This is a genomic window from Acinetobacter sp. Li1LvA2 (assembly GCF_056156705.1).
In genome coordinates this window covers 173,015-230,685 of record NZ_JBSICF010000002.1, presented here as the reverse complement: position 1 = coordinate 230,685, position 57,671 = coordinate 173,015, and the positions used below count along the sequence as shown (strand labels likewise).

General features: G+C 38.3%; 57 protein-coding genes (2 of these 57 running past the window's edge). 24 read left to right on the top strand and 33 right to left on the bottom strand.

Going from position 1 to position 57,671, the window contains the following annotated elements; translation table 11 throughout:
- The 6 genes from cyoE to alr all read left to right on the top strand — a co-directional run.
- On the top strand, positions 1-515 hold the 3' portion of the coding sequence (gene cyoE / locus ACS604_RS05690; RefSeq protein ID WP_004791458.1) for a heme o synthase. The gene continues 364 nt to the left of window position 1, outside the view; 515 of the gene's 879 nt are visible here — the last part of the coding sequence; the start codon falls outside the window, past its left edge; the stop codon is at positions 513-515.
- A gap of 184 nt (positions 516-699) precedes the next feature.
- The gene (gene rpsF / locus ACS604_RS05685; RefSeq protein WP_004791455.1) at positions 700-1,083 is read left to right on the top strand and encodes a 30S ribosomal protein S6; all 384 of its coding nucleotides are present in this window, start codon (positions 700-702) and stop codon (positions 1,081-1,083) included.
- Positions 1,084-1,094: 11 nt separating this feature from the next.
- Positions 1,095-1,322, top strand: coding sequence for a 30S ribosomal protein S18 (gene rpsR / locus ACS604_RS05680; RefSeq protein WP_004791454.1), 228 nt, complete (start codon positions 1,095-1,097; stop codon positions 1,320-1,322).
- Between the two features lie 8 nt (positions 1,323-1,330).
- Positions 1,331-1,777 (top strand): 50S ribosomal protein L9, encoded by a 447-nt coding sequence (gene rplI / locus ACS604_RS05675; protein WP_004700828.1) that lies wholly within the window; start codon positions 1,331-1,333, stop codon positions 1,775-1,777.
- Between the two features lie 198 nt (positions 1,778-1,975).
- Positions 1,976-3,421: a replicative DNA helicase gene (gene dnaB / locus ACS604_RS05670; RefSeq protein ID WP_004791451.1), complete on the top strand. Its 1,446-nt coding sequence runs from the start codon at positions 1,976-1,978 to the stop codon at positions 3,419-3,421.
- Positions 3,422-3,453: 32 nt separating this feature from the next.
- A complete protein-coding gene (gene alr, locus ACS604_RS05665) occupies positions 3,454-4,524 on the top strand; it encodes an alanine racemase (protein ID WP_174729417.1) in 1,071 nt (356 codons plus the stop codon).
- A gap of 60 nt (positions 4,525-4,584) precedes the next feature.
- On the opposite strand, the gene ACS604_RS05660 is transcribed toward alr, so the two are convergent.
- The 4 genes from ACS604_RS05660 to ACS604_RS05645 are packed head-to-tail and all read right to left on the bottom strand — an operon-like array spanning position 4,585 to position 8,287.
- Entirely contained in the window at positions 4,585-5,319 is a 735-nt protein-coding gene (locus ACS604_RS05660) for a proteasome-type protease (RefSeq protein ID WP_004791447.1), read from the bottom strand.
- Between the two features lie 16 nt (positions 5,320-5,335).
- Positions 5,336-6,115, bottom strand: coding sequence for a transglutaminase family protein (locus tag ACS604_RS05655; protein ID WP_004791445.1), 780 nt, complete (start codon positions 6,113-6,115; stop codon positions 5,336-5,338).
- A gap of 2 nt (positions 6,116-6,117) precedes the next feature.
- The gene (locus tag ACS604_RS05650) at positions 6,118-6,714 is read right to left on the bottom strand and encodes an alpha-E domain-containing protein (RefSeq protein WP_174759384.1); all 597 of its coding nucleotides are present in this window, start codon (positions 6,712-6,714) and stop codon (positions 6,118-6,120) included.
- Between the two features lie 22 nt (positions 6,715-6,736).
- The gene (locus tag ACS604_RS05645; protein WP_111854270.1) at positions 6,737-8,287 is read right to left on the bottom strand and encodes a circularly permuted type 2 ATP-grasp protein; all 1,551 of its coding nucleotides are present in this window, start codon (positions 8,285-8,287) and stop codon (positions 6,737-6,739) included.
- A gap of 227 nt (positions 8,288-8,514) precedes the next feature.
- Here ACS604_RS05645 and ACS604_RS05640 point away from each other — a divergent pair, with 227 nt between their 5' ends.
- A complete protein-coding gene (locus ACS604_RS05640; RefSeq protein ID WP_213066385.1) occupies positions 8,515-9,522 on the top strand; it encodes a helix-turn-helix transcriptional regulator in 1,008 nt (335 codons plus the stop codon).
- A gap of 377 nt (positions 9,523-9,899) precedes the next feature.
- On the opposite strand, the gene mnmG is transcribed toward ACS604_RS05640, so the two are convergent.
- Entirely contained in the window at positions 9,900-11,780 is a 1,881-nt protein-coding gene (gene mnmG / locus ACS604_RS05635) for a tRNA uridine-5-carboxymethylaminomethyl(34) synthesis enzyme MnmG (RefSeq protein ID WP_474770677.1), read from the bottom strand.
- Between the two features lie 231 nt (positions 11,781-12,011).
- Between mnmG and ACS604_RS05630 the strand changes: the two genes are divergently transcribed.
- The 11 genes from ACS604_RS05630 (at position 12,012) to ACS604_RS05580 (ending at position 22,533) form a co-directional block, all read left to right on the top strand.
- Positions 12,012-12,305, top strand: coding sequence for a hypothetical protein (locus tag ACS604_RS05630; protein WP_151963145.1), 294 nt, complete (start codon positions 12,012-12,014; stop codon positions 12,303-12,305).
- 153 nt (positions 12,306-12,458) lie between these two features.
- The gene (prmA, locus tag ACS604_RS05625) at positions 12,459-13,364 is read left to right on the top strand and encodes a 50S ribosomal protein L11 methyltransferase (protein WP_474770674.1); all 906 of its coding nucleotides are present in this window, start codon (positions 12,459-12,461) and stop codon (positions 13,362-13,364) included.
- A gap of 12 nt (positions 13,365-13,376) precedes the next feature.
- Positions 13,377-14,222: a zinc-ribbon and DUF3426 domain-containing protein gene (locus ACS604_RS05620; RefSeq protein ID WP_474770672.1), complete on the top strand. Its 846-nt coding sequence runs from the start codon at positions 13,377-13,379 to the stop codon at positions 14,220-14,222.
- A 376-nt stretch (positions 14,223-14,598) separates the two neighbouring features.
- On the top strand, positions 14,599-14,868 hold the full coding sequence (fis, locus tag ACS604_RS05615; protein ID WP_001086304.1) for a DNA-binding transcriptional regulator Fis: 270 nt from the start codon (positions 14,599-14,601) through the stop codon (positions 14,866-14,868).
- Positions 14,869-14,953: 85 nt separating this feature from the next.
- Positions 14,954-16,528, top strand: coding sequence for a bifunctional phosphoribosylaminoimidazolecarboxamide formyltransferase/IMP cyclohydrolase (purH, locus tag ACS604_RS05610; protein WP_013197325.1), 1,575 nt, complete (start codon positions 14,954-14,956; stop codon positions 16,526-16,528).
- 124 nt (positions 16,529-16,652) lie between these two features.
- A complete protein-coding gene (gene purD, locus ACS604_RS05605; protein WP_013197324.1) occupies positions 16,653-17,936 on the top strand; it encodes a phosphoribosylamine--glycine ligase in 1,284 nt (427 codons plus the stop codon).
- A gap of 487 nt (positions 17,937-18,423) precedes the next feature.
- A complete protein-coding gene (locus ACS604_RS05600; protein WP_174731799.1) occupies positions 18,424-19,296 on the top strand; it encodes a MetQ/NlpA family ABC transporter substrate-binding protein in 873 nt (290 codons plus the stop codon).
- Between the two features lie 75 nt (positions 19,297-19,371).
- Positions 19,372-20,397: a methionine ABC transporter ATP-binding protein gene (locus ACS604_RS05595; protein ID WP_474770637.1), complete on the top strand. Its 1,026-nt coding sequence runs from the start codon at positions 19,372-19,374 to the stop codon at positions 20,395-20,397.
- The gene (locus ACS604_RS05590) at positions 20,394-21,089 is read left to right on the top strand and encodes a methionine ABC transporter permease (protein ID WP_004791423.1); all 696 of its coding nucleotides are present in this window, start codon (positions 20,394-20,396) and stop codon (positions 21,087-21,089) included. The genes ACS604_RS05595 and ACS604_RS05590 overlap by 4 nt, the downstream gene beginning before the upstream one ends.
- A 161-nt stretch (positions 21,090-21,250) precedes the next feature.
- Positions 21,251-21,982 carry a hydroxyacylglutathione hydrolase gene (gene gloB / locus ACS604_RS05585; RefSeq protein WP_474770635.1) on the top strand — a complete coding sequence of 244 codons (732 nt, stop codon included), beginning with the start codon at positions 21,251-21,253 and terminating at the stop codon, positions 21,980-21,982.
- 347 nt (positions 21,983-22,329) lie between these two features.
- Positions 22,330-22,533 (top strand): hypothetical protein, encoded by a 204-nt coding sequence (locus ACS604_RS05580; RefSeq protein WP_003652518.1) that lies wholly within the window; start codon positions 22,330-22,332, stop codon positions 22,531-22,533.
- Positions 22,534-22,698: 165 nt separating this feature from the next.
- Here the strand turns inward: ACS604_RS05580 and ACS604_RS05575 are convergent, their stop codons facing one another.
- Together ACS604_RS05575 and ACS604_RS05570 are read right to left on the bottom strand one after the other, a co-directional pair.
- Positions 22,699-23,997, bottom strand: coding sequence for a C4-dicarboxylate transporter DctA (locus tag ACS604_RS05575; RefSeq protein ID WP_312821639.1), 1,299 nt, complete (start codon positions 23,995-23,997; stop codon positions 22,699-22,701).
- A 446-nt stretch (positions 23,998-24,443) separates the two neighbouring features.
- Entirely contained in the window at positions 24,444-25,016 is a 573-nt protein-coding gene (locus ACS604_RS05570) for a TetR/AcrR family transcriptional regulator (protein ID WP_151963152.1), read from the bottom strand.
- A 133-nt stretch (positions 25,017-25,149) separates the two neighbouring features.
- Between ACS604_RS05570 and ACS604_RS05565 the strand changes: the two genes are divergently transcribed.
- Positions 25,150-26,352 carry an MFS transporter gene (locus tag ACS604_RS05565; protein WP_440202342.1) on the top strand — a complete coding sequence of 401 codons (1,203 nt, stop codon included), beginning with the start codon at positions 25,150-25,152 and terminating at the stop codon, positions 26,350-26,352.
- A 225-nt stretch (positions 26,353-26,577) separates the two neighbouring features.
- The gene (locus tag ACS604_RS05560) at positions 26,578-27,231 is read left to right on the top strand and encodes a glutathione S-transferase family protein (RefSeq protein ID WP_474770632.1); all 654 of its coding nucleotides are present in this window, start codon (positions 26,578-26,580) and stop codon (positions 27,229-27,231) included.
- A 45-nt stretch (positions 27,232-27,276) separates the two neighbouring features.
- Here the strand turns inward: ACS604_RS05560 and ACS604_RS05555 are convergent, their stop codons facing one another.
- From ACS604_RS05555 to ACS604_RS05520, 8 genes are all read right to left on the bottom strand, one after another.
- Positions 27,277-28,428 (bottom strand): sterol desaturase family protein, encoded by a 1,152-nt coding sequence (locus ACS604_RS05555; protein ID WP_474770630.1) that lies wholly within the window; start codon positions 28,426-28,428, stop codon positions 27,277-27,279.
- A 130-nt stretch (positions 28,429-28,558) separates the two neighbouring features.
- On the bottom strand, positions 28,559-29,449 hold the full coding sequence (locus ACS604_RS05550; protein WP_004791409.1) for a LysR family transcriptional regulator: 891 nt from the start codon (positions 29,447-29,449) through the stop codon (positions 28,559-28,561).
- A gap of 89 nt (positions 29,450-29,538) precedes the next feature.
- Complete coding sequence (locus ACS604_RS05545) at positions 29,539-30,894, bottom strand: aromatic acid/H+ symport family MFS transporter (RefSeq protein WP_474770628.1); 1,356 nt, start codon at positions 30,892-30,894, stop codon at positions 29,539-29,541.
- A gap of 42 nt (positions 30,895-30,936) precedes the next feature.
- On the bottom strand, positions 30,937-32,214 hold the full coding sequence (salA, locus tag ACS604_RS05540) for a salicylate 1-monooxygenase (protein ID WP_474770626.1): 1,278 nt from the start codon (positions 32,212-32,214) through the stop codon (positions 30,937-30,939).
- 175 nt (positions 32,215-32,389) lie between these two features.
- A complete protein-coding gene (locus ACS604_RS05535; protein ID WP_474770624.1) occupies positions 32,390-33,763 on the bottom strand; it encodes a PQQ-dependent sugar dehydrogenase in 1,374 nt (457 codons plus the stop codon).
- 70 nt (positions 33,764-33,833) lie between these two features.
- Positions 33,834-34,244 (bottom strand): PH domain-containing protein, encoded by a 411-nt coding sequence (locus ACS604_RS05530; RefSeq protein WP_004791402.1) that lies wholly within the window; start codon positions 34,242-34,244, stop codon positions 33,834-33,836.
- A 67-nt stretch (positions 34,245-34,311) separates the two neighbouring features.
- Positions 34,312-36,141 carry a DUF1302 domain-containing protein gene (locus ACS604_RS05525; protein ID WP_474770986.1) on the bottom strand — a complete coding sequence of 610 codons (1,830 nt, stop codon included), beginning with the start codon at positions 36,139-36,141 and terminating at the stop codon, positions 34,312-34,314.
- Between the two features lie 102 nt (positions 36,142-36,243).
- Positions 36,244-36,849, bottom strand: coding sequence for an RBBP9/YdeN family alpha/beta hydrolase (locus tag ACS604_RS05520; protein WP_474770622.1), 606 nt, complete (start codon positions 36,847-36,849; stop codon positions 36,244-36,246).
- Between the two features lie 290 nt (positions 36,850-37,139).
- Between ACS604_RS05520 and ACS604_RS05515 the strand changes: the two genes are divergently transcribed.
- Positions 37,140-38,150, top strand: a complete 1,011-nt coding sequence (locus ACS604_RS05515) for an AraC family transcriptional regulator (RefSeq protein WP_004791396.1) — start codon at positions 37,140-37,142, stop codon at positions 38,148-38,150.
- A 92-nt stretch (positions 38,151-38,242) separates the two neighbouring features.
- On the opposite strand, the gene ACS604_RS05510 is transcribed toward ACS604_RS05515, so the two are convergent.
- The 8 genes from ACS604_RS05510 to ACS604_RS05475 form a co-directional block, all read right to left on the bottom strand.
- Positions 38,243-39,253 (bottom strand): YeiH family protein, encoded by a 1,011-nt coding sequence (locus ACS604_RS05510; protein ID WP_474770620.1) that lies wholly within the window; start codon positions 39,251-39,253, stop codon positions 38,243-38,245.
- Positions 39,246-39,554: a Rieske (2Fe-2S) protein gene (locus tag ACS604_RS05505; protein WP_312821672.1), complete on the bottom strand. Its 309-nt coding sequence runs from the start codon at positions 39,552-39,554 to the stop codon at positions 39,246-39,248. Before ACS604_RS05505 ends, ACS604_RS05510 begins: the two co-directional genes overlap by 8 nt.
- 14 nt (positions 39,555-39,568) lie before the next feature.
- Positions 39,569-40,225: a DsbA family protein gene (locus tag ACS604_RS05500; protein ID WP_312821649.1), complete on the bottom strand. Its 657-nt coding sequence runs from the start codon at positions 40,223-40,225 to the stop codon at positions 39,569-39,571.
- Positions 40,222-41,571, bottom strand: a complete 1,350-nt coding sequence (locus tag ACS604_RS05495) for an MFS transporter (protein ID WP_474770618.1) — start codon at positions 41,569-41,571, stop codon at positions 40,222-40,224. Before ACS604_RS05495 ends, ACS604_RS05500 begins: the two co-directional genes overlap by 4 nt.
- A gap of 117 nt (positions 41,572-41,688) precedes the next feature.
- Positions 41,689-42,741, bottom strand: coding sequence for a beta-keto acid cleavage family enzyme (locus ACS604_RS05490; RefSeq protein WP_474770616.1), 1,053 nt, complete (start codon positions 42,739-42,741; stop codon positions 41,689-41,691).
- A gap of 60 nt (positions 42,742-42,801) precedes the next feature.
- Positions 42,802-43,650, bottom strand: coding sequence for a TauD/TfdA dioxygenase family protein (locus ACS604_RS05485; protein WP_312821652.1), 849 nt, complete (start codon positions 43,648-43,650; stop codon positions 42,802-42,804).
- 11 nt (positions 43,651-43,661) lie between these two features.
- On the bottom strand, positions 43,662-44,648 hold the full coding sequence (locus tag ACS604_RS05480) for a quinone oxidoreductase family protein (protein ID WP_474770614.1): 987 nt from the start codon (positions 44,646-44,648) through the stop codon (positions 43,662-43,664).
- 122 nt (positions 44,649-44,770) lie between these two features.
- On the bottom strand, positions 44,771-45,523 hold the full coding sequence (locus tag ACS604_RS05475; RefSeq protein WP_474770613.1) for an aspartate/glutamate racemase family protein: 753 nt from the start codon (positions 45,521-45,523) through the stop codon (positions 44,771-44,773).
- A gap of 280 nt (positions 45,524-45,803) precedes the next feature.
- Between ACS604_RS05475 and ACS604_RS05470 the strand changes: the two genes are divergently transcribed.
- The 3 genes from ACS604_RS05470 to ACS604_RS05460 are packed head-to-tail and all read left to right on the top strand — an operon-like array spanning position 45,804 to position 47,550.
- On the top strand, positions 45,804-46,376 hold the full coding sequence (locus ACS604_RS05470) for a nuclear transport factor 2 family protein (protein ID WP_004791377.1): 573 nt from the start codon (positions 45,804-45,806) through the stop codon (positions 46,374-46,376).
- A complete protein-coding gene (locus tag ACS604_RS05465) occupies positions 46,343-46,837 on the top strand; it encodes a chalcone isomerase family protein (RefSeq protein ID WP_474770611.1) in 495 nt (164 codons plus the stop codon). Before ACS604_RS05470 ends, ACS604_RS05465 begins: the two co-directional genes overlap by 34 nt.
- 17 nt (positions 46,838-46,854) lie before the next feature.
- Positions 46,855-47,550 (top strand): response regulator transcription factor, encoded by a 696-nt coding sequence (locus ACS604_RS05460; RefSeq protein ID WP_474770609.1) that lies wholly within the window; start codon positions 46,855-46,857, stop codon positions 47,548-47,550.
- Here ACS604_RS05460 and ACS604_RS05455 read toward each other — a convergent pair.
- The 10 genes from ACS604_RS05455 to ACS604_RS05410 all read right to left on the bottom strand — a co-directional run.
- Positions 47,547-48,875 carry a sensor histidine kinase gene (locus tag ACS604_RS05455; protein WP_474770607.1) on the bottom strand — a complete coding sequence of 443 codons (1,329 nt, stop codon included), beginning with the start codon at positions 48,873-48,875 and terminating at the stop codon, positions 47,547-47,549. The genes ACS604_RS05460 and ACS604_RS05455 overlap by 4 nt on opposite strands.
- Positions 48,876-48,904: 29 nt before the next feature.
- Entirely contained in the window at positions 48,905-49,954 is a 1,050-nt protein-coding gene (locus ACS604_RS05450) for an SAM-dependent methyltransferase (protein WP_474770606.1), read from the bottom strand.
- Positions 49,955-49,962: 8 nt separating this feature from the next.
- Positions 49,963-50,742, bottom strand: a complete 780-nt coding sequence (locus ACS604_RS05445) for a DUF1295 domain-containing protein (protein ID WP_004791367.1) — start codon at positions 50,740-50,742, stop codon at positions 49,963-49,965.
- 29 nt (positions 50,743-50,771) lie between these two features.
- Positions 50,772-51,971: an SAM-dependent methyltransferase gene (locus ACS604_RS05440; RefSeq protein ID WP_004791366.1), complete on the bottom strand. Its 1,200-nt coding sequence runs from the start codon at positions 51,969-51,971 to the stop codon at positions 50,772-50,774.
- The gene (locus ACS604_RS05435; RefSeq protein WP_474770604.1) at positions 51,968-52,759 is read right to left on the bottom strand and encodes a DUF1365 domain-containing protein; all 792 of its coding nucleotides are present in this window, start codon (positions 52,757-52,759) and stop codon (positions 51,968-51,970) included. The genes ACS604_RS05440 and ACS604_RS05435 overlap by 4 nt, the downstream gene beginning before the upstream one ends.
- Before the next feature lie 22 nt (positions 52,760-52,781).
- Entirely contained in the window at positions 52,782-54,044 is a 1,263-nt protein-coding gene (locus ACS604_RS05430; RefSeq protein ID WP_474770602.1) for an NAD(P)/FAD-dependent oxidoreductase, read from the bottom strand.
- The gene (locus tag ACS604_RS05425) at positions 54,041-55,012 is read right to left on the bottom strand and encodes an acyl-CoA desaturase (RefSeq protein ID WP_474770600.1); all 972 of its coding nucleotides are present in this window, start codon (positions 55,010-55,012) and stop codon (positions 54,041-54,043) included. Before ACS604_RS05425 ends, ACS604_RS05430 begins: the two co-directional genes overlap by 4 nt.
- Before the next feature lie 119 nt (positions 55,013-55,131).
- The gene (locus ACS604_RS05420) at positions 55,132-55,695 is read right to left on the bottom strand and encodes a lipocalin family protein (RefSeq protein ID WP_474770599.1); all 564 of its coding nucleotides are present in this window, start codon (positions 55,693-55,695) and stop codon (positions 55,132-55,134) included.
- A gap of 96 nt (positions 55,696-55,791) precedes the next feature.
- Positions 55,792-57,195 carry a heavy metal sensor histidine kinase gene (locus ACS604_RS05415; RefSeq protein ID WP_440202328.1) on the bottom strand — a complete coding sequence of 468 codons (1,404 nt, stop codon included), beginning with the start codon at positions 57,193-57,195 and terminating at the stop codon, positions 55,792-55,794.
- Positions 57,192-57,671, bottom strand: partial view of a heavy metal response regulator transcription factor gene (locus tag ACS604_RS05410; RefSeq protein WP_474770597.1) — the 3' portion only. It continues 192 nt past the right edge of the window; 480 of the gene's 672 nt are visible here — the last part of the coding sequence; its start codon lies off the right edge, out of view — the gene reads right to left on this strand; its stop codon occupies positions 57,192-57,194. Before ACS604_RS05410 ends, ACS604_RS05415 begins: the two co-directional genes overlap by 4 nt.

The window sequence follows — 57,671 nt, the reverse complement described above, 5'->3', positions numbered from 1 at the left end:
TTTATAGTTTGTGGACAAAACGTACCTCAATTCATCAAACCGTCATTGGTAGTATTTCCGGAGCGAGCCCTCCTGTTATTGGTTATACAGCAGTAACTCATCATTTTGATGTAGCCGCTTTACTTTTGTTTTTAGCTTACGCGCTATGGCAAATGCCACATTCATGGGCAATTGCTATTTATCGTTTTGACGATTACAAAAATGCGGGAATTCCCATTCTGCCTGTTGCACGTTCTATTTATCGTACGAAAATAGAGTGTGTCATTTATATTGTGTTGTTTGCAGCCGTATTGAATGGTTTATATTGTTTTGGCTATACCAATATATTTTTTCTAGTAACCTTTAATGCATTAACAGCATATTGGTTCTATTTATCAATTATTGGCTTTAAAGCTGAAAATGACCAACTTTGGGCTAAACGTTTTTTCCTTTACTCGGTCATATTAATTACCCTGTTAAGTTTGAGCTTTAGCTTTACCTATCAATCCCCTGCTCCAAATCTTCCTCTCTTTTAAATAAGGGAGGATTTCCTCCTCGATAGTAAAGAAGTTTTACTTTTCTCATCAAAAGATTTGTTTTTAGTCGAACTTTTACTTATAATTCAGCCTTCGCAAATTTTGCGACATAACTTTCAAGTTATGACTCCTTGCTTCTAATTTTTTATTTATTAGGGGCTGTTTAAACCGTAAGGAGCTGACAATGCGTCATTACGAAATCGTACTTTTAGTACACCCAGATCAAAGCGATCAAGTTGTAGGTATGGTTGAACGCTATATCTCTCAGATCAAAGAAGCTGAAGGTCAAATTCACCGTTTAGAAGATTGGGGCCGTCGTCAATTGGCTTACCCAATTAACAAAATTCACAAAGCGCACTACATTCTTATGAATGTTGAGTGTGGTCAAACTACACTTGATGAGTTAGAAGAATTGTTCCGTTATAATGACGCGATCATTCGTAACCTTATCATTCGTCGTGAACACGCAATCACTGAAGAGTCATTGCTTGCTAAAAGTGCTGAAGAAAAGCGTGCGCGTAAAGCTCAACGTGAAGAAGCACAGCAAGTTGCTCAAGACGCTGAATAAGGAGAACATCAATGGCACGTTTTTACCGTCGTCGCAAGTTCTGCCGCTTTACAGCTGAGAATGTTGTGTACATCGACTACAAAGATATCGATACTTTAAAACAGTACATCACTGAAAACGGCAAGATTGTTCCTAGCCGTATCACTGGTACTAAAGCTCGTTATCAACGTCAATTAGCTCTTGCTATCAAGCAAGCTCGCTACTTGTCTTTGATTCCGTACACTGACAACCATAAGTGAGGTGATCTGTGGACGTTATCTTATTACAACGCATTAAGAACCTTGGTAAATTAGGCGATAAAGTATCAGTTAAAGCTGGTTACGGCCGTAACTTCCTTATCCCTCAAGGTAAAGCAGTTGCAGCTACTGAAGCTAACACTGCTGCTTTCGAAGCTCGTCGCGCTGAACTTGAAAAGCAAGAAGCTGAAATTTTAGCTGCTGCTCAAGCACGTGCTGAACAATTGAATGAAGTTAACATCGTTATCACTGCTAAAGCTGGTGACGAAGGTAAACTCTTCGGTTCTATCGGTACTCGTGACATCGCTGACGCTTTAACGAATGCTGGTCTTACAGTTGACCGTGCAGAAGTTCGTTTACCGAATGGCGCGCTTCGTCACACTGGTGAATTCAACATCGCAATCCAATTGCATCATGATGTTGTTGCAGAAGTTCTCGTTACTATCGTATCTGAGTAATTTCTCATCAAAAAAAGAGCATGCTTCTGCATGCTCTTTTTTTATGTGCCCTATTTTTAAAATAAGATATATTAATTCCTGATCAGTTCTTTAGTTTAATTGGTTTTTTAATTAGGTAGTTTATTTCATTTTGTTTTAAGATAGTTCTCGGCCTCACAGGCTATTTGCGTACATCTTTCTTTATCATCAGGTCTAATTATGTCTCAGGCGAATGCCACTTCTTTAACTCTTTCATCTCCAACAGAAAATAAGACGAGTGAATCAGGCCAACTTAAAGAGTTTCGCACTCCCCCACACAATTTAGCCATTGAGCAGGCTGTTCTTGCGGCCTTAATGACAGTTGCCGAATCTTTTGAGCAAGTCAGCGACTTATTAAAAGAAAATGATTTTTATGCAACACGTCACAAATATATCTATCGTGCCATTGAGAAACTAGCACAAGAAAACTCTCCTTATGATGCTGTATTAGTAAGTGACTGGCTATTAAAACAAAATTTACTCGATGCAATTGGTGGCGAAGAGTATTTAATGCAGCTTATGGCTGATTCGCCATCAAGTTTCTATAACTTAGAAACGTATGCCAGTAAAATTAAAGAGTTCTCTACACTTCGCAGCATGATTAAAGTCAGTACTGAAATTTTACAAAATGCTTATGACACAAAAGGTCGTGGCGTTAGTGAAATTCTAGACTTGGCCGAAACGAGTATTTTCTCTTTAGCAGAACAGCACAATAACAATAAAAAGGATGCAGGTCCCAAATCTATTAGCTCTGTTACTGCCGATGTAATTAGTAAACTTGATGAACTCTCAAAACTAGATGGCAATATTACAGGTTTAACCACAGGCTTCTTAGAACTTGATAACAAAACATCAGGTATGCAGCCAGGTGACTTAATTATTGTTGCTGCACGTCCATCGATGGGGAAAACTACTTTTGCCATGAATTTGGTTGAAAGTGTTTTGCAATATAACAAGCTACCCGCTCTGGTATTCTCTATGGAGATGCCAGCAGACTCGATTGCGATGCGTCTTATTTCTGCAATGGGTAAAGTTCACCAAGGGCATTTACGTTCGGGTAACTTAGATGCAGATGAATGGACCAAGGTGACTGGTACCATTTTACAACTTCAACAAATGCATTTGTATATTGATGACTCATCTGCCCTACCTCCAACGGAACTTCGTGCCCGCGCTCGACGCGTTGCAAAAATGCATGATGGCAAAATTGGATGTATCATGGTCGATTACTTGCAGCTCATGAAAGTTCCAGGCATGGGTGATAACCGTGTAGGTGAGATTTCCGAAATTTCACGTAGCTTGAAAGCATTAGCAAAAGAAATGCAATGCCCAGTTATCGCACTTTCCCAGCTCAACCGAAGTCTGGAAAACCGTCCAAATAAACGCCCAGTAATGTCCGACTTACGTGAATCTGGTGCGATCGAGCAGGATGCCGACTTAATTATGTTTATTTACCGTGATGAGGTTTATAACAAAGAGTCGAAAGAAGCTGGTACCGCAGAAATTATTATTGGTAAGCAGCGTAACGGTCCGATTGGTTCAGTCCGTCTTGCCTTTGAAGGTCAATATACTCGATTTAGTAATCTCTCTCCTGAGTATTACAGCCAATATGATGATGAAGAATAAACTCTATCTCTAGCCCAAAGGAGTAAATGAGGGTGCGCCAAGCAACAGTTTATATTGATCGCAATGCGCTTCAATATAATTTAAACCGTGTCAAACAACTCGCAGCAAATTCAAAAATTGTAAGTATGGTGAAAGCTAATGCTTATGGACATGGAATCAAAGACTGTTTAGCAGCCTTAAATGCCTCAGATGCCTTTGGTGTCGCCTGCCTACAAGAAGGTTTAGAAATTCGTGAACTCGGATTTCAACAACCTGTTACTTTAATTGAAGGGGTATTTTCTGAAGATGAAATGCCAATTGCAATTGAACAAAAATTTGAATGTGTGATTCACCATCAACAACAATTTGAATGGTTAATTAAATATAAGCAAAAATACATCGCTCAAGATTTAAAAGTCTGGGTTAAGCTTAATAGCGGCATGAACCGTTTAGGCTTTAAAGTTACTGAAATTATTAAAGTTATTAAAAACTTAAAAGCCGAAGGATTTACCTGTGTGCTGGCGATGCATTTCGCAAATGCAGATGTAGACCACCCGCTTAACGAACAACAAAAGCAACAATTTTTACAAGTTAAACAAGCTTGTGATCCAGTTTTAGCATCTTGCTGTAACTCTGCTGCTATTTATAAATGGCCAGAATTACATTTTGATTATGTTCGTCCGGGTATTATGCTTTACGGCGCCTCACCTTTTGCTGATAAGACAATCCATGTTCTTGACTTAAAACCAGTCATGACTTTTTCAGCAGAAGTCATTGCACTCAACCATATTCAGACTAATGAGCATGTTGGTTATGGCTCCACTTTTTGTGCAAAGCAAGCTATGGATATTGCGATTGTTTCTATAGGTTATGGTGATGGTTATCCACGAGCTTATATTAAACAGAACTATGTCGCTATTGACAAACAGCTCTGTGCGGTTGTAGGCCGAGTGAGTATGGATATGCTTGCAATCGATGTGACAGGTCTGCAAATAAAATTAGGTACGCCAGTCGAACTCTGGGGTGCACACCGTCTAGTGGATGATGTTGCGGATGCAAACGGAACGATAGGATATGAATTACTCTGTCGCCTAAGCAATCGTCCCACTCGTAAAAGCAGTTAAATAATAAAATTAAAAAAAATCCAAGCATGCTTGGATTTTTTTATATATGTACTCAAAATTTTATCGCCAGTAGTCATCAGTCGGTTTTGGCATTTCCTGTAAGCCACGGCGTAGAGTATCCGACCATTGCCGACTAATTTGTGAAAAATAAGGATCATCTTCTGTAATTCGTTTTCCCATCGGAATTACAAAGCTATCTTTCATATAAATCAATGCATCCAGTGGTAAACCAACAGAAACATTTGAACGTAAAGTTGAATCAAAAGAAATTAAGCTACAACGTAATGCATCATCTAATGGCATTGCATAATATAAAGCCCTGTCCAGAATCGGTTTGCCATATTTACTTTCACCAATTTGAAAATAAGGCGTATCCGTCGTTGCACAAATAAAATTGCCTTGTGGATAGACATTATAAAGTTGCATGTCACCACCTTTAATCTGTCCACCCACCAAAATACTACAGGCATAATTCATTTGTTCTTGGGTGTCCGAACTAATATCCTCTAAAACAGCTTTTAAAGTTTTACCTATGAGTTCTGCTGCCTCGAACATCGTATTAACACTATATAAATTAGGCTCTTGCTGCAAAGTAAGTGCATTTTGCAAATGACCTATAACAGCTTGTGTTGTGGCTAAATTACCGGCTGTTTGCAAAGCAATAAAACGTTCTCCGGTAACGCCGAAAGTATGCAATTTTCGGAACACAGAAATATGGTCAACTCCTGCATTAGTCCTCGTGTCACTAATAAACACTAAACCTTGTTCCAATCTTAGCGCACAACAATAAGTCATTTCATTCTCTTTACATTCAACATGCCAACACTTGAACCACAGACATCATGTTCTCAACTCCACCTTGCTCTCTTACACCACGAATAGGTGCCACATCAAGATAGTCACGGCCAACTGCAAGGTAGATATGATGTTTGGGTGTAAACAACTGATTGCTTACATCAAAACAATACCATTGATTTTCTACAAATACTTCCGCCCAAGCGTGACTGGCAAGGTGCGGATAGTTTTGATCAAATAGATAACCAGAGACATAACGTGCTGGTAATTGTAGCGCACGACACATTGCAATTAAAACATGAGCATGATCTTGGCATACACCTTCTCCAGCATGAAAGGCTTCAGTTGCAGTTGTCTGAACTGAAGTACTTTCAGGCTGATAAAGTATTTTCTGCAAAATATATTCACTTAATAATGCAATATGCTGTCGATCTTTGACTACTACAATATTTCTAGCAAAATCCAACATTTCTGAATCACATCGGGTTGCACCTGTCATCTGCAAAAACAAATTTGTAGGTGTAGATAAATTTACACAACCCAGCTCTAAATCTTGAAGCTCAACAATCCCTTGAGCCATGAATGTAAGATGTTGGTATTGATAGCGCTGACTAGCCGTCATCCAGACATTGTTAAATATGTCCCTTTTGATCGTTTTGTCACCCGGCACGCTAATTGCCCAATTCATAACATGTTGATGTGGCGATGTTTGAGGCATCATTTTAATATACTGAATACTGTTTTGAGCAGTTTCCGTATAGCTATAATGCGTTTGATGATTAACCATCAATTTCATAATCAGACCTCAAACATATTTTCCAACTGCTGCGTAAAAGTATAATAAGCATCCCAAGTAAGTTGCTGCTTCAGCACTTGCCAATTTTGATTTATATTCTCCCACCCTAAATCAGCAAGCCGCTTCACCAAAATATCTAGCTCCAACACCAGAGGAGATAAATCTTGCCCAAAACGTAACTCAATATCAAATTGCTCTATTTTTTGACCTAAATGCAGAAATAAACAAACATCTTCATTTTCCGCTTCTAGTATTTGAGTACATTGTCCAACCGCATTTCTCAAGATTTCAGGTTGAGCTTGTAGCGTGTTAATAACATGATTTAATTCTGCATAAGCCTTTGATGACAATATACCTCTTAGTTCCTGAATATTATCTTTAGCAATAATGAACTGGTTCAGTAATGAAAATGTTTGCTTCTTGTCTAACATATAGTGATTTAGTAATTCAGCATTTTCTATAACCAAACCAAATGCTGCTGCAAATTTTGTTGCTTTCTCATCTTGTGTAAAGGGTAAATGAGAGGCTGCGAATTTAATTCGCATTAAATATCGACCCAACCAATATATTTGATGCGCACTCGAATTGAGTAAAACCATAAAGTTCCTCTTTAACCTACAATCAGGAATGTAATGTTTCGACAACCCATGTATCTTTTATACCGCCACCTTGGGACGAATTTACGACTAGAGAGCCAGCCTGCATCGCCACACGTGTTAAGCCACCCGGTACTATTTCTGTACGATAAGGTGAACTCAATACAAATGGACGTAAGTCGATGTGACGTTCAGCCACCCCTCCTGTAGTTAAAGTCGGAGCAACAGATAAAGCTAAGGTAGGTTGTGCAATGTACATATGAGGGGTTGCGATCAATTTTTTCCTAAAGTCATCAATTTCACACGAGCTTGCTTTAGGCCCAATTAACATGCCATAACCACCCGAACCCTGTGCTTCTTTAACAACCAATTGATCTAAATTAGACAGCACATAATCTAAATGTTCATCTTTACGGCACTGATAAGTAGGTACATTTTTTAAGATTGGTGTTTCACCCAAATAGTATTGAATCATTTGGTCTACGTAAGGATAAATAGATTTATCATCAGCTACCCCTGTTCCAGGCGCATTTGCAATCACCACATTTTTTTGCAAATAAGCAGACATAAGACCTGCCACGCCTAATGCACTGTCTGGTCGGAATGCTAATGGATCTAGAAAATCGTCATCTAAACGGCGATAAATTACATCTACTTTTTGACGCCCGCGAATAGTTTTGACAAAAACTTGATCATTTTCTACAAATAAATCCCGATTTGTAACTAGTGGGACATCCATTTCACGTGCCAGAAAAGCATGCTCATAAAAAGCACTGTTAAAACGTCCCGGTGTTAGTACCACCACAAAAGGCTGGTCCGCAGGTGAATTCTCCTGCAAGATTTCTTTTAAAAGTTTTGGATAATGCTCAATTCCCTGCAAATTATTGGCTGCACATAGCTCCGGCATCAATTGTTGGCTAATGTTTCGGCTTTCGATCATGTAAGACACACCAGAAGGTGTTCTTAAATTATCCTCCAATACAAAAAACTCTCCCTCACCATCACGGATAATATCAATTCCGCTAATTTGTGAATAAATTTTACCTTTCAAAGCATGTTTGAGCATGTGGGGTTGGAAAGCCTCATTCCCCATGATTTGATCTTCGGGAATCAGTTGTTCTTTTAAAATATGTTGTCCATGATAAATATCATCTAGGAAATAATTTAATGCTTTAACACGCTGTGCACAGCCCGAAGCTATTTTCTCCCACTGTTTTTTTTCAATTACCCGTGGAATTAAATCAAAAGGAATCGTTCGCTCTGTACCTTCTTTATCACCGTATACGTTAAAAGTAATTCCATGATAAAGAAAATGCTGCTTCGCTTGAGCATTTAATTCTTTTAACTCATCTAAAGTACGAATACTCAACCATTGTTCAATTTTTTTAGAAGCCGCTCCATTTGATGTCACATCATCCAGCATCTCATTAAAAAATTCTGATTTTAGCTGTTCAAATAGATTGGTTTGTACGGAAATATGTTCTAAAAAAGAGGTTGGGTTAATGAGTGCCGTAGTTGTCTGCTCTTGTATAAAAAAATCATTATCTATATGTAATTCATGCTCTTGTTCTGACATAACCACCTCGTCTTATCATTTATCTATATTTCATTTTTAAATAAGCAATTTCAGTGCCACTTATATATGTTTAATATTTTTACGGTGTTTTGTTATAGCTTTCTTCTTCTAAATCTTAACATCGATTGTAAAAGGTTCAGTAAACCGAATCTGACAAACTTGCTAAATGTGTAAAGATTTTTTATTGTGTTGACACCAAAGCAATTGGATATAGATGTATTACGCTTATGTCTGTAATAGAAAAAGAAACTTCGAATAGTTTATATCGCCAATGGCAGATCTTGTCTCGCCTTCCAACCGGTAAATGGATCGGAACACGGGAATTACAAGAAATGCTTGAACGTGAAGGTATTGATATCAGTTTAAGGACTATTCAGCGTGATTTAAATCAAATTGCTCAGCGCTTTCCGATTGAAAGCAATAAGGCCGTACCTCAGGGCTGGCGGTGGCAATCCGATGCGCCTATTCAGAGCTTACCGCACATGACGAGCTCTCAGGCAGTAACCTTTATGATGGTTGAGGAGCATCTTAAACACTTGCTTCCACCTAGTCTTCTTGATGAGATGGGACCTTGGTTTGACTTAGCTAAACGCAGTCTCTCTACACAAAACAATGTGAGACAATGGATTAACCGCGTACGCATCGTACCAGCAAGCCAACCACTTATTCCACCTGTAGTCGACCGTGCTGCTCAACAAGCAATTTATGAAGGTCTACTCCAAGACAAACAAATTGAATGTGTTTATCAGGCTCGAGTAAATCAAGGTGAAGACAAAACTTATATTTTAAATCCTTTGGCTTTGGTACAAAAAGGTGCAGTAATTTATTTGATTTGCACACGGCATGACAAAACTGAAGTCCAAACGTTTGCCTTGCACCGTTTTAAATCAGCAAAAGTCTTAGATAGTCGAGCACTGCATCCTGTCAATTTTGATATTGATCATTATATTGATTCAGGTGCTTTAGGCTTCAGAGTGGACTATAAACAGCCAACTGAATCAATCCAGCTCACATTAACTATGACAGAGCAAACTGCTAGAACTTTCTATGAAAGTCAGTTAAGTAAGGACCAAACTATCATTCCACTTGAAGAAAATATTGTAGAAGTTACCGCAACAGTACCTTTTACATCTCAACTTGTGTGGTGGCTACGTAGTTTTGGCAAAAAATTACTGCATATCGAACCAATTCAAGTACACAACGCTGTTCGAGAAATTGAATCTGAGAATAAATAGATATAAAAAAGAGAACCATAAGGTTCTCTTTAGATTTTGAATTATAATTTTCTTAATTTTATATTGGCTCTTATATTTATAGTTGTTTCAGATCAATCTGTTCTCCCCCCACAAAACTGATCTGCTCTTTCTTTTGCGCTATTTTGAACATGAACATTGGCATGCCATTTCATATCCATTGTAGCGAATTGATTTCATTGTCATGGTTAAAGCCCTCTTGTTTGAACGTGAATTTAATATAACTGGCTACCTGAAATATGTGAAATAAGAAAAAAAGGAAGCGAAATCTATTTTCTTCCTTAGGAAGTTTCCATATATTTTTTGAACAGAAAATAAAAAAGCCCAGTCTTAACTGGGCTTTTTGTACACTTAAATGATTAAGCTGTCTTCTTAATCATATTGTTTTTACGAATTGTGATCATTACAAGCTGAACAGCTGCTGGTGTAACACCAGGAATACGGCTTGCTTGAGCTAATGTTTCCGGAAGAACTGTTTTTAATTTCTGGGTAATTTCGCGAGATAAACCAGACACTACGTCATAGTCAAAATCGGTAGGAATTTTAGTTTCTTCAAGACGCTTTAACTGTGCCACATCTTCATGCTGACGGTTAATATAACCTTCGTATTTCACAGCAATCTCGATTTGCTCACCAACCTGCTCAGAAACTTCAGAACCAGTAAGCTCTGCAATTTGACCAAAGCTAATATTAGGGCGTTTAAGCAAATCAATTGCGCTACATTCTTTACTTAAGTCAGCACCCGTCATCTCGACGAATTTTTTACCCATAGAGTTATTTGGTGCTGCCCACAAATGTTGTAAACGAGAGGTTTCACGCTCAACCGCTTCCATTTTTTCACAATAAGCAGCCCAACGAATATCATCAACCAAACCAAGTTCACGACCAACAGTCGTTAAACGCTGATCTGCATTGTCTTCACGTAGCATCAAACGGTATTCCGCACGTGAGGTAAACATACGATACGGTTCTTTGGTTCCTAAAGTGATGAGGTCATCAACCAACACACCCATGTAAGCTTGGTCACGCTTAGGTGTCCACTCTTCTTGCTCCCAAGCACGGCGCGCAGCATTTAAACCAGCAAGTAAACCTTGAGCACCAGCCTCTTCGTAACCTGTCGTACCATTAATTTGGCCAGCAAAATATAGACCATTAATCGCTTTAGTTTCGAGGGTGAATTTCAAAGCTTGCGGATTGAAATAATCGTATTCAATCGCATAGCCGGGACGCAAAATATGCGCATTTTCCATACCACGAATAGAGCGAACAAGTTCAAACTGCACATCAAATGGAAGTGAAGTCGAAATACCATTTGGATAAAGCTCGTGTGTATCTAAACCTTCTGGTTCCAAAAATACTTGATGCGAGTCTTTATCAGCGAAACGGTGAATTTTATCTTCGATTGATGGGCAGTAACGTGGACCAACACCTTCAATAACACCGGTATACATTGGTGAACGATCTAAACCACCACGAATAATGTCGTGGGTTTTTTCATTCGTATGCGTGATATAACAATTTACTTGTTCTGGGTGCATAGAAGCATCACCCATGAATGACATGACTGGAGATGGGAAATCACCCGGCTGCGGAATCATGACTGAAAAATCAACCGAACGTGCATCAATACGTGGTGGAGTACCTGTTTTTAAACGACCAACAGGTAGTTTTAATTCACGTAAACGTTGAGCAAGTGCAATAGAAGGTGGATCACCCGCACGACCACCGCTTGATTTTTCTAAACCAACGTGGATTACACCGCCTAAGAATGTACCTGTAGTCAACACAACAGTTTTAGCATCAAAGCGAATACCCATTTGGGTAACTACACCTTTAACTGTATCACCTTCAACAATCAGGTCATCAGCTGCTTGCTGGAAAATATCAAGATTTGCTTGATTTTCCAAAGTATCGCGGATGGCAGCTTTATAGCGCACACGGTCAGCTTGAGCACGTGTTGCACGCACTGCTGCACCTTTACGCGAGTTTAAAATACGGAACTGAATACCACCTTTATCGGCAGCTAACGCCATTGCGCCACCAAGTGCATCAATTTCACGTACTAAATGCGACTTACCAATACCACCGATTGCTGGGTTACAACTCATTTGGCCCAAAGTCTCAATGTTATGGGTCAAAAGCAAAGTCTGTCGTCCCATACGCGCAGCAGCAAGGGCCGCTTCCGTACCTGCGTGACCGCCGCCGATAACAATAACATCATAAACTTTAGGGTAGTGCATGAGTACAAAACACCAGAAAAAAAAGACGGAACATTATAGCAAAATTATCTGCTTATTGATGTACATAATTACAAAATTGTCTTTACATGATTTACGGTACTCCACATGTTTTGACATTTTGTTGCATGAATTCAATACAAAGTGAATGTTTTTAAGAATTTTTCATCCTAGAATAAAAAATGTACAGCACTTCTACGACTTTAAAATTAACGCAACGAGAAGGAACACAAAATGAAAACGACTATGTTAAAAATCTTAACCGCATCTCTCCTTTGTTTTTCAGGCGTAACGTTTACCCACGCTGCGACGAATCATACTGCTAAATCGACTCATATGGCTAAATCAAGCAAAACAGCTAGTCATACTGCAGATTCAAGCAAATCAGTGATGCAAAAAGAACTTAGAGCTTGTATGAAAAAACAGCAAGGTGAATGGGTATCTTATAGCCATAATGGTGTAACCTTTAATGGTACTTGCGAACCAAATGAAAACGGTAAACTACAATTTAAAGCCCCTGCCCCTTAATCTGTTTTGACATAAGGTAGAAGAAGTCATTTATTTTCCGCCACATCTCATCAGTATTTTCAAAGGCGGCTCATTAAAGATGAGCCGCTTTCTTTTTTAAAATGGTCTAGTCCGCTACAATACGCCTTTAAATAAAATTTTTAGGTCCTTTTCGTGAAGTGGTTACAAATACACATTACCGTTGATCAAGAACAAGTTGAGTTCACAGAAACACTTTTAATGTCTCTAGGTGCGGTAAGCGTAACTCTGGATGATGCTGAAGATCAGGCTTTACTTGAACCATTACCAGGTGAAACACCTTTATGGAACAAAGTAATCGTGACAGGCATCTATCAACAAGACGAACAAGACCCAATTGATGTCGACACTTTAGAAGCTTTCTTAAAAGCACAACTTCCAGATGCTCCTATACGTCACGAAGAACTTGAAGACCAAGTATGGGAACGTGCATGGATGGATTATTACGAACCAATCCAAATTGGGGAAAAGTTCTGGATCGTACCTGAATGGCTAGAGCCACCAGAAGCTGATGCAACCAACATTAAGTTAGATCCAGGTCTTGCGTTTGGTACAGGTAACCATGCAAGTACTTTCTTATGCTTACAATGGCTAGGTAAAACTGACGTTAAAGATAAGATCGTGATTGATTATGGCTGTGGTTCAGGAATTTTAGGGGTAGCCGCTTTATTATTAGGTGCTAAAAAAGTATATGCCACTGATATTGACCCTCAGGCTGTTTTAGCAACAAAACAAAATGCTGAACTTAATGGGGTATTAGATGGACTATATGTAGACCTTCCTGAAGAATTCGATCAAGAGTTCAAACCTCAGCAAGCAGATGTTCTAGTTGCAAATATTTTGGCTGGTCCATTAATGGCACTTGCGCCAGAGTTTGCAAATTTAATTAAATCTGAGGGTGAGTTCGCACTCGCAGGTGTAATTGAAGAGCAAGTTGCTGATGTTTCAGGTGTTTATTCTGAATTTTTTGATATATTAGATGTCGAAAAGCGCGAAGAGAACTGGTGTCGCATTTCAGGAAAACGTAAAACAATAAATTGAGACTTTTAACTCATGAATGAAAAACAAACCCGCTGCCCTAAGTGTTTAACAGTTTATAAAGTATCTCTTACTCAATTGACTGTTGCTCAGGGTATGGTTTGTTGCCCTAAATGTGATTCGAGCTTTAATGCACTCACCCATCTGATTAATATTGAAAATCCTGTCATAGTTAACTCAACTACATTAGCCAATGGTTCAATGCAAACGAGATATATGACACATTCACATGTGTTAGATATCTTTGATCAAAAAGTTGAAAATTCCAATATTGATCTTTTAACTTATCTCAACAACTTAAATTATTTTCATAACGAACCTATTAATGCTCTGCCAAATCTTAATTTAGCTGAACAAACTTCCTCGCAAGAACAAGACAATAATAAAAAGCATAGTTGGCTGTACTACACGCTCTGGAGTTCTGCTAACCTTATTTTAATTTTAGTTTTTAGTTTTCAAATTCTCTGGTTTAATCCTAAGCTCATGCATGCAAGCCCGACCGTTAGCCATGCTTTTAATTATGTTTGCGGAATAATGCATTGCAATAAGTCAGCCGAACAATATCAACTTATTTATATAGAAAAGTTAAAACTCCGCAAAGTTGACACAAGTCATACGCAATTCTCAGGAATATTGCTTAATCAGAATGATAAAAGTATTGAACTTCCAAACCTAAAGTTGAGTTTTACAACAGAGCCAAACAAAACAGAAGAAATTATATTGACTCCCCAACAATATCTTGTTGAAAACTTACGAGGTATTCAACGCATTCCCTCTAATACTCCTTTCCGATTCCAATTTGAGCTAAACAAAAGCAAAAAAAGCCTATTAAATTATCGATTAGAAATTGTCCACCCCTAAAATGTAAAAAAAGTGAAAAAAAAATAAAAAAAAATGCAGTTAATTTGCTCACTTTTTCCTAGACAATGGTATGATACGCGCCACGAAAGCTTTGACTCATATACTCCTCGCTCTCAATCCAAAAAAAATACTGTTAAGCATGTGTGCTTTTCTACTTTAAGCACATAGCCTAACTTTTTTTGTTTTTGAGGGAGCTGTAACAAATATTTAACTATTGTTACGCTTATTTTTTATTCAATACGAAGAAATATGGCAAGCTAATTGTTCTTATGTTTTAGAGTCACTGTTTTAGGATCTAAAACAGGACTCCGTATTTTTAGACCACATTTATATACTACTTTATCCAAGTTAGTATTTGATTTTCGGATTAACTCGCATGAATAGCAAATCTCCTATTTTTACTGCACAATCTGATGTTGCTCTTCGCATCCACGTGGATCGCGCAGTTCGTCATTATTTTGCACAATTGCAAGGTGAGCAACCATCTCAGGTATATGACATGGTGCTAGCAGAAATGGAGAAACCTCTTTTATCTGTAGTTCTTGAATATACACGTGGTAATCAAACCCGTGCTGCAGAGATTCTTGGACTCAACCGTGGCACTTTACGTAAAAAGTTAAAAGCTCACGGTTTAATGAGTGAATAAATGATAAAATGCTCACGACTTCGTGGGCATTTTTTTATGCTTATTGGTTTTAATCCGTAGACTTGAAATTGTTGAATTAAACATCATGACTATTAAACGTGCTTTGATTTCTGTATCTGATAAGACAGGAATTGTCGAATTTGCTCAAAACCTTGCAGCTTTAGGGGTAGAATTATTATCTACAGGCGGCACATACAAGTTGCTTAAAGATAATAACATCGCAGTTGTTGAAGTATCTGAACATACTGGCTTCCCTGAAATGATGGATGGTCGTGTTAAGACATTACATCCAAAAATTCATGGCGGTATTCTTGCTCGTCGCGGCTTAGACGAAGCAGTAATGGAAGAACACAATATTGATCCGATTGATCTAGTTGTTGTAAACCTTTATCCATTCGCTGCGACAGTTGCAAAACCTGACTGTACTCTTCCTGATGCAATCGAAAATATCGACATCGGTGGTCCTACAATGGTTCGCGCAGCTGCTAAAAACCATGCTTCTGTAGGTATTGTAGTAAATGCTTCAGATTACGACACCGTAATCAATGAATTAAAAACTGCTGGTTCACTTTCTTATGAAACACGTTTTGATTTAGCTGTTAAAGCATTTGAACATACTGCTCAATATGATGGCATGATCGCTTCTTACTTAGGCGCTCGCGTTGGTAAGACCGAAGGTGAAGCTGATTTATTCCCTCGTACGTTCAACACTCAATTGAACAAAGCGCAAGATCTACGTTACGGTGAAAACCCACATCAATCTGCTGCATTTTATGTTGAAGCAAATGCAAAAGAAGCATCAGTTTCTACAGCAAAACAGTTACAAGGCAAAGAATTGTCTTATAACAACATTGCTGACACAGATGCTGCACTTGAATGTGTTAAATCATTTGCAAAACCTGCTTGTGTAATTGTAAAACATGCTAACCCTTGTGGTGTTGCTGTTTCTTTAGACGGCATTAAAGCTGCTTACGATTTAGCTTATGCAACAGATCCAGAATCTGCTTTCGGTGGCATTATTGCATTTAACCGTGAGTTAGATGTTGCAACTGCTCAAGCAATCGTTGACCGTCAATTCGTTGAAGTTATTATTGCTCCAAGTATTGCTGATGGTGTGCTTGAAGTTACTGGTGCTAAGAAAAACGTACGTGTTTTAGTCTGTGGCGAATTACCTGCGATTGATGCACGTGCACCACAACTTGACTACAAACGCGTTAATGGCGGTTTATTAGTTCAAGATCAAGACTTAGGTATGATTACTAAAGATGATCTTAAAGTAGTAACTAAATGCGCACCAACTGAACAAGAAATTGATGACCTGATCTTTGCTTGGAAAGTTGCGAAATATGTAAAATCAAATGCAATTGTTTATGCGAAAAATCGCCAGACTATTGGTGTTGGTGCAGGTCAAATGAGCCGTGTTAACTCAGCTCGTATTGCTGCCATCAAAGCTGAACATGCAGGTTTGGTTGTTGAAGGTGCTGTGATGGCATCTGATGCATTCTTCCCGTTCCGTGACGGGATTGATAATGCAGCTAAAGCTGGCATTAAATGCATTATTCAACCAGGTGGTTCTATGCGTGATGAAGAAGTAATCGCAGCAGCTGACGAAGCTGGTATTGCAATGGTCTTCACTGGCATGCGCCATTTCCGCCACTAATTTAAATTTAGTCCTCCCTAACCCTCCTTTTATTCAGGAGGGTTTTCCACAATAATGGAGCTAACTCTCCAACTTGAGGGATAGAGGGAGATGAAAAGGATTAAAGTTAAGGAACAAATTAAAAATGAATATTTTAGTTTTAGGTAGTGGTGGTCGTGAACATGCTTTAGCATGGAAAATTGCGCAAGATACCAATGTTACTCAAGTTTTTGTTGCACCAGGTAATGCTGGAACTGCAACAGAAGACAAATGTGTTAATGTTCAACTTGATATTTTAGACAACTCAGCAATCATTGCTTTTGCTAAAGAAAATAATGTTGATCTTATTATTGTCGGTCCAGAAGCACCATTAGTTAATGGCGTGGTAGATGCTGCACGTGAAGCAGGTTTAAAAATTTGGGGACCTACTCAATACGCAGCGCAGCTTGAAGGCTCAAAAGCATTTGCTAAGCACTTTTTAAAGCGTCACAACATTCCAACTGCTTTCTATGACGTTTTCACTGAAGTAGATGCAGCTAAAGCGTATGTTGAAAAAAATGGTGCGCCAATTGTAATTAAAGCTGATGGTCTTGCTGCTGGTAAAGGCGTAATCGTTGCAATGACCAATGAAGAAGCTTTTGCAGCGATTGATGACATGCTTGCTGGCAACAAATTTGGTGATGCTGGTTCACGTGTTGTAATCGAACAGTTCCTTGCGGGTGAAGAAGCTTCTTTCATTTGTATGATTGATGGTAAAAATATTTTACCAATGGCAACTTCACAAGATCACAAGCGTATTTTTGAAGGCGATCAAGGTCCTAATACCGGTGGTATGGGTGCCTACTCTCCTGCTCCAGTGGTAACTTCTGACATTTTCGAACGCGTTATGACTGAAATCATGCGTCCGACTGTTGATGGTATGGCTGCTGACGGACATGTTTACACTGGTTTCTTATATGCTGGTCTAATGATTGATGAGCAAGGCCAACCACGTGTGATTGAGTTTAACTGTCGTTTTGGCGACCCTGAAACTCAACCGATCATGATGCGTTTAAAATCATCTCTTGTTGAATTGGTAGAAGCTGGTATTGCTGGTAATTTACCAAAAGAAGCTGAATGGGATGAGCGTAAGTCAATCGGTATTGTACTCGCAGCTGAAGGCTATCCTGATAGTGTACGCAAAGGCGATGTAATTTCTGGTATCGGACAATCACCTGAAGATACTAAAATTTTCCATGCAGGTACTGCAACTCGTGAAGATGGTCACATCGTGACTTCTGGTGGTCGAGTTCTTTGCGTAACAGCATTGGGCGACAGCGTTCTTGAAGCACAAATTAATGCGCTAGAAGTATGTGGTCAAGTTACCTTTACTGGTATGCAATATCGTAATGACATTGGCTACCGCGCAATTGCACGTGAAAAAGCTTAAAAAACCTACAAGTTTAAAATGCTAATAAAAAAGCCTCTATATAGAGGCTTTTTTATTACGTATCACGATATAAGAAAATCGTATAAATCTTTAAAATTTTGCTAAAGATATCAACAAATAAAAAGAAGCCCCCCTATATCAAGCATACTTTTATTGATATCATTAGCATAACGTTGTAACTGTCATCAGACACTGCTGTTTTAATAATTTCCATAAAGACTTGCTCTACAAATTATGCCTGTAGAGAGTTTTTTAATATTCTAAATTTATGAATGCTCGTTTGGCTACTGTTGGGGATGAACTGTTTGGGGAAACAGTTTTTGTTTATTAAACAATTACCCTCTGTTATAGCCAAAATATGCAAGCAAATTATGGAACCCCAGAAAAAGATCACAGAGTTTAGACTAGTTGTAATTTCAACTCCTCTCTTTTCATATTGATATAGATCAATCGTTATTGTTCTATATCTTAATCAGGACTTTTTTAAATGAAAAAGCTGATCAGCCTTTTTTTAAGCATGTCAGTAGTATTATTGACAGCATGTAGCAAACAAGAAAATGCTCAACAAGCCGAACAAAACAATGATAGTTCCAAAGTACAGAAGGTAGTAATTGCCTCTACAGGTTCGGATGCTGAAATTTGGCGTTATATCGCAACTTTACCTGAAACCCAAGCTGCTGGCTTAAAGTTAGAAGTGAAAAACTTCACAGACTCCGTTTCAATGAATACAGCAATTGCAAATAAAGAAGTAGATTTGAACGCATTCCAAGCTTATTCTTATCTTACTGCATTTAATAATTCAAACCAAGATAAGATTGCAGCGGTTTCTACCACTTATATTGAGCCAATGGGGATTTATTCAAGTAAATACAAAAAAATTGAAGAACTTCCTGAAGGTGCAATTATTTCAATCCCGGATGATGCTGCCAGCGAATCTCGTGCGCTACTCTTGTTACAAACTGCTGGCTTAATCAAGCTTAAAGCGGACTTTAATCCTGTTCAGGGCAGTCCAATTGATGTTATCGAAAATCCCAAAAAGATCAACATCAAACCAATCAAAATGGAAACTGCATTACGTCTTAAAAATGAATTTGATGCAGTTGTATTAAATAATACCATAGCACTCGAGGGAGGTTTAAACGTACTCAAAGATTCTATGTTCTATGAACCTATTGATCAAATCTCAAAAATTAGTGTAAACGTTCTAGCAACTACTGAATCACGTAAAAATGATCCTGTCTTGCAAAAAGTTGGTAAGCTTTACCACAATGCAGCTGTTAAAAAATACATTGAAGAACACTTTGGTGGAACAAAAGTTGACGTAGACAAACCAATCAGCTATCTCTCAGAAGCTAAATAGTAATATAATAGCCCAAACGTGAAACAGGCAAATTCTCTTTGCCTGTTTTTTCTTTCCAGCATAGCTTCTGAAGATATGATTCAATTTAAAAACATTTCAAAGCACTATCAGCTCAAAAATCAAACCATACGCGCACTCGACGAAATCAATTTAGAGATTCCAGAGGGCAGTATTTTTGGCATCATTGGCTATAGTGGTGCAGGTAAAAGTACCTTAATCCGCCTGATCAACCTTCTTGAGCGACCAACTGAAGGTCAAATCATTATTAATCAGAAAGATTTCACTGCTTTGGATGCACGCTCATTACGTCAGGAACGTGCAAACATTGGAATGATTTTCCAGCACTTCAATCTGCTACAAACCAAGACAGTTGCTGAAAATATTGAAATGCCAATGCGCCTACTGAATTACAATAAGGTAGAACGTGAAAAACGCCTGAATGAGTTATTGGAGTTCATTGATCTTAAGCATAAAAAAGATGCTTATCCAGATGAACTTTCTGGCGGACAAAAGCAACGTGTCGGTATTGCCCGTGCTTTGGCAAATCATCCAAAAATTCTTTTGTGTGATGAAGCAACTTCTGCTCTAGATCCGCAAACTACCAAATCAGTTTTAGAACTGCTGAAGAAAATTAATCAAGAGCAAAAAATCACGATTGTTATGGTGACCCATGAAATGGATGTCATCGAAACTATTTGTGATCATGTGGCTGTGATGGAAGCAGGTAAAGTCATTGAACAAGGTTCAACGATTGATATCTTTAGTAAACCTCAACATCCAACGACTAAAAACTTCATTCAAACTGTTTTACATCAACAGTTGCCTGTGAACATTTTAAATCAGCTTGAAAACCAGCATCATCATAGTATTTACTGCTTACAGTTTTTAGGACGTTCTGCTCAAGAACCTGTAATTCAGTCACTAATTAAACAATTCGATATTAGCTTAAATATTTTATTTGCCAACATGACTGAAATTAATGGCACAGTCATTGGTCAAATGTTTGTGCAGCTTTTAGGTGATCCTCAGCTAATTAAGCAGGCTATTGAGTTTTTGGAAGAAAATGAAGTAGGTGTAGTTCAATCAGGAGATCAAGTATGAGAGATTTAATCGTACAATGGTTAACTGAACTTACTCAACCTTTCTGGCACAGCTCCCTTTCTATTGATCAATTCGTTACAGCTTTGCAAGAAACCTTTAACATGGTTTTCTTCGCACTTTTGTTTGGTGGTATTTGGGGATTTATTCAGGGAATTATTTTATTAGTTACCCGTCCAGAGGGCATTTTACCGAATAAAGTGATTTATCATTTACTTAATCCAATTGTAAATGCTTTACGCTCCCTCCCCTTTATTATTTTACTTATTGCAGTGATTCCTCTTACTAAACTATTAGTAGGTACTTCAATTGGTACATGGGCAGCTATTGTTCCATTGACCATTTATGTTGGTCCTTATATGGGACGTCTGATTGAAACTTCATTACTTGAAGTCAATGAAGGAATTATTGAATCTGCTCAAGCAATGGGTGCTACACCTTGGCAAATTATCTATCGCTTTATTTTGCCTGAAGCACGTAGTTCACTGATTTTAAACCTTACCACAGCGACAATTAGTCTTATTGGTGCAACCGCTATGGCTGGCGCAGTTGGTGCAGGTGGTATTGGTGATTTAGCAATTTCTTATGGTTATCAACGTTTTGATACCAGCGTTGTGATTTTAACAGTCATTATCCTATTGCTATTAGTACAGATTGTACAAACGCTAGGAAACTGGCTAGCTAAACTCCGTTAAGTCATCCATATAAAAAAGCTCTCTTCTAGAGGGCTTTTTTTGTTTTATACAACTCTTTTCTTAAAGACAGTTGAGTACATGGCTCAATACCATTTTCTGGTATGATCAAACTTAGTCATTATTATTCATTTACTCTTTGGATTTAGTTTCAGGATAAAACAATGCGTTATAGAATTCATTTTATTGATGTGCAGAATGCCCTCCAAAACTATATCTGGATTTTAGAAGATACTGAAACCCAAGAAGCTGTAGCAGTTGACCCAACAGAAGCAGAACTAGTCACCCAATTTTGTCAGAAGCATCAGTTAAATTTAAAACAAATTTGGCTTACTCATTGGCATAAAGACCATATAGGTGGTGTTGCTGATTTAACGACTGCCCAAAATATTACTGTCTATGGTCCACGTGATGAGCTCACAAAGATTCCGGGAATTACTCACCCCTTACAACATGATGATCATCTAAAATTTAATGATTTAAAAGTAGAGATTATTGCAACTCCAGGTCATACCCTAGGACACATTGTATATTTTATTGAAGAATTAGAAGCTGTATTTTGTGGTGATACTTTATTTGCAATGGGATGTGGTCGATTATTTGAAGGCACAGCTGAACAAATGTATCACTCACTGAGCCGTCTAGCAGCATTACCGACTAGCACAAAAGTTTATTGCACACATGAATACACGCTTTCAAATGCCGAATTTGCTTTAACGGTAGAACCGCACAACTATGCCCTATCAGAACGGGCTGAAGAAGTCCGTGAGCTACGTAAACAAGGTTTAATCACACTACCAAGTACGATTGAGCTTGAATTAGCAACCAACCCTTTTCTTCGTGCAGAAAGTGTTGAAGACTTTGCACACCTACGTGCTCTCAAAGATAATTTCTAAAATTAAGCTTTCAAAAAGAAGATACGGTTTCATTTTAAAAAACTGTATCTTTTTGCTTATTAGCTGTTGCCTGTAATTATTTTTTACATTTACTCTGTTTTTTATTTGCTCATTATTTTAAAAATAGCGTTGAATTTATATTTTTTAAAAACACTCAAAAAAGCCAATTTTAAATAAAAAGTTATTATTTTTTAGTTATATAGCGTACTTATAATTTTATAAAGATAAAATATTTACTCAATTTTTTACAAGTTGCAAAATAAAAAAAAGTTTTACCCCTTTAAAAAATCTTATTAAAACCCTATTAATAAATAAGATGTAATGCCACGGATAGAAGGAGTTCTCACGTGAAAAAGGTTGTTAAAGCTAAAAATTTGATTGCGTTTCGTATTTGGTTAGAAAAGTTAGGGTATTCAGTTAAAAATCTCGCTGACGGGAAAGGTTTTACTTTTAGTTTTAAAAAAGAATATGGTTTGGTGACCTGTGAGTTAGCAGGTAATTCATTAGCGATGCAATTAGGTGAAGAGTTTGAGGATCACTTAAAAGCATAACTTTTCACGATTTGATTTTAATTACAGTACTGTCTTTATAAAGACGAGTAATGTTGCAGAACTTTAGAATGGCTTAATTAAAATATATTTTTTAGTTATTAAATAAAAAATCTGTAGCAGGGCTACTCTCCCAAATTGCCCTTAGCTACAGATTTTTTTGTAAGGTTAATTTGCTTTAGGGTTCTTTAATGCTTTATCAAGAAGATCTTTATCTAAAGCTTTATCCCAACGTGCCACCACAATTGTTGCGCAAGCATTACCAACTAAGTTTGTTAACGCACGGCATTCAGACATAAAACGGTCGATACCAAGAATTAAAGCCATACCCGCGACAGGAACAGCTGGCACAACTGATAGAGTTGCAGCCAGAGTAATGAAGCCTGCACCAGTCACCCCTGCTGCACCTTTAGAACTTACCATTGCAACAAGAAGCAATGCAATTTGTTCACTAATTGATAAATCTACATTACAAGCTTGTGCAATAAATAGAGCAGCCATAGTCATATAGATATTTGTACCATCGAGGTTAAATGAATAACCTGTTGGAATGACTAGACCTACCACCGATTTTTCACAACCTGCTTTTTGCATTTTGTCCATTAAAGATGGCAAAGCTGCTTCTGAAGAACTTGTTCCTAAAACTAACCACAGTTCATCTTTGATATAACGAATTAAATGAATAATTGAAAAACCGTTATAACGAGCTACTGCTCCTAAGACTACTACGACAAATAACACCGCAGTAATATAGAACGTCATAATTAACAGTAATAAATTACCAATTGATTCGATTCCATAAGCACCGATCGTGAAAGCCATTGCACCAAAAGCACCAATTGGAGCAAGCTTCATTAACATACCAACTAAATAGAAAACTGGAGCTGTTAAGTTATTTAAGAAATCGGTAATTGGGCGTGCTCGGTCACCTAAAGCAGCCAACGAAATACCAAATAGCACTGCTACAAATAGCACCTGCAAAATCTCGCCACCCGCCAGAGGGCTGACTAAGGTTTGCGGGATAATATTCATGAAGAAATCGGTAATATTTGTTGCATGTGCCTTCTCAACGTAAGTATTTACTTTGTCGTTGACTAAGGTAGCAGGATCAATGTTAAGGCCTTTACCCGGTTGGATAATATTTGCCACAATCATACCAACCACTAGAGCCAAGCTTGAGAAGGTCAAAAAATAAAGCATCGCTTTACCAGTTACACGGCCCACACGGCTCATGTTTGTCATACTGGCAATACCTGTAACAACTGTTAAAAAGATGACGGGAGCAATAATCATTTTAACGATCTTGATGAATGCATCACCAAGCGGTTTTAAACTTTCACCAAGTTCTGGGTAAAAATGACCAATTAAAATGCCCAAAATAATTGCAAAAATGACCTGTACATACAAAATTTGGTGAAATTTCTGTTTTTTCTGTACCGTTTCTTGGTCAAGGGTATTGAAATCCATTATCTAAATACCTTTTCGATGGGGATAAAAAAATAAAATATAAAGCGAGCACCACAAGCTGCTTTAACAAGGAAAAGCCATTGTAAAGAATAAAAAACACCCTGTGTTATAAATTTAAAAAATGTCAAATTCAAAAATCATGCATTAATTTGTATAGAATACTTTTTATTTTAAGATTTAAAAAATTATAAAATTTATTATAAATAAGATTAAATTATTGTTTATATTAAAATTAAACCCTATTAAAGTTAATAAAATCGGCTTTAATAACCTGTATAACTGATTCATGAATACCATTTATTAAATAAATGATTTTATTAAACACATGTAAATTAAAAATTATGAAAATTTAATTTAAAAATAATAAGAAAAATTGATATATAATTTTTTAACAAGAGAAAATGTCTATTTCCTGTTAAAAAATTACACTAATAAGCTGTGATAAATTAATTAAAATTAGGGTGGGCCTTAAATAACCGCTTTAATAAAATATGGACATAGTCTAAGCTTAATGTACGATCAGTGAATAAGATGCGGAATAACATAGGTGCAATCACAGCTTCGATAATTTCTTGATTTTCTATAGTTAATTCATTACGCGCCTTAGCTCTGGCTTGAATAATATCAAGTTGTTGAACGATTAAAGTTTCACACTTTCGAGCGTTTGAAGATTCAGTTGCATATAGCAAATCTCGTAGCAATGTTTGCCCTACTTCAGAAGAGTACTCTTCAAAATATTGTTCAATCCATGCCGTGATATCAAGTTGAAATGAGCCTAAATCTTTTGGCTCCATATCGGGTTTCAGTTCATTAAGAGCTACATCTGAAAATAACTGATTGATATCTCCCCAACGACGATAAATGGTAGAAGGTGTTACACCTGCTTCATCAGCAATCATGGGTATAGTAATTTGGCTTTGCTCCAAGTTTTTTTGAAGCTCTTTTACTGCTTGATGAACTGCTGTTTGAATTCTTTCACTACGACCACCCGGGCGTAACCCAGTAACAACTTTTGCCATTAATTAGCTCTACTTCAATAAAAACGATTAAAATAATATTTGTATATACAAAATACACTAAAGCTAATGATTTGCTTTAGTGTAAAAATCATGTATAAAAGCTAAATATTCGCTTTTATGTTATTCATCTTATATGAACAATTCAAGTTCAAAACGGTCTGGATCAATTTTTCAGTTAGATTCAACAGTAGCATTGACATTAAATACAATCACGCTTATGACCTTTATGGCGGCGTCTAGTGCCCCTACGCCTTTATATCGTTTGTATCAGCAGATATGGCAATTTTCGCCCGTTATCTTAACTTTAATTTTTGCGACCTACGCGTTTACCTTACTTGCTTCTTTACTCATTATTGGTTCTTTATCTGATTATATCGGACGTCGGCCCGTCATTATTTCAGCAATTTTTTTGCAAATCGCTTCAATGAGCTTTTTTCTTTTTGCCTCAGATGTTTCTATGTTATTTATTGCGCGTGGCCTACAAGGTATCGCAACAGGTCTTGCCGTTTCTGCAATTGGAGCTGCAATTTTAGATTTTAGTAAGCATCATGGTTCCCTAATTAATAGTATTGCTCCCATGGTCGGCATGGCAGTAGGCGTTTTTATTACATGTTTTATTCTGCAATTTTCAGCTCAACCCTTACATTTGGTTTTTGAACTCTTATGTGTTTTGTTTGCATTTGAACTTATTCTAAGTTTCTTTAACCCTGAGACTGTACGTAAAAGATCAGGAGCTTTGGCTTCATTAAAACCCAACATGGCTATTCCTCATCAAGCAAGAGGTGCTCTATTAAGTATTAGCCCTATTAATATTGCGCTTTGGATGGTGAGTGGTTTTTTCTTATCACTTATGCCCTCTTTACTGGCAAAAATTTTTCAGACATCTTCAGCTTGGCTAAACGGCAGTATGTTTATGGCGCTCGCCCTTTCAGGTGCGGCAGGGATTCTGACGCTTAGAAAATCCACCAATTTTCGTATTTTGCTCACGGGCACCTTATCCATCATTATTGGTACAACCGTTTTATTTTTAGCGATCAATTTTACAAGTGCCGTGGTTCTACTTATTGGTTCTATTATTACCGGAGTGGGTTTTGGTACAGCTTTCATGGGAGCAATTCGTACTGTCATGCCTCTCGCTTTACCCGAAGAACGCGCAGGTTTAATGGCTGCATTCTTTGTTGAAAGCTATTTGGCTTTTAGTGTTCCAGCAATTTTGGCAGGCTACTTTGTGGGTAAAATCGGACTTATGAACAGTGCCAATATTTATATGAGTTTAATTATTGGGCTTGCACTGATTGCCCTTCTAATGATTTTTAAAAATATTAAAAGTAAATAAGGATGTGTTAAAAAGTCAGTTTCAAATGAAGCTGACTTAAATAATTTAAAACAAATGATACTTAAATAAATAATTTAGCTTCCAATTACTATATTGATTTCTGTTGAAATTCGTTAGACTATTTTTAATATCAAAATTCACTCGTAAGATGAGTTTCGATACAAAACAAATAAAATATTCAAAAGGATTTTTTAGTTATCATCATAAAATATAAGGAAATTTATTATGAATAATTTCATTTTGACAACTTTTGACTGGGTTCCAGAATTACCACGAGGTTTTGTAAGAGATATAAGGATAAGATGGGCATTAGAAGAGGCAAAAATGCCCTATAAAATAAATAGCGTATCTTTTTATGAACGAGGAGAAGATCATTTTTCTCACCAACCTTTTGGGCAAGTTCCTTGGTTAACAGATGGTGATATTTCAATTTTTGAAAGTGGCGCTATCCTATTTTATTTGGGTGAACGTAGCGCTGTACTTTTACCAACCAATCCAAAACAGCGTAATGAAGTTATAGAATGGTTATTTGCAGCGCTTAATTCAGTAGAAATGGCGAGCCTTCCTTGGGCTTTATTAAAATTTTCTAATGCTCAGACAGATACTCCCACCCACGAACAATTTGATGCCTTTCTTCACTCTCGACTCCAACATATGGAGTCAATTCTTGCTGAGCGAGAATGGCTAACGCAGTCATTTTCTATTGCCGACATTGTTATGGCTGACGTATTACGATTGGTAAATAGATTTGATGGATTAACAGAGTTTCCCCATTGTCTCGCATATGTTCAAAGAGCCACTACACTCCCTTCTTTTCAAAAAGCGTATGCTGACCAAATGGCTCATTTTGCAGCGGCAGATGCCAAGAAGAATGCTTAAACATGTTATTTATCCATTCTACATTTATAAGCTAAAAATGAAGCTTTATTGATCACGCCAAGGTTTCAAAAAACGTTTTACATACTTTTTAAAAGGCCAAGTAAACTGTTTTATAAAACTATTTGGGATTTTATAGCCCACTGTTCCATACACACTTGCCAAATGTTTAGGCATATAGACGGTTTTAAAAATGACATCATAAAATGGAATAAACGCAGCGTAATTTTTATCAATGGCAGGTTTTTCTGAAGAGTGATGCCAATGGTGGAATTCTGGCGTAGCGATAATCCAGCGCAAATATGGAAAACGAAAACGCACATTGGAATGAATAAAAATAGCGTGAAACGAAATAAAAACTAAATAAGCAAAAACAGCTGAAGTATGAAAGCCCAACAGGAAAATAGGTAATGTCGCAATAAAGCGAGTCATTAGCACTTCAATGACATGCAGACGAGAAGAAGCTAACCAATCCATATATTCAGTTGAATGATGAATTGCGTGAAAGCGCCATAAGAAATTAACTTCATGCATAGCGCGGTGCAACCAATACACTGTAAAGTCGACTACAATTAATAGTTCAATAAATTGCAGCCAAATCGGCTGAGCTTGTACATAAGGCACAATTGGATTATCAGGTAGATGTGTAATCCAATATTGAATCGGCATGACCGTTAAAAAGCTGAATAATTGAATCCCCACATGGCTGACCATGAAATACTTCATATCGGTCACCCAGCCCACTCTTAATATTTTCTGTTCAGGATTTTTAGCAAAAAAACCTTCAAGGGGAATAAAAATGAACGCCAAAATGAATAAGGTCAGTACAAAATAATCGATACCAGCATAAAACGGTACACTTGGTAAAACGGGCGCCTCAATTACACCACAGCCTAAAACTGCTGCTACAAGTGAAAAACATAGTCCGTAAAAGCCATATCGGTTTTGACGGACAATTGCACTAAATGCACCGAAACCAGCACTAATAATAATGACCGTAATCAGCCCATAATAAAAAAGATTATAGTGTTTTGCATAAATAGGACGGAGTTCTGGAGTCGTTAATACACTGGGAAATAAAAAACATAATGCACCAAACAGACAAAGTAAGCTGAGTGACATTGAAATAAAGGCGCTGATTTTCCCTAAACCTGCGTTCAGTTCTAAATTCTCAAATTTTGCTCTTAATTGATCTGTCATAATTCATATACAATTCTTATTGTGTATAACGCGAATGCTATCAAAATTTAATAATAAATTGGAAAGAACTTAACTTCTCAGATCAAAGCCATTAATCTGAAAATGAATCTTAAATAACTGTAAAGTATCCTTATAAAACTTCAAATATTTGACCAACAGATTGAATCAGCCATTTTCTGGCAATAATATCATCACTGCGATTAAACCAGTTCAAGCTCACTTTAAAAGAATCCATAGCAAAAGGTAATTCAAACATTTGGACATTACCATGAGCTAGATAATGCCGAGCTGCTCGCGACGGTAATGTCACTAACATATCTGAACTCTGCAAAACACCTTGTAAAACGCTAAAATGTGGAACCTCTAAACGAATTCGTCGCTTCAAATCCATTGTTTTTAAATATTGCTCAACTTGGATATGCCCTGTTGATGACTTGATGGCAACATGATCTTCTTGCAAATATTGCTCTAATGTCAGTTGCTGCTGTAGCCTTGGATGGTCAGCTCTAGCAATGCATACATATCTTTCTTCAAATAGAGTGCGTGTTTCTATTTTAGGCATTATGGTCTGTGTACTATTAAATACTGCCAGATCTAAAAAGCCATCAATAAGCCACTGTTCAACCTTAGACGACTGAATCTCTTCAATCTCAATTTGAATATAGGGCGCTGTTTTCTGCAAAAAAGCCATAAGACTAGGCAAGAGACAAATCTCCCCAGCATCTGACAGTCCAATTCGGAAAGTTTTATTTGAGTTTTCAGGACGAAATTCCTGTGCTTGAGCGATCGCTGATTCAATATTAAAAATCGCTTGATGAAAAATTGGATAAAGCTCATGCGCAACTTTTGTCGGTTCGACCCCACCTCGGCTTCGGGTAAACAACTCATCATTTAACTGACGGCGTAAACGGTTCAAATTATAAGTCACAGAAGGCTGACTCAAATTTAATTTATCAGCAGCTTTACTAATATGCCGAGACTCATAAATACAGACAAAAACTTTAATCAAACCTAAATCCATGGTTCTGATCCTTTAAATACTCTAAACAAAGACTTTAACTTCTTTGTTTAGAGTTTAGTTCCTTTTATAGGAATAAAAATGCTTAATTCTTATGGAGATATACTTGAATTCAGTATTACACGTTTAGCTCGATTACAAATACTTATGGCAATAACACTTAAGGTTGCCAGCACACAAGGAATGGCTAGTGCGATAAAATTATATTCAATGGGTAGATGTAAACTTAAAAGCCAACCACATAAAATCGGACCTAAAATTGCCCCAATACGACCTACCCCTAAAGCCATACCAATGCCAGTACTGCGAATTGGTGAAGGATAAAACTGAGCCATATAAGCCAGCAATAAAATTTGCCCGCCGATAGATGCCGCTCCTGCAACGGCTATACAGAGATATAAAATGACCATGGGTAAAGCATAGCTCAGCAAGTATAGTGAAATTGCACCCGCTAAGAAGAGTGAACAAATGACCTTGCCTAGGTGAAAACGATCAGCAAAGCATCCTCCACCGATTGCACCCAACATCCCGCCCAAGTTTAGTGCCAATAAAAAGACCAGACTGGTTGATAAATCATATCCGGCCTCGACCATGAGTTTTGGTATCCAGTTACCGAGCGCGTACACCATGAGTAAAGCCATAAATACACTCAGCCAGAAAAACACAGTGACTAAAGCACGGTTCTCGGTAAATAGAGCAACCAAAGGTCGAGCCATAGTTTGTTGATTTTCTTGATGTAATACGATGCTCGTATGATCAGTTATGCTTTGTTGTGGTGCTAATTGTTGAAGTAAGTCACGTACCTCATTCCATTTTTTCTGGCGAACCAGATAATCGATTGATTCGGGTAAAAATTTCCAAATAATAGGTAATGAAATGAGTGGAATGCCCGCCAAAATAAACATGATTTGCCAACCAAACTTAGGAACCAGCCACATGCCTAAAAGCGCTGAGCTCATCCCGCCAATCGCATAGCCGCTAAACATGAGTGATACCAAAGTTGATCGTAATTTCTTTGGGGCAAACTCGGTCATTAAAGCAATAATATTCGGCATTACTCCGCCCAAACCAAGACCAGCAATAAAACGGTAAATGGCAAACTCTTTGGGGCTGTTGGCAAAACCACATAACACCGTAAAACCACTAAAAATAAGGACACACAACATAATTAAACGCTTACGGCTAAAGCCATAAGACTCTAATTTATCGGCTAAGCTACCGAAAATCATGGCACCAAACATCATGCCAAATAATGCAACACTGCCCAGCAATCCAGCAGTCATACTATCTAACTGCCAATGTTGCATGAGCTTAGGCAATGCCACACCATAAATGACTAAGTCATAGCCATCAAAAATAATAATGAGCGCACTCAGCAAGATCACCCGCCAATGTAATGGCGTTAATCTTGCATCATCAATCAATTGATTTGCATTTAGTTTTTCCATAATTGCTTTCCTTAGCAAATTGCGTGTAAAACAAAAATTTATTTAAATCGTTGCCATTTTTAATTGATGTAATTGTTGCTTTGCTTCTACAACATCCTGTTCTAGGTCGTGTTGCCATAACCAATCAAAACGATGTTCAAGATGTTCACCAATTTCGGCAAATGTTGGGTACTGAGTCGAATAACACTCATAAATTTCGCCAGATTCACGAGAAGTTTGCTGAACACGACAAGCACGTTTTAAACGGAGCTTTTCATAAATTGAAGACACATCGGTTAACTGATCTGCTTGTAAGTTTTTTGTCGACAATAATGCTGCAAGGATTAATGCATCTTCAAGACCTTGGCCTGCTCCTGCACCTTGATGGGGTAACATCGCATGTGCAGCGTCGCCCATGACAATGACATGACCTGAGGCACTTTGATAAGTCGAAAGTTCTTCAATTTCATGTAAAGCCCAAATGGTAGGCTGTTCAATTAAACCCAGTAATGTTTGGCAGCTTTCGCTCCAGTCTGAAAAATCGGAAAGCATTTGAGCTTTATCGACAGGCTTAGTCCACGGTGTATCGGCTGGTAGTACTGTATCTTCGCGGTTTGAGCAGAAAGCAACGATATTAATTTGCTCACCTTTACGAATCGGGAACGTTAAAATATGTTTATCTTTACCCAATAACATTTGGGGAATATCTGCTAAATCTGTATCGCCATTTATTTGCTGCAAAGCTTCTTTAAATGAAGCGTAAGAAATAATTCCACGATATGCCCAAGTTCCTGAAAAACGTGGATGAACTAGTGGTAAATGATGAGAAGCTAAAACATATTGGCGCGCCACCGAGCGGATACCATCAGCCCCAATCAAATAATCGCACTCATGCTGACTACCATCATTAAAGTGCAAAATTACCTGATCATCTTGTTCTTCAATCGCCTCTAGGCGTTTAGAAAAATGCACATTTTGCGTAGGCATGTGAGGAATAATGGCATCTAGAAAATCAGCACGATGAACAGATGACTGCCCTACACCTGTCGCTATAGATGCAGATAAATATTCATCGCTATAACCATTGCGCCATTGAAACCAAACATCTTGAAATGGTGGCGATACTTTATCTGCAATTGCATGATATTCGTTAGCTAAACCTAACAGTTCAATGGCTTTGACCGCATTGGCACCAAAAGAAATCCCTGCCCCAATTTCAGAAAACTGAGGTGCAGATTCAAACATTTGGACATCTAAATGGGCGTGTTTACTTAAATTACTTGCTAAAGCCAGACCAGCAATACCACCACCGACCACGGCAATTCGAATATGTGTATTCATGTGTTTGTTCCTTAAACATCATTATCGTTTTCACATATTCATTTTTGAGAAGTTGGCTTATAAAGTCCAATTAGTATTTTTTTTGTTCAATTATTTAAAAATTAAATAATAGCCAATTGGATGGCCTCTATAAAGCTTAGAGGCCGTCCATGCTAATCAATTATTTTTATAGACTTTATGGTGTGCCTGGCGGGGTTCCAATAGAATGTTTCATGGGAGCTTCATAAGTCGTCTCGGCAACCGGTGAAACGCGCCAAATCGTATTGCCTACATCATCTGCAACTAATACGGCACCTGAAAAATCAATTGCTACACCCACAGGACGACCATACGCTTTGCCTTTATCACTCAGGAATCCGGTCAAGATATCTTGTGGTGGACCAGAGGGTTGACCACTTCTAAATGGTACAAAAACAACTTTATAACCACTGTGAGGCTTACGGTTCCAAGAACCATGCTGGCCGATCAATGCGCCACCTCTAAATTGTGGCATGAGTTCAGCTGTGTAAAATGCAAGACCTAAAGAAGCCGTGTGGTTGCCTAGTGCATAGTCGGGTTTAATTGCACGAGCAACCATTTCCGGATTTTGTGGTTTTACTCGCACATCTACATGTTGACCATAATAGCTATATGGCCAGCCATAAAAAGCTCCATCTTGGACTGACGTCATATAGTCAGGTACTAAGTCACTACCAATTTCATCGCGCTCATTAACAACCGTCCAAAGTTTTCCACTTTGCGGTTGCCAAGCCATACCATTAGGATTACGCAGTCCTGTTGCAAATGGGCGTGACTGACCACTTGCGATGTCAAACTCTGTAATTTGTGCACGGCCTTTTTCTTGATCTAGACCATTTTCAGCAACGTTACTGTTAGAACCAACGGTAATGTAGAGCTTTGTACCAGCTGGGTTAGCAATTACATTTTTGGTCCAATGGTGATTTAAAGGACCACCCGGTAAATCCAACACTTTGGTTCCACTGGCTGTAATTTGAGTTTCACCCTCTTGATAAGGAAAACGCACAAGCGAATCCGTATTGGCGATATATAAGTTATTACCAACCAATGCCATACCAAATGGAGAATTTAAGTTTTGAAGAAATACCGTTTTCTGATCGGCAACTCCGTCTCCATTGGTATCACGAAGTAAGCTAATACGGTTTGCACTTGGATGAGATGAGCCTGCCCGCTTCATCACAAAAGACATAATTTTACCTTTAATGCCTTTACTATCTTCTGGTTTAGGCGGAGCATCTGTTTCCGCAACCAATACGTCACCATTCGGCAATACATAAAGCCAACGTGGATGCTCAAGTCCTTTGGCAAATGCTTTTACCTTTAAACCTTCTGCGGGTTTTGGCATTACCCCACTCGGCCAGCCTTCTGCTGGCGCTATATTAACGGTGGGAAATAAACTTGATTTAGGTTCAGGTAATTTTGGATCTGGACCATAACTCTCAGTAATCGGATATTGCGAGGATGAAGCGCATCCAGCTAATGTAATTAAAACCGTAGTGCCTAAAACTGGCAGTAAAAAACGTGTCGTCATGGGTTATCTCCATTTATTTTTTGTCGTCATGGAAATAGCGTAATTTATGTTTGCAATTAAACAAGCAACTTTAATGGAGTCTTTTGTTTATGGCTTGCAAAAAACGTTCTTTATCTTTTGGTGAAATCATCACTGAAGTAATTTCTCCATTTTTCATATAATAAATTTTAAGCCGATCTAATGAGAGCGCTGGAGATGAAAGTGGATTATGAGTAGGCTCTATTTGGGTAATATCATTAATATTAATTTTCCATCGGAATACCAAACTCTTAATCATTAAAGTGTCGTTCTCTACCAAATAATAAGTATTAAATATGGGAAGCCAAATAAGAAAAATGATTAAACTATAAATGACGAGATGTGGAAAATTTGAAGCTAAAGAATAAAGATGGTTTGCTTCATAAATTTTTATAACAATATTGGCAGTGATAACAATAAATATTAATAAAAGCCACCAATCAATTTTTGATCTAAATTTCAAAAGTTATTTTCCACATCTAAATGTTATTTATAACGAGACTTTCTATATTTTTTATAAAAGAATTGAACTAAAAATTAGCTTTAAATGTTAATGATACAAAATCTCGATCATCTATCGTGCTAAATTCATTAGAACCAAAAAAGTTATTATAGGCAATCTCTGTTGTATATTTTTGTTGATAAATCATAGATAACGCTGCACTTACACTCATTTGCCCTTCTTGAAAGTTTTGGCTATATCCATAAACATCATGTCTAAAACTAAGACTTGGCGTAATCACTGTAGAGGGTAAAATATCTTGATAATTTAATGCACCACGTAATCGGTAGCCAAATGACCATTCATTAAAAAATCCGTTTTTATTGCAAAAGCGTTCATTTAAATTGTCTATTTCTGCATTTGTAAGATGGGCTGTACCATACGGCGTACATTTAAACTCGCCTGTTTCAGGATTATAAGCACCTGTTGAAAGCTCACTACGGCCAAATGCGCCTGTCCGGCCAAACCGATGATTACCAATATCTGCAATATGATTTAAGGCAAACTCTGTAGACCATGTCATCGAATTTGCTCCCAAAATATTGAATATGCTGTCAGTTGCTCCAACCGAAAATTGTGTTACGGGTAAGCGTACATATCCTTGAATATATTGACCTAATTCAACAGTTTTTCCCGGTAGTGCAAATGGTGTTCCTTCCGATAGCACTTGAGCATAGACAATGTCTGTACCGTTTAGTTGCAAAGGTTGATTAGGTTTGTGGGTTAATTCACTAAAAACGGTTGTTGTTCCAACTTTCCCAGTCAGACTTAATCCAAACATTTTGATATTTTCAGGATATATAGAAAAATAACTTGCGGTATTAAAATGTTCGGGTCCTGCTGCTGTTACAGCCGTTCCATCAAAGTTTGCATTACGGCTATGGTAGTTCGCATAGTAAATACCTAACTCAGCATTATTTAAACTTGGTAATGTCTGTTTTAAAGCAATGCCATATTGGCCATTGTCCTTTGCTTTTCTACTTTCTGCACGTGGAATATAGGTACGTAAACGAATTGCGGTATCTGATAATTTATCTCCCCCTCCAGCAATCAGAACTGGACCTGCGTTTTCGGGCACAAAGTCCGAAATCTCAAAGAAAGTTCCGTTACCATCAACAACTGAAGGTCTAAATTTAAATTGATAGAAACCTTCTATTTTCAAATTTTTATTAATGCTTGTGTCGAATGAAAACATTTCGGTTGGAATGATTCTTTCTTTTGTATCACCACCCGGTCGGTTAATTGCAGCAAAATCAAATGCACTCACCGAATTTAAACCGTTTTGAAAAAACTGAGATTTCCCCCAATTTAAAGTCTGTTTGCCTAATTTTAAATTGATATTTTTTACACCACCCAGTTCAAAATCTTTCCATATATAGGCATTCCATAAATCGATACCTTTGAACTTTGCGAGCCTTGGCCATGCTGAGTCATTAAAGGTTTTAAAGTCTCCATGTCCTGTCTCATAGGCATGGTCATACCAGTATTTAGTGCTCATAACTGCACCTTGATGTTTTCCATTTAGCTTAACTTCAGTTATGCCTCTGATGATCTGTGAAATGGCATCATATTTACTAAAATTCATTCGCCCATCATCACCATTCACATCAATGCTAGCGCCTTGTTTGCCTATTTTGTTTGCGTCAGGCCGATAAAGTAATGAAACGGATGGATCTTGCGTACTCCAATTTGCACCTAGGCTTAATGTCGTTTTTGTCTCGAACTTCCAGTCTTTATCAATATCAAAACTGGCTGCATTTGCTTTAGACATGAATAAAATTAGGCTTAATGAGACACCTATTTTTTGAATATATAAAACGTGATTATTTCTTTGATTTAAATAGACGTAATGACCCATCATATTATCTCCCTATCAATATGATTTTTCTTATTTATTGCTTATTACTCAAAGCCATCCATTGGCTTTTAAATGGTTTACATAAGCAGATATTTTTTCTTACTAGGCTAGTTGTTCGACCTGATCTAATTGTTGAATGAATTGTTCAGCCAAGGGCCAATAGCCAAAGCCAGATGCAGGGTTTAAATGTCCCACATCACCTAAATTTACGAGTCGACTACCCCACTTTTCTGCCATTTCACCTACAGCTTCATGACGAGCTAAATGGTCATTGGTGCTTGCAACCAAAATGCTGGGAAAAGGTAGTTCTTGATCTGGTAAAGGACTCCATCCTTCTTGATGAAGTTCAGTTGGGCTTGGATAATTTTCTGGCCAGCTTTCGTTTAAGTCAGGGGGAGCCACAAGTAAAGCACCCTGAATTGGTCGTTGATATTTTGCAGCCCAGTGTAGGGTCATCAGCACGCCTGCGCTGTGTGCAACCAAAATGACAGGCCCTTGTATTTGTTCGAGTTGTGCCTCAATAGCAGCAACTCTATTTTCACAATTGAGTTTGTTGGTTTGCACAGGCGGTACAGAGCGAACTTTTGCTAGCTTTGTTTCTAAGATCGTTTGCCAATGCTCGGGAACATGATCGCGTAACCCCGGAATAATTAAAATTGTTGCTTTGGTTTGTATTTTTTCCATTTCAACGCCTGTGAATTTTGCCATCTAGGAGCCATAAGAATTTCTATAAAACTCCATTTACAATAAAGGCTCATTTCAGTTAATGGTGTACATAAGGCGTCACGGACTTTTCATTTGACGACACATCTTTTTAAAATTTCGTAAATTAATTAAAATAGTTTTTGTAATTACAAGTGAGCCAAAAGAATAGTTTTAAAATTAAGTAGACATCACGATTAGGCTCTTAAATAAAAGCTTTTGTAATGTAGATATTTTAGTTATAACTAGATATGAGCTGTAAGGAATATGGCTGATTAAGAACAGGAGATAATAAAATGGTGCCTCTTGCGCATACCGCCTCTTTAAAAAATTATTTGGCAGTTGCTCAGCAATTAGATCTAAATCCCTACCATTTATTATCACGTGTTGGGCTTAGCCAAACTCAATTGAATGATCTTAAACAACGTATTCCTGTAGATAAAGCCATTACCTTGCTTGAAGACTCAGCCCAAATGAGTAATTGTGATGTATTCGGTTTATATATGGCAGAGCAACGTGAAATCGCGGATTTTGGTGAACTGAGCTTATTATTAAGTTACCAATATACTTTGAGAGAAGCGCTACAAACGATTGTTCGTTATAGAAATTTACTCAATAACTCACTTGAAATATATATCGAAGAAATTGACGATACGGTTGTTATTCGAGAGGAAGTAGTGACAACAACTTGCGGGTATAGTCGCCAAGCGACGGAACTTGCTTTAGGAATCACTCATCGTTTTTGTGCAGCACTCATGATGCAAAAATGGCGGCCATTAAGTGTACACTTCACCCATAACCCGCCTAGTGATTTAACTTTGCATCGGCGGATTTTTGGCTGTGCGCTCGAGTTTGGTAGTGACTTTAATGGCATTGTTTGTACGGCGGCCGAACTTGATACAACAAACCCTCAAGCAAATCTGGCTATGGCCAACCATGCACAGCGTTATTTAGATATTTTGCAGAATAGCAATGAATCGACCATGATTTTTGATATTCGTAAAAGTATTTATCTTCTTTTGCCAATGGGTCGCGCTACGATTGATCAAGTCGCTCAAACACATGGTATTCATGTTCGGACCTTACAGCGTCGTTTAGAAGAAGCTCAAACGAGTTTTAGTGATTTAATGAATGAGGTACGCAAAGATCTCGTATTTCGTTATTTAAAAAATCTAAATTATTCACTCGCTCAAGTGTCTGATATTTTAGGTTACTCAATGCCGAGTTCTTTTACACGTTGGTTCATTAGCCAATTTGGTATATCACCAAATATGTGGCGTAGTCACAATAAAGCTCTGCTCAGTTAATTTCTCTTTATTTGACGCCAAATGAAGTCATTTAAAATATAAGGAAGCTGGAGAACTACTCCATAGCTTCCTTAAAAATCTAATTTTTAAAATTAAAACCACAAGCGCATAAGCCCAAGAACCAATACCACTAAAAAGATGCTTTCGCCGATCATTAAAAGAATCGGTTTAATGCCGACAGATGCTAATTCTTTTAACTGAGTTTTCATTCCTAAAGCACTAATTGCAATGACTAAAAACCAGCGTGATAAATCATTAATTCCATTTTGAACCATCGTTGGTACCCATCCTGTACTGTTAATACAAGCCAGTATTAAAAAGCCAACAGCAAACCAAGGCAGTAATGGTGGCCGCTCTCCAGTTGAATCTGCTCCTTGCATACGGGTAATCATAGCCGCACAAACAATGACTGGAAGCAGCATCGCCACACGCATGAGTTTAACAACAGTCGCCGTATCACCTGTTTGAGTAGACATGCTATAGCCAGCGCCGACCACTTGTGCCACATCGTGAATCGTAGCACCAAGAAACACACCAGCCGCTTGTGGCGATAACTCTAGCCACTTCGCAATCATCGGATAGACAATCATTGCAAATGTTGAAAGTGCCGACACGCCAATCACGGTAAATAAAGTCGCTTTTTCTTTTTGCGGATGATTTGGAAAAGCAGCAGATAATGCCAATGCAGCTGAAGCACCACAGATTGCCGTTGATCCACCAGTGAGCATGCCGAATAGTTTTTGGAAGCCTAAGATTCTAGCGGCAATAACAGAAACGGCGATTGTGACAATAACCAGAGTGACGACTAACGCAACAGGCTGCCAACCTAGTGCGGTAATTTGCCCCAAAGTGATACGCATTCCGAGTAAGGCAATACCCATCCGCAGGACACTACGTGCGGTAAATTCGATACCTATCTTACATTTACTTTCAGCTGCTAAAAAATTCACGCTCATGCCGAGCAATAGTGCAAATAGCATGACTGGTGCACCATAGTGCTCTGATAAAAAACAGGCAGCCGCAGCAACGACCGAACTGACCACAAAGCCTGGTGCTAATTCTCTTGTACGCTGGGAAAAATTTTTCAAAACTAAACTACTCATGATTTTCCCCACAGCCCATCACAATAAATACTTTGTCCTCGATCACTTCTACTGGATAGATTGCAACTTTGAGATGAGCAGAATTAACTAAACAGCCATTTGTTAAATCAAAACGTAGACCATGGGCACAACACTGAATCACTCGTCCTTCTAGACGTCCACTAAATAACGATGCCCCCTGATGAGGACAACTGTCATCGATTGCATACAACTGAGTCGCAACGTTAAATAGTGCGAGATTTTTATCTCCAATTTTTAAAAAAGCTCGCTCACCTGAATTCGGTATTTTCTCAAAAGGCACTTCAAATCGATTGCTCATATCAACGCTCCTTGTGCCACCATTGCCTCTTGCATCGCTTGATAAAGTACATCTGCTGATTGCGCGCCCACTAAGGCTGAAGCCCGATCAAAAATAAAATAAGGCACGCCATTACCTCCTGTACTTGCAGAGATAAAATCTTGATGATCTTGAATAAGTAAATCTTTGGTAAGCTCAGGTGAGAAGCCACAACGTTTCACAATTTTGTATAAAGTAGTGGTATTTCCGATGTCAAACCCATCATAAAAATATGCAGCAAAGAGTTGTTCTAACAACGCATTGCACTGCTCAGGAGTTCCTATCTTTAAAGCTTTATCAAATAAGCGATGAGCTTTGGCCGTATTTGGCATGCGTTTAATTTGCTCAAAATCGATCTTGAGCCCAACTTTATGTGCAGCTTTATTGACCTGTTCTTGTCTCATACGAACTGCTGTTAAGCTACCTAACCGTTTCAAATAAAACGTTTGAAACGGTACACCTTCAACTGCTAAGTCCGGTATGAGCTGAACACCTCGCCAGTGCACGACAACTTTGACTTTGGGATGAAGCTGATAAAATCTATTTATAGCGATCAGTAACTGACGTTTTCCGATCAAACACCAAGGACAAATAAAGTCAAAAAATACATCAATATGTAATTGCCGAATCATCATTTGTTATTCATCCCGCATTTTTGTATTTGGTTACCTGAATGATTTTTAATCTCAGTTATTCCTTGCTGCTCAAAACGCGCGATATCTTTGTGATAATGACGTTTGGCATAAAAAAATACGGCTGCGGCTGCAATACTGACCAATGGCATGAGTTGAAATGCGTTATGTAATCCAATCACATCAGATACTTTGCCAACGATTAAAGGACCAAGCGCTAAACCAAGAAAATTGTTAGCTAAGGTAAGTGTTGCAAATGCAGAGCCATGAACTGAGTTATGTGTGAGATTGGCCACCATGGCACTAGATGGCCCATTAGTTCCAAGGGCAATAAACATTCCGAGACAAATGAGAAGTAACTGGTTACGTCCCGCAGGCACAGCAAAAGCAATGAATAAAAGAACACAACCGAGCAAGCAGTATGTAATCGCTAAACTGACCTTACGATCTGGACAGTTACGGCCCAAATAATCACACAACATGCCGCATAGAATTGTGCCTACTGCACTACATAGCAAAATGACCGCTGCCATTACGCCTGCCTTGTCGGTACTCATGCCGTAATAGCGATTGAGATAACTCGGCATCCAGACAATCACTGTGCCACCAACAAATAATTGCAGACCACTACCAATGTAAGTGGCAATGACTGAACGACTTGAATATAAAGTTTTTAAAGGGCTTTTAATGTGGTGAGTTTTACTACGAATTTTATTTTGAGGTGCTGCATTTATTCTGTGTTCTTTCACTAAAATTGGATATAGAAAAGCCAAAATAAGACCAAATAAAGCAATGCCTCCAAATGCCCAACGCCAACCGAAGTGCTGTGCGAGTACACCACCTAAAGCCACACCCAAAAACGAGCCAAATACGCCGCCCGCCATAAAAGCACTGGCAAGTGTTGCACGCATTTCTCGGGGAAAAACAGCAACAACCACCGCGATTCCCACGCTGCCATAAGCAGCTTCACCCACACCAACCATAAAACGAGCAATAAACATTTGCTCGTAGTTTTCAGCCAGTGCACATCCTAGAGTCGCCAAACTCCATAAAGCCGCCATAATAGCCAAGCTTTTAACTCGTCCAAAACGGTCTGCCATTAAAGACAACGGCAGAGTCAATAAACCCACCATTAACGCGACAATGCCACTGAGCAAACCTAACTGACTATCGCTGAGCAACCACTCATTTTTAAGTAAAGGAAAGACTGCGTTTAAGACTTGCCGGGACATGTAATCTGAAATGAGTAAACCAAATGTCAAAGCAAAAACAAGCCATGCATAACGACGAGGTATACTGATTGACGTATCAACATCGCTCATCTGATCTGAATACTGATGTGCATTCATACGACCTCCTTGTATTTTTTATAATTTCTATTTAGCTAGTGCAGCAACGCACTTTTAAAAACAAAGCGAATCAGCTGCACTACATTTGAGGTCTAAATTCCGTTAGACCTTGTCACATTAGTTACGCTGCGGCACACCCTTTTGCCCTGCTTTACGATTAGGTGCCATACCATTTGCGATTAGGGTTTCTTCAACACTGTTGTATTGAACCCCAATACGATAAATTTCACGGGCTTCTTTTCCTGAGGCAATTTCACGACCTAATTCATGGGCAATCCGAACGGTTTGCTTAATTTGCTCTACAGATGAAAAACGGCGTCCGTGATGATCAATGATCGTATCTTCGTTACCTACACGGGCATGTAAACCCATTGCCATCGACATGGTGTTAAAAGGCAATACATTTTTGAGTAGAGATTCTGATGTCAAAGTACATCCATCAGGTACGCGATGAATAAAATTAAAGAAGTTAAATGGGTTTGGACCATCAAAACCTCCACCGATTCCAATCCAAGTTAAGTTTAACGGCCCCATGTACAACCCTTTACGCACCATACGCTCTAGCGTCTCAAGTCCATGCATACCGGTTAACTGAAAGTGCGGTTGAATATTGTTTTTACATAAACGCTTAATATGTTCGGTAACCCATGCAGGCCCTGCTGGCACAGTCATCTCTGCATATGCTGCTTGAGTCGCTGGATGTGCCAATGAAGTCCCTTCTAAATATTCAGGATAGAGCAATTCCATAATATTCATTTGAGTGGTGTTAATTGCCACCGTAACCTGATCGGGCTTTGGTGTAAGTTCAGCCAACATATGTCGGGTGTCATCACTTAGCCATAGAGCAGCCTCACCTTCACTTTCTGGTGCAAATGAAATTGAACCACCTACCTGAATAATCATGTCAGGCACAGCCTCACGAACACCTGCGATAAGCTCATTAAATTTTGACAAGCGTTTAGAGCCTTTGCCATCAAGCTCACGGACATGTAAATGCAGCACCGTCGCGCCCGCTTCATAGCACTCAACCGCTTTTTGTATTTGCTCATCCATGGTCACTGGAATATCTTCGGGAAAGTCTTCCGGCATCCATTCGGGGCCATACGGCGCAACCGTGATTACCACTTTTTCCATATTTTCCGGGTGCAATGAGTCGTCAAAGAATTGCATGTGCATCTCCTTATGTATTTTTAGAATTTTCAAATAGATAAAATTATTTAGCCAATAACCTTAATAAGTTGCGTCACCAATAATGCCGGCCCGCTCCATTTTTCGGTGGCAAGGTGGGTAATCCATGACTGCATAATGTTGTGTGCTGCGGTTATCCCAGATGGCAATGCTGTTAGGCTTCCAACGCCAACGCACTTGAAACTCTGGAATATAGGCTTGAGAAATTAAGTAACGTAGTAGTTCAGCTGCGCCCGGATTGGCATCTTGTCCAAATCTGACGCGCTCTTTGGTGTGATAGTTACTAAAGTGGGTTGTGAACGCGTTGACGTATAAAATTTTCTCGCCCGTCTCAGGATGAGTACGTACTACTGGGTGCTCAGCATCAGGAAACTTTGTTTTTAAGTCCAAGCGTTTTTCAGGTGGCATTGCCGCCCCAAAACTTGCTTCTATGCTGTGATAAGCACGTAAATCCGCAATCTTATCCTTAATATCATTAGGTAAAGACTCATAGGCCATAACCATATTGGTCCACATGGTATCGCCACCTACTGGTGGGCATTCAACGCAGTGCAGCACGCATCCCATCGGTGGAACCTTGCGCCAGCTTGCATCGCTGTGCCAAGCATTTTCATAACGATCAACAGGGCTTTCGGGATGTTTATAAATCTGTACCAAACCCGGATGATCAGGATGGCTAACTACCGCAGGGTGATCTTCGAGCTGTCCAAATTTTTCTGCAAATGCAACATGATCCTGACGGGTTAAGTGCTGATCTCGTAAAAACAACACACGATGTTTAAGTAGTTGAGTGCGAATTTCAGCAAATAATCCATCATCATAAATCGCATCTGCAAGTTTGACGCCACTGAGCTCTGCACCAATATTGCAAGTTAACTGTTCAATTTGCATAAGAAATCCCTTCAAATTACAAAGATTGATGAACCTATTGTTTTACGTGCTTCCAAATCACGATGAGCTTGCACGGCATCCTTTAGCTCATAGCGCTGATTAATTTCAATTTTGATTCGTCCATGTCGAACATGATCAAATAATTCATTTGCCAGTTCTTTCTTCTCGGCAGGATCTGCAATGTAATCTGCCAAAGCTGGACGTGTGACAAACAATGAACCTTTCACGGCGAGTAATACCGGATCAAAAGCAGGGATTGGACCAGACGCTGTTCCTACGCAGACTAATAAACCACGGCGTTTGAGAGAGTCTAATGAACTCATAAAAGTCGCTTGACCGACACTATCGAAAACGACATTTACACCAACGCCGCCTGTTAACTCACGTACACGCTCAGCAACATTTTCATGACTGTAGTTAATGACATAATCACAACCATGAGCTCGTGCTACGACAGCTTTTTCTTCTGAAGATGTGGTCCCAATAACAGTCAAGCCAAGTAATTTGGCCCATTGAGAAACAATCAGCCCAACACCACCTGCGGCTGCATGTAGTAAAATTGAATCGCCCGCTTTAAAGTCATAAATACGGCGCATCAGATAAGCAGCGGTCAGCCCACGCATGGTCATGGCTGCCGCTGTTTCACAAGAAATTTCTTCGGGTAATTTAATTAAAGCATTTTCTGGAATTAGACGGTGGGTGCTATATGCACCTAACGTATTTAAAAAACCTGTATATGTAACTCGATCACCTACTTTAAGATGGGTCACTCCTTCGCCTAAAGCTTCAACGACACCTGAAGCTTCGACGCCCATACCATTAGGCATTGGAATTTGATAGGTTCCATTACGAAAATATGTATCGGCATAATTTAAACCGACTGCCACATGACGTAGGCGTACTTCTCCAGCTTTGGGATCTCCTACTTCTACATCTTCATAGCGCATTACTTCTGGCGTTCCTGTTCCATAGAAACGTATAGCTTTCGTCAACGTCATGTCCTATTCCATATTTTGGTTTTTTATTGAGTGCCTATAAAAGCAATAACCAAAATTACAACAGTTAGGATATGGGCCACTTTACATTTGACGACACAAGCTTAACGTTTAATGACAAAGGGCTAAATAGTATTCCCAGCAATTGCAGCAGACTTATGTAGATTGTCGCTAACAGAATTTTTATTTTCATTTAAGCTAAAACTGACCGCCTCTTTTGCATGAATGGCGGTCGTATCAAATAAAGGAACCGAGAATTTAAGCTCACCAATCAACATACAAATTTCAGTACAACCCAAGATAACACCTTGGGCACCTTCAGCTATGAGTCTCTCTACAATAGCGATGTACTTTTGCTGAGAAACTGGGTTGATCACACCTAAACAAAGTTCTTCATAAATGATGCTATGAACTATCTTTCGGTCGGCTTCATTTGGAATAACGACATCAATTCCATAATCTTGCAATCGAGCTTTATAAAAATCTTGCTCCATTGTAAAAGCTGTCCCCAACAGAGCAACTTTACCAATGTTTTGACTCAAAATTTCTTTTGCAGTTGCATCAGCGATGTGTAAGAACGGAATCGAAATTGAATCTTCAATCTGTGCAGCAACTTTATGCATGGTGTTAGTACACACCAAAATACAATCTGCTCCTGCCTTTTCTAAATTTTGTGCTTGCTCAGCTAAATATGCGCCAGCTTCTTGCCATAAACCCTGCGCTTGCAAGGCTGCTATTTCTTCAAAATCGACACTATTAATAATGATCTTAGCAGAGTGTAATTTTCCTAATTTATGATGAACCATTTTATTGATTTGCTGATAATAAAGCGCTGTAGATTCCCAACTCATTCCGCCTAGTAAGCCGATTGTTTTCATTATTGAATCCTTCTATTTATGCAAAACTTATCTATATCTCTTATGGGTAAAGCGCAGCTAGAATAAAATTGCTTTCTTAAATTTTTTCTTGCTTATCTTATTTATTAATCTTAAACGCTGTGAAGTCGATAGAAATTTTTAAGTTGATTAGACCTAGTTTATTAAATTTCCAAAACAGAAAACGCTCTCCATTAAACCCAAATCATAAAACATAAGAATTCACGCAAAATTCACGACCAGCTCTTTAATTTAATCTTATAAAGTTGGCTTGGATATCGACATGAAAATTATAACTACAGCCCTTGGGCTGATTACTTTGGTAGGTTTAACAGCGTGTAAAAGTGTGCCTAGTTACTCAGGTGACTATGGCAAAGCTGAACAAAAAATTACGGGAATAGAATTAAATGACCAACAGGCACTAGATATCGGTAATCGTTTTGTTGCCGCATTTAATACGCTTGGCACCCCTTCTTTTGTGAATAACGCGAGTCATCTTTACGCTGATCAACTTTATATCAACGATACACTCTCGCAGTTCTCTCAAAAGCAAGATCTCATTAAGCATTTTGAAGGCATGAATGCCCGAGTGAGTAATGTCACTGTAAAACTCATTAGTGCAACTCATCACCAAGATACAGCCTACATTCATTGGTACATGACCTATGACTTTAAAATGTTAGGTCGCTCAAAAACCATGGCTTCTTATGGAATTAGTCAAATTAAGATTAATGAGCAACAAAAAATTATTTTCCAGCAAGATTATTGGGATCCAGCGAATGGCCTTTACCGTTCTTTACCAATATTTGGAGGAGTATATAAATGGGTATTACCGTTCAAAAAAGTCGAGTCTTGATATTTCTAGGAATCTTAATCGCATCTCAGGCGAATGCGGCTGAACTAAAAAAATGCAGTTCAGCACCTTTAATGGTGACGAGTAAGAATGTAGGAAATGTCAGTTACTTTGCTGAAGACTGCTTAAAAAATTGGCAAAGCCAAAGCATCAAACTGGACTTTAGCTATAACCACGATATTCCCGATTGGGCATTTAAACGCGCAGCAGCCCACTTTTTGAAGAAAAATGTTAGCGGCTTTGATGCAAAATCTCCGCTTAATCATATTAATGAACTATATAGGCCAATTAAAAGTGGAGATCTCTATAGCCTCTATTACCAACATGAAAATCAAAAATTAGAACTAAAATTAAACCAAAAGCTACTCGGCTCTTTAAACAATCCGAATGCAAATCAATATTTTAAAATCTGGTTTGGTAGCAAACCATTTAATGCTAAATTAAAACAACAACTATTAAATTAATGGCTTAATAAAATCTCATGGGTAATCACTTTATCCTCATGGTTGAGGACCATTTTGAACTCGCAGCAACGGTCTGCGAATTTCTTGAAGTGCATGGTTATGTAATCGATCATGCGCGCAATTTAGATGCTGCACGGAATTTTCTCAAATCGCAGCATTATCATCTTTTGCTGCTCGACATAAATCTGCCCGATGGCTCAGGTTATGATCTATGCAACTGGCTACGCACCGAACAAGGTGTTGATATTCCAGTTCTTATGCTAACAGCAAGAGATACTTTAGATGACAAACTTAAAGGCTTTACTGCTGGCACAGATGATTATTTGGTAAAACCTTTTGATTTTAATGAATTAGTGATGCGAATCCGTGCATTAATAAAAAGAGCAGCTGGTGAAGTTACTCATCATAAAATTCAGATTCACGACTTAATTCTTGATAGTGCAACTCAAACCGTGGTTCGTGCCGGAAATAATATCGAGTTACCCCCTATTCAATTTAAACTATTAAAAATTTTGATGCGCCAGTCTCCAAAAGTGGTGACCAAACAAGAACTGATGATGGAGCTATGGGGCGACGAAGAACCTGAAAGTGATGCGTTACGCAGTCACATCTACAACTTACGAAAAATGGTTGATAAACCTTTTGACCCTAAATTATTACACACAGTAGCAGGTGTCGGTTTAAAAATTGCTTTAGAAAGTTCTGCGAGTTAACTCAAATAGACCACAACAATTAAGCCCGTGGTCGGTTCCAAATCGAGTTCGGGATGGGTGGTTAAATAATATTGTCGATCAAACAACTCGACTCGCCATCCTAATTGTTTGCAAAGCTTTTGTACCAATTGCAAACCAATTCCATGACCCTTAGCCTTTAAAGACAGTTGTGAATCGCTGAGCTCTTGCACCTTGACATCGTTAGGTAAAGAAATTCCAATTCCATTATCGGCAATAATTAGGCTGTTTTTTTGTTGAATAATGTTGATTTGTGAACCTTGCGAATAGTTCAGTGCATTACGTAAAATATTGCTTAACACCATTTGTGTCATAGAGGGATATAACCAACGCGGCTGTTCAGAAAGATCGGGTTGAATGTGGATATGTATGCCCTTACTCTCACTGACCCCTTCTAAACTTTCGACTAAATCCCTCACAATTCTAGATAAAAAATTCTTTTCAGACGGTAAGCTTTTTACTGTATTACGTGCGATTGCCAGTAAGGTGTCGACTAATAACTGCATATCTTCAATTGTATTATGAAGACGAACTAAGGCTTTATCATCACCATATTTCGCCTGACAAAGTTGTACGTTTCCCTTTAAAATCGTAAGCGGAGTGCGCAGTTCATGACTCACATCTCCAGTAAACTCTCGCTCACGTCGGATAAACTCACTTAACACTTGATGATATTTTTCCAAGGCTTGTTTGAGATATTCTGCTTCCATATTGCCATTAGTATTTATATCTTTAAAAGGTGATGCTTGCGTGTCTTGATGCGCCCAATCAATATTTTCTAATGCATTTGCTAAACGTGTAATAGGTGAAAAATAGCGCCTAGCTCTTCGGTTTGACCACCATAAAAAACTATATAGAACAGATAAACTGAACATAAGTGGAGCAAGTCCAAATAACCAGATCAGCTTATTGACATTACTTTCGCCAAATACCAAAAGTACATGTTGACCTTTACGTTCACCATATACAGTCATACGTTCTTTACCATCAACAAATATTCGGTGAACCCCACTTTCTAACCGCATATCTTTAAAGGGTTGTGGTGCGACCTGTGTATTCCACCGATATCCATATAAATTTTTGGTATCTGGTAAATCTGCATTTGGATTACGTTCGATGCGTAACCAGTAATGTTCCATTTCCTGCTCTAAAGCAGTTTTAAGTAAAGAGCCTTTAATCACCCAAGCACTACAAGCCAACCCGACCACGATCGATAATGCAATCAGACCAATCTGCAACCAATAATATCGATTGAATATTTGGGCTAATGGATGACTAGCTTTGCCATCGTTTCGAGTTCTTATCATATCTTTATCGCCGGGATAGGCTGTAGAAATTACAATGCTCTCTTTTTAAATGAAAAGTGACCAATGACCCATTCTTGTCCTTGCTCAAAACCGAATAGCTCAGCACAAGCCATGAAGAAAATACGCCAGCGTTGCCACCAGATATTGGCATCTTTTCCATAGATTTTTTTAAACAGTGGTTTCAGTTCGACTTCTTGGTTATCCATATTATCAAGCCAAGCATTTGCCGTTCTCATATAGTGCTCACCCGACCACTGCCACTGTTGAGCCAACTCTAAATGCTCTTGAAAATGCAAAAAAGTTGAAGTCGACGGCATTAAACCGCCAGTAAAGAAATACTTCGACATCCAATCATAGTCTGATTTCACTTCAAAAGGATAATGTAAAAAGCGATGACAAAAAATATGGCACCAGAGTAAGCCATCTGCTTTCAACCAACCCTGAATTTTTTCAAAAAGACGTTGATAGTTACGAACATGTTCAAACATTTCAACCGATACGACTCGGTCAAACTGACCTTTTTCAAGTTCAAGTACATTTACATCACAGGTAAGTACTTCAATATTGTTTAAACCTCTTAACTTTGCTTGCCCAAGAATATGCTTCTTCTGTGTAGCAGAGTTAGAAACTGCCGTAATCTGTGAACGTGGATAGTTTTCTGCCATCCACAAAGTTAAAGAACCCCAGCCACAGCCTAGCTCTAAAATGTGTTGACCATTTTTAAGTTGTGCTCTTTCACAATAAAGCTGAAGTGCGAGTTCCTCTGCCTGATCTAAAGTTGTTGTTTTAGTCGGGAAATAACATGCACTGTATTTGAGTCTTTTTCCAAGCACCGCCTGAAAAAACTCAGTGGGTAATTCATAGTGCTGCTCGTTTGCTTTATCTGTTTCAACGGCGATTTCACTCCGTTTTAACATATTAAGTACATCCATATAGCGCTGTGCCCCTTGTTCAGGGTCATAACGGCCTTCTTGAATTAAGCGTTTTTTGCTTAAAGCACGAATTGCAGCTCGAATGGCATGATCTGGAATCACACCACTTTCAACAATTTTCAAAGACTGATGAACAATAAAATCCATATGCGCACCTATTTTTTGGGTTTTCGCGGAATAAACATTGATGTTTTTTGTTGATAATCAAGATAATTTTGACCGCGACTTTTAATTGCTTGTTTTTCACTAAATGGAATACCCGTGACGTAATATAAAAACAGCCACATCAGTAACGGATAAATCCACAATAAATATTGGCCTGCCGCTAAACCAATGATTGGATAGGCAAACCAATGTAACCATTCAAAAAAATAATTTGGGTGACGTGAGTAACGCCATAAACCCTGATCCATCGTTTTGCCATGATGTTCTGGATTTAATTTAAATCGATATAACTGCTGATCAGCGAGCTGCTCTCCAATGAAAGCAATCGCCATAATTACAGCTGCAATCACTAAAGTGACTTTATATCCACTACTCCATTCAGTTGCTTCTACATTGAGGAGTGTCCACATTGGTAAAAAGAATAAACACACTAAAAGTGTTTGAAAGATAAAAAATAAAAAGAAGCCAACATGCTGAAACTTACCCATCGCTTTACGCATGTTTGCGTAACGACCATCTTCTTTTTGTTCAGATTGATAACGTCTTAACAGATGCCAAAATAATCTTAGAAACCATAAGCCGCTAAAAATACCAATAAACAGACGTACTTCAACAGGAGCAACTGAAATGAGTAAAGAAGACACAATAATGTTTAATGCCAGACAGAAACTCCATGCGGCATCTACAATTCCAGCTCGGCCATTTGCGGTAGCAAGTAACCAACTTATCAACATGATAAATAAGTCTAGAATCAGTAAATTCAAAAACATCAGCAGTCTCCTTACTTGAGCTGTTTGAGTTAGTAACTGCTACTTTCAAACAACAAGTGAACATTGCTTATCACGCCTTCTTTAAAACCACCCTCGCAATAACATAAATAGAAATCCCACATGCGAATGAAGTTTTCATCGAAACCCAGAGCCAATACTTCTTCTCGTGCGGTTAAAAACCGTGCTCGCCAGTGATGAATTGTTTGTGCATAACTTAAACCGATATCATTTAAATGCTTTAGCCTTAAACCACTTTCAGAGGCGGTTTGAGTTAATACACTCACGCTAGGAATAAAGCTACCAGGAAAAATATAGCGCTTAATATAATCAACTGTATTTAATGCTTTTTTATATCGAAAATCTTCAATGGTAATGGCTTGAATAAAGGCTAGACCTTTCGGTTTTAACAGTGTTTTACATTGATCAAAATATGTCGGCAAATATTGCGCTCCAACAGCCTCAACCATTTCAATTGAAACAAGCTTGTCGAACTTTCCTTCAAGTAAGCGGTAGTCTTTGAGTTGCACATCAATTCGATGTGCCAAACCCGCTTCATTTACACGGATAACGGCTTCATCATATTGAGCTTGTGAAATGGTAATGGTGGTCACTCTACAGCCGTAATGCTCAGCCGCGTAAATTGCAAAACCGCCCCAACCGCTTCCAATTTCAACCAAATGATCCATTGGTTTTAAATCTAACTTTTTGCAGATGATCTCTTTTTTTAGCTCTGATGCTTCTTCGAGTGTCATATTTTCATTTTCAAAAACTGCACTCGAGTACATTAAAGATGGATCTAAAAATAATTTAAAAAAGTCGTTGCTTAAGTCGTAGTGCTCAGCAATATTTTTACGGCTGCCACTTATAGAATTCTTTCGATTTTGATACCAAGCCTTAAGAAAAAACTGGCTCGCTTGAGCAATAACATTTTGATTAAGTTGGTCTAGTACATCTCGATTACGTGCCAAGATCTGAATCAACTCTACAAGTTGCTCGCTGCTCCAGTCACCACGGATATAGCCTTCCGCAGCCCCTAAAACACCATTTTTCAAAATGAGATCCATAAGCAAAGGATTGTGAACTTCAATTACAGCATGCAAGTCTGATACTTCACCAACCGTACCATTCCATGCACCCTGAAAAGTGATCTGTCCATGGCGTAGTTTGAGAAGACTTTTGAGTAGCACTGGTAGTGAGTCATCCTCACCATACAGAAATGTTTTTATCATGTCTTATCTACCTTGATCTTTTTAGGATGACGATAAAATGGAACTTTTTTTCGCCACAACTTAAATGCCTCTAAATATATTGAAAACAACATTTTAAAAGGGGCTAAGCTGTTCATAAGAGCATATCGATACTGCTGTGAAGGAAATGTGATGGGCACAAGTTCAAACCGCATAGTGGCATCAAACAGTGGTTTTTGTTCTTCAAAGAGCTGCATGTGAATGACATTTTGCTGATCTGAAAAACTAAACCGCCAGCGATAAGTCAACTGCATAGGCATAAACGGCGAGACATGAAATGATTTTTCAAAATGAAAATCGAAACTCTCATAATCCCCTACATGGCTGTGTTGTTTTACACAGTCGTGTATATAAACTTTACGTTCATTCCAAGGGGTATTGGTTATTTCACTGACAATAAATACGGGTTTTCCAGTTTTATTTAAAACAAAATAAAATACGGCTGAATTAAACCTAAAACCTAAACAACGAGGCAAAGCCAACACTCGGATTTGCCAGTCTGGCCGAAGATGTAAGTGATTATTTTGCAGTATCGCTTTCTCTACTCTGTCTCTTATAGAACCGTGATACATGTTTAAAAAATCATTTTTAGATAGCTTTAATACATTCCAGTGATCGGTCGACCAAAGTGAACAATCTTTTGAAATCTCATTTAATTGATCTGGATCAAACCATAAATAATTTAGGGTCGATGTAAATTGATGCTGTTTAGGGCTATAACGTCTGTGACGAATAAGTGCAGGAGCGATAGCAAGTTTATTTAATAACATTTGAGAAGCTCCTTACTTATTGTTATAACGCTAAAAGTTGTTCTACAACACGTGCTGCGCTACGAGCGCCATCTTCGTGAAAGCCCCACCCCCAATACGCTCCACAAAACGAAGTACGATTTTGTCCATTAATTTCTTGCCAGCGAGATTGAGCTTGAATTGCTTTTGCATCAAATACCGGATGACGATATTGACGTTCAACCAAGATGTCTTCGGCTTTAATTTTCATATTGGGATTTAAAGTAGAAAAAATCTGAGTAGCGCAGGATAAATTCTGCAAATTATTCATCCAGTAGGTAAAACCATAATGTATGTCGGACTCATTGTTTTGAACTTGCGATGTTGGCGTTACATGTACATGCCAACTTGCCCATTGCAAACGGCTTTTAGGCATAATGGAAAGATCACGGTGAACCACCATGTGATTATCTTGATAGCTGAACTGGCTTAATATTTCTCGTTCAAGAGATGAAGCATCTTTAATTAAACTTAGGCTATCGTCAGCATGGCTTGCGAAAATTACCCAGTCATATTCTGCTTGCCCTTCAGTCGTTTCGATAAACACAGTTTCTGGTGAACGGCTCACAGCTTTTACTTCTGCAAACTTCCACTCAATTGACGGGCAATTCTTTTGAATAGCACGAATGTAACTTGCTGAGCCGTGTTTAACCGTTTGCCATTGCGGCCGCTCTTTTAGCTGTAACATGCGGTGATGTTGAAAAAAGCTCACTACAAATCGATATGGAATTTGGCCTATCTGCTCAACCGGAGCTGACCATAATGCGCCACACATTGGGTAAAGATGTTCATAACGGAACTCATGACTATATTTGTGAAGGTCTAAATATTCTTCAATAGATAAATTAGGATCAATATCTGCCACGTCAATATTTTTATTATCATCATAAAAACGTAGTAAATCTGAGAGCATTTGCAGAAACTTTCGGTTTAGAAAGTTTTGCGGACGAGCAAAGAGCGACCATTTTTTTGAAGGATTATATTGAAGTCCACTAACTAGATTATTGACCGAAAAACTCATATCACTAGTTTGAGTTTCCACACCTAATTTTTTAAGCATGTCGGTAAATAACGGATAGTTGTAGTCATTAAACACAATAAAACCGCTATCTACCGCGACTTTAGCGCCTTCTACCTCTAGCTCGTGAGTGTCAGTATGACCGCCAAAATAGTTATTTTTTTCATATACGGTGACTTGATGTTGCTTAGACAATCTCCAAGCTGCGTAAAGTCCAGATATACCTGAACCAATAATGGCAATTTTCATAACACTTCACCGTTTTCAATTTTCTCTATCGATAAGTCTTTAATCTTTTTATATTGATAAACCTTGCCTGGTACGGGCTTTAGCCCCCACACCAAACCAAATAAAGACATCAGTTTGAGCACATAAAAGGTGATATCAATCTGCCACCAATAAAAACCTTGACGCACACTGCCAGCGTAAAAGTGGTGGTTGTTGTGCCATCCCTCACCCAAGGTAATTAAAGAAAGTAGAAAATTATTACGGCTATCATCTGGAGTATTAAACTCACGTGAGCCATATCGATGAGCGAGTGAATTAATGCACAAGGTTGCGTGCGTTAACAAAAGTGTGGAAATCACAAAGCCCCACACTAAAAGCTGTAAGCCATTGGTACCCAACTCAGGAAAATGTTGTGCAAGCCATGAACCGAAACCATAAATTGCTAAAGCCGTCAAAATCACAATAGGCAAACTAAATCGGTCGAGCCAAATCAGCTCAGGATATTTCAACCAGTCTTTAATGACTTTTTTTCGAGTGGCAAAATTTTGCTCATTTAAAAACCAGCCTACATGGGAATACCAAAAACCTGCTTTCGCTGAATGCGGGTCCTGATCGGTGTCGGTAAAGTGATGGTGATAACGGTGATGTGCTGCCCACCATAATGGTCCGCGCTGTGCACTCATGGTTCCAATGAGTACAAATATGAATTGAACAATACGCGAGGTCTGAAAAGTTTTATGAGAAAGATATCGATGGAAAAAAGCAGTAATCGCAAACATACGTATAAAATAAAAAACCAGCATGAAGACAACTGCAAACCAAGATACACCCACCCAAAACGCAGCTAAACAAGCGATATGCAATAAAATAAAGGGAATAATTCTTAACCATTGAATTTTCTTTTCAATGATATATTCACTAGAGGTACCCGCTTGCGCATTTTCTGAATCTGACCAGCTATCGATCCAGCGCAGAAAAAATTTAGACATTGATTCTTCCTGATCTAAAGCATTTCTTTTGGTTCTAATGTAGAAAATGCGCAATGAATTTTATGTGAAGTTCACTCGGTTACGAGATAAATATAAGCATCTACGCAACCAGCACTTCGCTATTTAGACTGGGTTGTCTTAACGAGTTTAGAAACGTCGTAGCCATAGCTTTTTGCAGTTTGCAGATAAGACTGATATGTCGCCTCATCAATTTGAGGACTACGAGAAAGAATCCACAAATATTTATGGCTTGGGCCACCCACTAAAGCGACCTGATAATTTGGATCAACTCTTAAAACCCAGTAATCGCCTTTTGTAAAAGGAATCCATCTTAAACCAGAGGGTAAAAAGCTCACTTTCAATTTACTGTTGCCTTCATTTTGCGAATAAGCAACACCTTCAGATGAAATCATTTCGCCTTTTTTAGTCGTACAACTATTTAAAACACCAACGGTTTTGTCCGCGTTAATAGAATAGTTTGCAGTTGTATTGGCTACGCAATTACGCTGAAAAAACATGGGTAAATGCGCAATCTCATACCACTTACCCGCGTATTTATTAATATCGATAGATTCAACAGCGACAGGTTTCGCATTTGTGTCGGCATAAGTGCTCAAAGGAAGCATTAAGCTCACCGCTGCAAGGTTGCTGCTGATGACAAGTGACTTAAATAATAATTTCATGATTGCCCTCTTTTGTTTATTTGATACGTTTAAACATACTTTAGAGGGCTGTGAACAAAGTGTGAATTTTACAAATTAAGGAATATTAATAAAGATTTAATTATATTTCTTTACAGCATCTGCAACTGGAAAATCAAGCTCAAAACACACACCCTCGACCGTGTTATAAACTCGATAGAGACCATGATGTAGATCCATAATTGAAGCAACAATCGACAAACCTAATCCACCTGTTTGATTGTAATCACTTCGACTTGAGTGACATTGGTAGAATCTTTCAAAAAGATGCTCAAGTTGATGTTCAGCAATTGAAACCCCACCCGTTACCACAGTCAGGCTGACCCATTGCGTATGCTCAATCATCTTATGTTTAGTTGCGATATAAATAGTTCGCTTGTCACCACCGTGAACCAACGCATTTAAAATCAGGTTATAAACGGCTCTTTGAAAAAGCTCAGGATCTGCAAATAAATTTTTAGCCTCTAAGTTAAAACTAAAATGACACTCTTGTTCTTCAGCTTGATATTCAAAAATCTGGCATAGGCCATCTATAACGTCTTGAACGTTTATTTCCTGTTTGTTTATAAGAACCATTTTCTGATCGGCTCTTGCCAAGAAAAGCATACTATCAATCATGCGTTTTAATCTGTGGTAATCATCTAAATGAGACACCAGCAAATCTTCATATTGCTCAACCGAGCGTTCGCCAGTTAAAGCAATCTCGGTTTGCCCAATCAGATTATTTAAAGGCGTACGGAACTCATGAGCGATATCTTCAGAAAAACGGTTGAGCTGTGTATAGCCTTTTTCGATACGCTCAAGCATGTGGTTTATATCTTTTGAAAGCAGATCAACTTCTAAAGGAGAATTTGATAGGTTTAATCTTTTCTGGAGCTGATTTGCATTAATAGAATGAGTTTGCTTGCGAAGCTGTTGTAGCGACCGTAAACCTAAATGACAAGCTAAAATACAAAGCACAAAGATCGCAAACACGCCCCCGACTACATACATCAAGAGACTTTCTTGAAAAGGTAAAAGAATATTGATGCGTTCCGACCACTGTTTACCTGCAATGAGCAGATAAGGCTCGTTATTAATTTTTATGGTTTTCCAAGCAATGCGCGTTGGATATGGGTTATTAGCTAAATCCTGAAATTGAAGACTGTCGCGCTGTGCAAGTTCAGGTAGTTGAATGTGAAGCGGATTGATATTAATTAAACTTTTGCCTTTATGAATAAGCAGAAACAAATTGTCTTGATTGCCAAGCATGTTTTGATACAGCTTAGGCCGCGCAATGATTTGCTCTACATTTTCGCTATCTTGTAGCAAAATTTCCAAACGATTAATTCTGTCTGCTAAAGCTTTATCTTGCTGCTTTAACAAAATTTGATTAATACCTAAATAGGTCATAAAGCCGACGGAACATAAAATTAAGGCAGAACAAAGCGTGACCAGTAATGTAATACGGACTTCAAGAGAACGCAGAAATTTAAAGTTCATAAGCTAACCGAAATTTTATAGCCCAAGCCACGTATGGTATGAATGAGTTTTAACTCATATCCCTCATCAATTTTGCTTCGTAAACGGCGTACAGCGACATCAATAAAGTTGGTATCTGTGTCAAAGTTAATATTCCAAACTTCGGAGCCAATTTGTCTGCGCGTCACAATTTGCTCTTTGTTAAGCAACAAGTAACGCAACAAATTAAATTCGGTTTTACTCAGCTCAATTAAGTTGCCACTACGCCATACTTCATGACCAACCAAATCCATTTTTAAATCACTAATAGACAGCTCATTTTCTTGTAGATATTGCTGTCGTCTTAACAGACTTTTAATCCGCGCCAACAGTTCAATATACGAAAATGGTTTAGCCAAGTAATCATCTGCACCCAACTCCAAACCTTTAACTCTATCTATGACCTGATCTTTTGCCGTTAAGAAAATCACCGGAATTTTTGAAAACTGACGTAAGAC

Bases quoted from the DNA above. Each gene is read 5' to 3' on its own strand.
- ACS604_RS05520 (WP_474770622.1), bottom strand. From the start codon at position 36,849: ATGGCAAAATTCACAGGCGTTGAAATGGAAAAAATACAAACCAAAGCA.
- ACS604_RS05440 (WP_004791366.1), bottom strand. From the start codon at position 51,971: ATGATAAAAACATTTCTGTATGGTGAGGATGACTCACTACCAGTGCTA.
- ACS604_RS05490 (WP_474770616.1), bottom strand. From the start codon at position 42,741: ATGCAATTCTTTGACGACTCATTGCACCCGGAAAATATGGAAAAAGTG.
- fis (WP_001086304.1), top strand. From the start codon at position 14,599: ATGAATAGCAAATCTCCTATTTTTACTGCACAATCTGATGTTGCTCTT.
- ACS604_RS05510 (WP_474770620.1), bottom strand. From the start codon at position 39,253: ATGAGTAGTTTAGTTTTGAAAAATTTTTCCCAGCGTACAAGAGAATTA.
- mnmG (WP_474770677.1), bottom strand. From the start codon at position 11,780: ATGCACTACCCTAAAGTTTATGATGTTATTGTTATCGGCGGCGGTCAC.
- ACS604_RS05455 (WP_474770607.1), bottom strand. From the start codon at position 48,875: ATGATAAGAACTCGAAACGATGGCAAAGCTAGTCATCCATTAGCCCAA.
- ACS604_RS05550 (WP_004791409.1), bottom strand. From the start codon at position 29,449: ATGGATTTAGGTTTGATTAAAGTTTTTGTCTGTATTTATGAGTCTCGG.
- ACS604_RS05565 (WP_440202342.1), top strand. From the start codon at position 25,150: ATGAACAATTCAAGTTCAAAACGGTCTGGATCAATTTTTCAGTTAGAT.
- ACS604_RS05650 (WP_174759384.1), bottom strand. From the start codon at position 6,714: ATGGTTTTACTCAATTCGAGTGCGCATCAAATATATTGGTTGGGTCGA.
- ACS604_RS05420 (WP_474770599.1), bottom strand. From the start codon at position 55,695: ATGAAATTATTATTTAAGTCACTTGTCATCAGCAGCAACCTTGCAGCG.
- ACS604_RS05470 (WP_004791377.1), top strand. From the start codon at position 45,804: ATGAAAATTATAACTACAGCCCTTGGGCTGATTACTTTGGTAGGTTTA.
- ACS604_RS05595 (WP_474770637.1), top strand. From the start codon at position 19,372: ATGATTCAATTTAAAAACATTTCAAAGCACTATCAGCTCAAAAATCAA.
- ACS604_RS05555 (WP_474770630.1), bottom strand. From the start codon at position 28,428: ATGACAGATCAATTAAGAGCAAAATTTGAGAATTTAGAACTGAACGCA.
- gloB (WP_474770635.1), top strand. From the start codon at position 21,251: ATGCGTTATAGAATTCATTTTATTGATGTGCAGAATGCCCTCCAAAAC.
- rpsF (WP_004791455.1), top strand. From the start codon at position 700: ATGCGTCATTACGAAATCGTACTTTTAGTACACCCAGATCAAAGCGAT.
- ACS604_RS05460 (WP_474770609.1), top strand. From the start codon at position 46,855: ATGGGTAATCACTTTATCCTCATGGTTGAGGACCATTTTGAACTCGCA.
- ACS604_RS05600 (WP_174731799.1), top strand. From the start codon at position 18,424: ATGAAAAAGCTGATCAGCCTTTTTTTAAGCATGTCAGTAGTATTATTG.
- salA (WP_474770626.1), bottom strand. From the start codon at position 32,214: ATGAATACACATATTCGAATTGCCGTGGTCGGTGGTGGTATTGCTGGT.
- ACS604_RS05620 (WP_474770672.1), top strand. From the start codon at position 13,377: ATGAATGAAAAACAAACCCGCTGCCCTAAGTGTTTAACAGTTTATAAA.
- ACS604_RS05630 (WP_151963145.1), top strand. From the start codon at position 12,012: ATGAAAACGACTATGTTAAAAATCTTAACCGCATCTCTCCTTTGTTTT.
- ACS604_RS05660 (WP_004791447.1), bottom strand. From the start codon at position 5,319: ATGACTTATTGTTGTGCGCTAAGATTGGAACAAGGTTTAGTGTTTATT.
- purD (WP_013197324.1), top strand. From the start codon at position 16,653: ATGAATATTTTAGTTTTAGGTAGTGGTGGTCGTGAACATGCTTTAGCA.
- ACS604_RS05450 (WP_474770606.1), bottom strand. From the start codon at position 49,954: ATGGATTTTATTGTTCATCAGTCTTTGAAAATTGTTGAAAGTGGTGTG.
- ACS604_RS05535 (WP_474770624.1), bottom strand. From the start codon at position 33,763: ATGACGACACGTTTTTTACTGCCAGTTTTAGGCACTACGGTTTTAATT.
- ACS604_RS05645 (WP_111854270.1), bottom strand. From the start codon at position 8,287: ATGTCAGAACAAGAGCATGAATTACATATAGATAATGATTTTTTTATA.
- ACS604_RS05425 (WP_474770600.1), bottom strand. From the start codon at position 55,012: ATGTCTAAATTTTTTCTGCGCTGGATCGATAGCTGGTCAGATTCAGAA.
- ACS604_RS05465 (WP_474770611.1), top strand. From the start codon at position 46,343: ATGGGTATTACCGTTCAAAAAAGTCGAGTCTTGATATTTCTAGGAATC.
- ACS604_RS05655 (WP_004791445.1), bottom strand. From the start codon at position 6,115: ATGAAATTGATGGTTAATCATCAAACGCATTATAGCTATACGGAAACT.
- ACS604_RS05545 (WP_474770628.1), bottom strand. From the start codon at position 30,894: ATGGAAAAACTAAATGCAAATCAATTGATTGATGATGCAAGATTAACG.
- ACS604_RS05575 (WP_312821639.1), bottom strand. From the start codon at position 23,997: ATGGATTTCAATACCCTTGACCAAGAAACGGTACAGAAAAAACAGAAA.
- ACS604_RS05515 (WP_004791396.1), top strand. From the start codon at position 37,140: ATGGTGCCTCTTGCGCATACCGCCTCTTTAAAAAATTATTTGGCAGTT.
- ACS604_RS05500 (WP_312821649.1), bottom strand. From the start codon at position 40,225: ATGATGATTCGGCAATTACATATTGATGTATTTTTTGACTTTATTTGT.
- ACS604_RS05560 (WP_474770632.1), top strand. From the start codon at position 26,578: ATGAATAATTTCATTTTGACAACTTTTGACTGGGTTCCAGAATTACCA.
- ACS604_RS05430 (WP_474770602.1), bottom strand. From the start codon at position 54,044: ATGAAAATTGCCATTATTGGTTCAGGTATATCTGGACTTTACGCAGCT.
- dnaB (WP_004791451.1), top strand. From the start codon at position 1,976: ATGTCTCAGGCGAATGCCACTTCTTTAACTCTTTCATCTCCAACAGAA.
- ACS604_RS05640 (WP_213066385.1), top strand. From the start codon at position 8,515: ATGTCTGTAATAGAAAAAGAAACTTCGAATAGTTTATATCGCCAATGG.
- purH (WP_013197325.1), top strand. From the start codon at position 14,954: ATGACTATTAAACGTGCTTTGATTTCTGTATCTGATAAGACAGGAATT.
- ACS604_RS05485 (WP_312821652.1), bottom strand. From the start codon at position 43,650: ATGCAAATTGAACAGTTAACTTGCAATATTGGTGCAGAGCTCAGTGGC.
- ACS604_RS05445 (WP_004791367.1), bottom strand. From the start codon at position 50,742: ATGTTTTTGAATTTACTGATTCTAGACTTATTTATCATGTTGATAAGT.
- ACS604_RS05435 (WP_474770604.1), bottom strand. From the start codon at position 52,759: ATGTTATTAAATAAACTTGCTATCGCTCCTGCACTTATTCGTCACAGA.
- ACS604_RS05570 (WP_151963152.1), bottom strand. From the start codon at position 25,016: ATGGCAAAAGTTGTTACTGGGTTACGCCCGGGTGGTCGTAGTGAAAGA.
- ACS604_RS05495 (WP_474770618.1), bottom strand. From the start codon at position 41,571: ATGAATGCACATCAGTATTCAGATCAGATGAGCGATGTTGATACGTCA.
- ACS604_RS05480 (WP_474770614.1), bottom strand. From the start codon at position 44,648: ATGACGTTGACGAAAGCTATACGTTTCTATGGAACAGGAACGCCAGAA.
- ACS604_RS05525 (WP_474770986.1), bottom strand. From the start codon at position 36,141: ATGGGTCATTACGTCTATTTAAATCAAAGAAATAATCACGTTTTATAT.
- ACS604_RS05590 (WP_004791423.1), top strand. From the start codon at position 20,394: ATGAGAGATTTAATCGTACAATGGTTAACTGAACTTACTCAACCTTTC.
- ACS604_RS05415 (WP_440202328.1), bottom strand. From the start codon at position 57,195: ATGAACTTTAAATTTCTGCGTTCTCTTGAAGTCCGTATTACATTACTG.
- ACS604_RS05475 (WP_474770613.1), bottom strand. From the start codon at position 45,523: ATGAAAACAATCGGCTTACTAGGCGGAATGAGTTGGGAATCTACAGCG.
- rpsR (WP_004791454.1), top strand. From the start codon at position 1,095: ATGGCACGTTTTTACCGTCGTCGCAAGTTCTGCCGCTTTACAGCTGAG.